Annotated in this window: 62 protein-coding genes and 1 tRNA gene (1 of these 63 cut by a window edge); 38 read left to right on the top strand and 25 right to left on the bottom strand. The window is 61.3% G+C overall.

What is annotated here, in order from left to right; genetic code table 11:
- From NKI20_RS13075 to aat, 6 genes are all read left to right on the top strand, one after another.
- On the top strand, positions 1 to 251 hold the 3' portion of the coding sequence (locus tag NKI20_RS13075; RefSeq protein WP_352831040.1) for a M48 family metalloprotease. It extends 1,144 nt beyond the left edge of the window; only the last 251 of its 1,395 coding nucleotides appear in the window; its start codon lies beyond the left edge, outside the window; its stop codon occupies positions 249 to 251.
- 60 nt (positions 252 to 311) lie between these two features.
- Entirely contained in the window at positions 312 to 1,115 is an 804-nt protein-coding gene (locus NKI20_RS13070; protein ID WP_352831038.1) for a DsbA family protein, read from the top strand.
- A gap of 151 nt (positions 1,116 to 1,266) precedes the next feature.
- Positions 1,267 to 1,701, top strand: a complete 435-nt coding sequence (gene aroQ, locus NKI20_RS13065) for a type II 3-dehydroquinate dehydratase (protein WP_023759389.1) — start codon at positions 1,267 to 1,269, stop codon at positions 1,699 to 1,701.
- A 26-nt stretch (positions 1,702 to 1,727) separates the two neighbouring features.
- The gene (gene accB, locus NKI20_RS13060; protein ID WP_352831036.1) at positions 1,728 to 2,189 is read left to right on the top strand and encodes an acetyl-CoA carboxylase biotin carboxyl carrier protein; all 462 of its coding nucleotides are present in this window, start codon (positions 1,728 to 1,730) and stop codon (positions 2,187 to 2,189) included.
- Between the two features lie 10 nt (positions 2,190 to 2,199).
- On the top strand, positions 2,200 to 3,543 hold the full coding sequence (gene accC / locus NKI20_RS13055) for an acetyl-CoA carboxylase biotin carboxylase subunit (protein WP_023759391.1): 1,344 nt from the start codon (positions 2,200 to 2,202) through the stop codon (positions 3,541 to 3,543).
- Between the two features lie 12 nt (positions 3,544 to 3,555).
- Positions 3,556 to 4,173 carry a leucyl/phenylalanyl-tRNA--protein transferase gene (aat, locus tag NKI20_RS13050; protein WP_352831034.1) on the top strand — a complete coding sequence of 206 codons (618 nt, stop codon included), beginning with the start codon at positions 3,556 to 3,558 and terminating at the stop codon, positions 4,171 to 4,173.
- Here the strand turns inward: aat and NKI20_RS13045 are convergent.
- The 3 genes from NKI20_RS13045 to NKI20_RS13035 all read right to left on the bottom strand — a co-directional run bounded on the left by NKI20_RS13045 (position 4,164) and on the right by NKI20_RS13035 (position 5,777).
- Complete coding sequence (locus NKI20_RS13045; protein ID WP_352602510.1) at positions 4,164 to 4,556, bottom strand: hypothetical protein; 393 nt, start codon at positions 4,554 to 4,556, stop codon at positions 4,164 to 4,166. The genes aat and NKI20_RS13045 overlap by 10 nt on opposite strands.
- A gap of 75 nt (positions 4,557 to 4,631) precedes the next feature.
- Entirely contained in the window at positions 4,632 to 5,255 is a 624-nt protein-coding gene (locus NKI20_RS13040) for a DUF2155 domain-containing protein (protein WP_352602512.1), read from the bottom strand.
- Positions 5,256 to 5,378: 123 nt separating this feature from the next.
- Positions 5,379 to 5,777 carry an NADH:ubiquinone oxidoreductase subunit NDUFA12 gene (locus tag NKI20_RS13035; protein ID WP_023759395.1) on the bottom strand — a complete coding sequence of 133 codons (399 nt, stop codon included), beginning with the start codon at positions 5,775 to 5,777 and terminating at the stop codon, positions 5,379 to 5,381.
- A 227-nt stretch (positions 5,778 to 6,004) separates the two neighbouring features.
- On the opposite strand from NKI20_RS13035, the gene panB reads away from it, so the two are divergent.
- Both panB and panC read left to right on the top strand, forming a co-directional pair.
- Positions 6,005 to 6,847: a 3-methyl-2-oxobutanoate hydroxymethyltransferase gene (panB, locus tag NKI20_RS13030; RefSeq protein WP_352831031.1), complete on the top strand. Its 843-nt coding sequence runs from the start codon at positions 6,005 to 6,007 to the stop codon at positions 6,845 to 6,847.
- On the top strand, positions 6,844 to 7,695 hold the full coding sequence (gene panC, locus NKI20_RS13025) for a pantoate--beta-alanine ligase (protein ID WP_352831029.1): 852 nt from the start codon (positions 6,844 to 6,846) through the stop codon (positions 7,693 to 7,695). Before panB ends, panC begins: the two co-directional genes overlap by 4 nt.
- A gap of 48 nt (positions 7,696 to 7,743) precedes the next feature.
- On the opposite strand, the gene NKI20_RS13020 is transcribed toward panC, so the two are convergent.
- From NKI20_RS13020 to gatB, 4 genes are all read right to left on the bottom strand, one after another.
- Positions 7,744 to 8,088 (bottom strand): VanZ family protein, encoded by a 345-nt coding sequence (locus NKI20_RS13020; RefSeq protein ID WP_352831027.1) that lies wholly within the window; start codon positions 8,086 to 8,088, stop codon positions 7,744 to 7,746.
- A 78-nt stretch (positions 8,089 to 8,166) separates the two neighbouring features.
- Positions 8,167 to 8,865, bottom strand: coding sequence for an AIM24 family protein (locus NKI20_RS13015; RefSeq protein WP_352831025.1), 699 nt, complete (start codon positions 8,863 to 8,865; stop codon positions 8,167 to 8,169).
- 118 nt (positions 8,866 to 8,983) lie between these two features.
- Positions 8,984 to 9,472: a GNAT family N-acetyltransferase gene (locus NKI20_RS13010; protein ID WP_352831023.1), complete on the bottom strand. Its 489-nt coding sequence runs from the start codon at positions 9,470 to 9,472 to the stop codon at positions 8,984 to 8,986.
- Between the two features lie 4 nt (positions 9,473 to 9,476).
- Entirely contained in the window at positions 9,477 to 10,976 is a 1,500-nt protein-coding gene (gatB, locus tag NKI20_RS13005; RefSeq protein WP_352726690.1) for an Asp-tRNA(Asn)/Glu-tRNA(Gln) amidotransferase subunit GatB, read from the bottom strand.
- 280 nt (positions 10,977 to 11,256) lie between these two features.
- Between gatB and NKI20_RS13000 the strand changes: the two genes are divergently transcribed.
- Positions 11,257 to 11,514 carry a YjhX family toxin gene (locus NKI20_RS13000; protein WP_023759402.1) on the top strand — a complete coding sequence of 86 codons (258 nt, stop codon included), beginning with the start codon at positions 11,257 to 11,259 and terminating at the stop codon, positions 11,512 to 11,514.
- A 47-nt stretch (positions 11,515 to 11,561) separates the two neighbouring features.
- Here NKI20_RS13000 and NKI20_RS12995 read toward each other — a convergent pair whose 3' ends face one another.
- Positions 11,562 to 11,993: a CBS domain-containing protein gene (locus tag NKI20_RS12995; protein ID WP_023759403.1), complete on the bottom strand. Its 432-nt coding sequence runs from the start codon at positions 11,991 to 11,993 to the stop codon at positions 11,562 to 11,564.
- A gap of 88 nt (positions 11,994 to 12,081) precedes the next feature.
- Complete coding sequence (locus NKI20_RS12990; protein WP_352831092.1) at positions 12,082 to 12,840, bottom strand: rhomboid family intramembrane serine protease; 759 nt, start codon at positions 12,838 to 12,840, stop codon at positions 12,082 to 12,084.
- 228 nt (positions 12,841 to 13,068) lie between these two features.
- Here NKI20_RS12990 and NKI20_RS12985 point away from each other — a divergent pair, with 228 nt between their 5' ends.
- The 4 genes from NKI20_RS12985 to NKI20_RS12970 all read left to right on the top strand — a co-directional run bounded on the left by NKI20_RS12985 (position 13,069) and on the right by NKI20_RS12970 (position 18,131).
- Positions 13,069 to 14,106 carry a substrate-binding domain-containing protein gene (locus NKI20_RS12985; RefSeq protein ID WP_352831021.1) on the top strand — a complete coding sequence of 346 codons (1,038 nt, stop codon included), beginning with the start codon at positions 13,069 to 13,071 and terminating at the stop codon, positions 14,104 to 14,106.
- Positions 14,107 to 14,260: 154 nt separating this feature from the next.
- Complete coding sequence (locus tag NKI20_RS12980; RefSeq protein ID WP_352831019.1) at positions 14,261 to 15,517, top strand: LVIVD repeat-containing protein; 1,257 nt, start codon at positions 14,261 to 14,263, stop codon at positions 15,515 to 15,517.
- A gap of 71 nt (positions 15,518 to 15,588) precedes the next feature.
- Entirely contained in the window at positions 15,589 to 17,118 is a 1,530-nt protein-coding gene (locus tag NKI20_RS12975) for a sugar ABC transporter ATP-binding protein (protein ID WP_352831017.1), read from the top strand.
- Positions 17,115 to 18,131, top strand: a complete 1,017-nt coding sequence (locus tag NKI20_RS12970; RefSeq protein WP_352831015.1) for an ABC transporter permease — start codon at positions 17,115 to 17,117, stop codon at positions 18,129 to 18,131. The genes NKI20_RS12975 and NKI20_RS12970 overlap by 4 nt, the downstream gene beginning before the upstream one ends.
- A gap of 62 nt (positions 18,132 to 18,193) precedes the next feature.
- On the opposite strand, the gene NKI20_RS12965 is transcribed toward NKI20_RS12970, so the two are convergent.
- On the bottom strand, positions 18,194 to 19,237 hold the full coding sequence (locus NKI20_RS12965) for a substrate-binding domain-containing protein (RefSeq protein WP_023759409.1): 1,044 nt from the start codon (positions 19,235 to 19,237) through the stop codon (positions 18,194 to 18,196).
- A 570-nt stretch (positions 19,238 to 19,807) separates the two neighbouring features.
- Between NKI20_RS12965 and NKI20_RS12960 the strand changes: the two genes are divergently transcribed.
- From NKI20_RS12960 to NKI20_RS12945, 4 genes are all read left to right on the top strand, one after another.
- Positions 19,808 to 20,440, top strand: a complete 633-nt coding sequence (locus NKI20_RS12960; protein WP_352602536.1) for a PAS domain-containing protein — start codon at positions 19,808 to 19,810, stop codon at positions 20,438 to 20,440.
- Between the two features lie 182 nt (positions 20,441 to 20,622).
- Complete coding sequence (locus NKI20_RS12955; protein ID WP_023759411.1) at positions 20,623 to 21,240, top strand: PilZ domain-containing protein; 618 nt, start codon at positions 20,623 to 20,625, stop codon at positions 21,238 to 21,240.
- A gap of 283 nt (positions 21,241 to 21,523) precedes the next feature.
- A complete protein-coding gene (locus NKI20_RS12950) occupies positions 21,524 to 22,132 on the top strand; it encodes a transglutaminase-like cysteine peptidase (protein ID WP_352831013.1) in 609 nt (202 codons plus the stop codon).
- A gap of 321 nt (positions 22,133 to 22,453) precedes the next feature.
- On the top strand, positions 22,454 to 23,014 hold the full coding sequence (locus tag NKI20_RS12945) for an ankyrin repeat domain-containing protein (protein WP_352831011.1): 561 nt from the start codon (positions 22,454 to 22,456) through the stop codon (positions 23,012 to 23,014).
- A 35-nt stretch (positions 23,015 to 23,049) separates the two neighbouring features.
- Here the strand turns inward: NKI20_RS12945 and NKI20_RS12940 are convergent, their stop codons facing one another.
- Together NKI20_RS12940 and NKI20_RS12935 are read right to left on the bottom strand one after the other, a co-directional pair.
- Complete coding sequence (locus NKI20_RS12940) at positions 23,050 to 23,577, bottom strand: gamma carbonic anhydrase family protein (RefSeq protein WP_352831009.1); 528 nt, start codon at positions 23,575 to 23,577, stop codon at positions 23,050 to 23,052.
- A gap of 20 nt (positions 23,578 to 23,597) precedes the next feature.
- Positions 23,598 to 23,939, bottom strand: a complete 342-nt coding sequence (locus NKI20_RS12935) for a DUF6949 family protein (protein ID WP_352831007.1) — start codon at positions 23,937 to 23,939, stop codon at positions 23,598 to 23,600.
- 115 nt (positions 23,940 to 24,054) lie between these two features.
- Here NKI20_RS12935 and NKI20_RS12930 point away from each other — a divergent pair, with 115 nt between their 5' ends.
- The gene (locus NKI20_RS12930; RefSeq protein WP_352831005.1) at positions 24,055 to 24,780 is read left to right on the top strand and encodes a hypothetical protein; all 726 of its coding nucleotides are present in this window, start codon (positions 24,055 to 24,057) and stop codon (positions 24,778 to 24,780) included.
- A gap of 72 nt (positions 24,781 to 24,852) precedes the next feature.
- Here the strand turns inward: NKI20_RS12930 and NKI20_RS12925 are convergent, their stop codons facing one another.
- A complete protein-coding gene (locus NKI20_RS12925; protein WP_006200852.1) occupies positions 24,853 to 25,056 on the bottom strand; it encodes a DUF3126 family protein in 204 nt (67 codons plus the stop codon).
- 150 nt (positions 25,057 to 25,206) lie between these two features.
- Positions 25,207 to 26,055 carry a serine O-acetyltransferase gene (gene cysE, locus NKI20_RS12920; RefSeq protein ID WP_127415464.1) on the bottom strand — a complete coding sequence of 283 codons (849 nt, stop codon included), beginning with the start codon at positions 26,053 to 26,055 and terminating at the stop codon, positions 25,207 to 25,209.
- A gap of 147 nt (positions 26,056 to 26,202) precedes the next feature.
- On the opposite strand from cysE, the gene NKI20_RS12915 reads away from it, so the two are divergent.
- Positions 26,203 to 26,805, top strand: coding sequence for an HD domain-containing protein (locus tag NKI20_RS12915; RefSeq protein WP_352831003.1), 603 nt, complete (start codon positions 26,203 to 26,205; stop codon positions 26,803 to 26,805).
- Positions 26,806 to 26,838: 33 nt separating this feature from the next.
- Here the strand turns inward: NKI20_RS12915 and NKI20_RS12910 are convergent, their stop codons facing one another.
- The 3 genes from NKI20_RS12910 to NKI20_RS12900 are packed head-to-tail and all read right to left on the bottom strand — an operon-like array spanning position 26,839 to position 28,812.
- Positions 26,839 to 27,606 (bottom strand): alpha/beta fold hydrolase, encoded by a 768-nt coding sequence (locus NKI20_RS12910; RefSeq protein WP_352831001.1) that lies wholly within the window; start codon positions 27,604 to 27,606, stop codon positions 26,839 to 26,841.
- Positions 27,607 to 27,626: 20 nt separating this feature from the next.
- Positions 27,627 to 28,190, bottom strand: coding sequence for a DUF192 domain-containing protein (locus tag NKI20_RS12905; protein WP_352726664.1), 564 nt, complete (start codon positions 28,188 to 28,190; stop codon positions 27,627 to 27,629).
- Between the two features lie 25 nt (positions 28,191 to 28,215).
- On the bottom strand, positions 28,216 to 28,812 hold the full coding sequence (locus tag NKI20_RS12900) for a cold-shock protein (RefSeq protein WP_032907472.1): 597 nt from the start codon (positions 28,810 to 28,812) through the stop codon (positions 28,216 to 28,218).
- Positions 28,813 to 29,030: 218 nt separating this feature from the next.
- Between NKI20_RS12900 and gloA the strand changes: the two genes are divergently transcribed.
- Complete coding sequence (gene gloA, locus NKI20_RS12895) at positions 29,031 to 29,471, top strand: lactoylglutathione lyase (protein WP_023759421.1); 441 nt, start codon at positions 29,031 to 29,033, stop codon at positions 29,469 to 29,471.
- Between the two features lie 132 nt (positions 29,472 to 29,603).
- Entirely contained in the window at positions 29,604 to 29,897 is a 294-nt protein-coding gene (locus NKI20_RS12890) for a DUF2218 domain-containing protein (protein WP_352602558.1), read from the top strand.
- Between the two features lie 58 nt (positions 29,898 to 29,955).
- Here NKI20_RS12890 and NKI20_RS12885 read toward each other — a convergent pair whose 3' ends face one another.
- Together NKI20_RS12885 and ilvA are read right to left on the bottom strand one after the other, a co-directional pair.
- Positions 29,956 to 30,516, bottom strand: coding sequence for a DUF1697 domain-containing protein (locus NKI20_RS12885; RefSeq protein WP_023759423.1), 561 nt, complete (start codon positions 30,514 to 30,516; stop codon positions 29,956 to 29,958).
- Positions 30,513 to 31,769, bottom strand: coding sequence for a threonine ammonia-lyase IlvA (ilvA, locus tag NKI20_RS12880; protein ID WP_352830997.1), 1,257 nt, complete (start codon positions 31,767 to 31,769; stop codon positions 30,513 to 30,515). Before ilvA ends, NKI20_RS12885 begins: the two co-directional genes overlap by 4 nt.
- 451 nt (positions 31,770 to 32,220) lie before the next feature.
- On the opposite strand from ilvA, the gene NKI20_RS12875 reads away from it, so the two are divergent.
- Complete coding sequence (locus NKI20_RS12875) at positions 32,221 to 33,294, top strand: alpha/beta hydrolase (RefSeq protein ID WP_023759425.1); 1,074 nt, start codon at positions 32,221 to 32,223, stop codon at positions 33,292 to 33,294.
- Positions 33,295 to 33,436: 142 nt separating this feature from the next.
- Positions 33,437 to 34,600: an alpha/beta hydrolase gene (locus tag NKI20_RS12870; protein WP_023759426.1), complete on the top strand. Its 1,164-nt coding sequence runs from the start codon at positions 33,437 to 33,439 to the stop codon at positions 34,598 to 34,600.
- Positions 34,601 to 34,755: 155 nt separating this feature from the next.
- Here NKI20_RS12870 and ade read toward each other — a convergent pair whose 3' ends face one another.
- Complete coding sequence (gene ade, locus NKI20_RS12865; protein ID WP_352830994.1) at positions 34,756 to 36,576, bottom strand: adenine deaminase; 1,821 nt, start codon at positions 36,574 to 36,576, stop codon at positions 34,756 to 34,758.
- Positions 36,577 to 36,772: 196 nt separating this feature from the next.
- On the opposite strand from ade, the gene NKI20_RS12860 reads away from it, so the two are divergent.
- The 4 genes from NKI20_RS12860 (at position 36,773) to NKI20_RS12845 (ending at position 38,791) form a co-directional block, all read left to right on the top strand.
- The gene (locus NKI20_RS12860) at positions 36,773 to 37,438 is read left to right on the top strand and encodes an outer membrane protein (protein WP_023759427.1); all 666 of its coding nucleotides are present in this window, start codon (positions 36,773 to 36,775) and stop codon (positions 37,436 to 37,438) included.
- A gap of 102 nt (positions 37,439 to 37,540) precedes the next feature.
- Positions 37,541 to 37,626, top strand: a tRNA-Leu gene (locus NKI20_RS12855).
- 245 nt (positions 37,627 to 37,871) lie between these two features.
- Positions 37,872 to 38,066 carry a hypothetical protein gene (locus tag NKI20_RS12850; RefSeq protein WP_050589529.1) on the top strand — a complete coding sequence of 65 codons (195 nt, stop codon included), beginning with the start codon at positions 37,872 to 37,874 and terminating at the stop codon, positions 38,064 to 38,066.
- A gap of 422 nt (positions 38,067 to 38,488) precedes the next feature.
- Complete coding sequence (locus NKI20_RS12845; RefSeq protein ID WP_352830991.1) at positions 38,489 to 38,791, top strand: helix-turn-helix domain-containing protein; 303 nt, start codon at positions 38,489 to 38,491, stop codon at positions 38,789 to 38,791.
- A 545-nt stretch (positions 38,792 to 39,336) separates the two neighbouring features.
- Here the strand turns inward: NKI20_RS12845 and NKI20_RS12840 are convergent.
- Positions 39,337 to 39,573 (bottom strand): PilZ domain-containing protein, encoded by a 237-nt coding sequence (locus NKI20_RS12840; protein WP_032907511.1) that lies wholly within the window; start codon positions 39,571 to 39,573, stop codon positions 39,337 to 39,339.
- A gap of 255 nt (positions 39,574 to 39,828) precedes the next feature.
- Positions 39,829 to 40,407, bottom strand: a complete 579-nt coding sequence (locus NKI20_RS12835) for an NUDIX domain-containing protein (RefSeq protein WP_352726657.1) — start codon at positions 40,405 to 40,407, stop codon at positions 39,829 to 39,831.
- Positions 40,408 to 40,562: 155 nt separating this feature from the next.
- On the opposite strand from NKI20_RS12835, the gene NKI20_RS12830 reads away from it, so the two are divergent.
- The 4 genes from NKI20_RS12830 to NKI20_RS12815 all read left to right on the top strand — a co-directional run bounded on the left by NKI20_RS12830 (position 40,563) and on the right by NKI20_RS12815 (position 42,809).
- Positions 40,563 to 41,666: an NADH:flavin oxidoreductase/NADH oxidase gene (locus NKI20_RS12830; protein WP_023759462.1), complete on the top strand. Its 1,104-nt coding sequence runs from the start codon at positions 40,563 to 40,565 to the stop codon at positions 41,664 to 41,666.
- 124 nt (positions 41,667 to 41,790) lie between these two features.
- Positions 41,791 to 42,108, top strand: coding sequence for an SH3 domain-containing protein (locus tag NKI20_RS12825; RefSeq protein WP_023759463.1), 318 nt, complete (start codon positions 41,791 to 41,793; stop codon positions 42,106 to 42,108).
- Positions 42,109 to 42,261: 153 nt separating this feature from the next.
- Positions 42,262 to 42,540 carry a DUF982 domain-containing protein gene (locus NKI20_RS12820; protein ID WP_032907483.1) on the top strand — a complete coding sequence of 93 codons (279 nt, stop codon included), beginning with the start codon at positions 42,262 to 42,264 and terminating at the stop codon, positions 42,538 to 42,540.
- A 29-nt stretch (positions 42,541 to 42,569) separates the two neighbouring features.
- Entirely contained in the window at positions 42,570 to 42,809 is a 240-nt protein-coding gene (locus NKI20_RS12815) for a DUF2188 domain-containing protein (protein WP_023759465.1), read from the top strand.
- 92 nt (positions 42,810 to 42,901) lie between these two features.
- Here the strand turns inward: NKI20_RS12815 and NKI20_RS12810 are convergent, their stop codons facing one another.
- Positions 42,902 to 43,183: a hypothetical protein gene (locus NKI20_RS12810; RefSeq protein ID WP_352830988.1), complete on the bottom strand. Its 282-nt coding sequence runs from the start codon at positions 43,181 to 43,183 to the stop codon at positions 42,902 to 42,904.
- Positions 43,184 to 43,235: 52 nt separating this feature from the next.
- Positions 43,236 to 44,249, bottom strand: a complete 1,014-nt coding sequence (locus NKI20_RS12805) for an alpha/beta fold hydrolase (protein ID WP_352830986.1) — start codon at positions 44,247 to 44,249, stop codon at positions 43,236 to 43,238.
- Positions 44,250 to 44,487: 238 nt separating this feature from the next.
- On the opposite strand from NKI20_RS12805, the gene NKI20_RS12800 reads away from it, so the two are divergent.
- The 7 genes from NKI20_RS12800 (at position 44,488) to NKI20_RS12770 (ending at position 54,163) form a co-directional block, all read left to right on the top strand.
- Positions 44,488 to 45,231, top strand: coding sequence for a competence/damage-inducible protein A (locus NKI20_RS12800; RefSeq protein WP_352830984.1), 744 nt, complete (start codon positions 44,488 to 44,490; stop codon positions 45,229 to 45,231).
- Between the two features lie 80 nt (positions 45,232 to 45,311).
- Positions 45,312 to 46,145 (top strand): universal stress protein, encoded by an 834-nt coding sequence (locus NKI20_RS12795; protein WP_023759469.1) that lies wholly within the window; start codon positions 45,312 to 45,314, stop codon positions 46,143 to 46,145.
- Between the two features lie 246 nt (positions 46,146 to 46,391).
- Entirely contained in the window at positions 46,392 to 46,892 is a 501-nt protein-coding gene (gene gpt / locus NKI20_RS12790; protein WP_352726646.1) for a xanthine phosphoribosyltransferase, read from the top strand.
- A gap of 211 nt (positions 46,893 to 47,103) precedes the next feature.
- Complete coding sequence (locus NKI20_RS12785) at positions 47,104 to 47,592, top strand: NUDIX hydrolase (protein WP_352602587.1); 489 nt, start codon at positions 47,104 to 47,106, stop codon at positions 47,590 to 47,592.
- A gap of 93 nt (positions 47,593 to 47,685) precedes the next feature.
- Positions 47,686 to 47,991 (top strand): PilZ domain-containing protein, encoded by a 306-nt coding sequence (locus NKI20_RS12780; RefSeq protein ID WP_352602589.1) that lies wholly within the window; start codon positions 47,686 to 47,688, stop codon positions 47,989 to 47,991.
- Between the two features lie 689 nt (positions 47,992 to 48,680).
- Complete coding sequence (locus tag NKI20_RS12775; RefSeq protein ID WP_352830981.1) at positions 48,681 to 52,457, top strand: vitamin B12-dependent ribonucleotide reductase; 3,777 nt, start codon at positions 48,681 to 48,683, stop codon at positions 52,455 to 52,457.
- Positions 52,458 to 52,819: 362 nt separating this feature from the next.
- Entirely contained in the window at positions 52,820 to 54,163 is a 1,344-nt protein-coding gene (locus NKI20_RS12770; RefSeq protein ID WP_352830979.1) for an AIPR family protein, read from the top strand.
- Positions 54,164 to 54,176: 13 nt separating this feature from the next.
- Here NKI20_RS12770 and NKI20_RS12765 read toward each other — a convergent pair whose 3' ends face one another.
- A complete protein-coding gene (locus NKI20_RS12765) occupies positions 54,177 to 54,302 on the bottom strand; it encodes a hypothetical protein (protein WP_352830977.1) in 126 nt (41 codons plus the stop codon).
- Positions 54,303 to 54,478: the final 176 nt, after the last annotated feature.

The following is a 54,478-nucleotide window of genomic DNA, read 5'->3' as shown; positions in this document are numbered from 1 at the left end:
AGATCAACAACGGCCTCGAGCGCGACAAGGAAAATTCGGCCGGCTATCGTTATCTGGCGCAAGCCTATGGCGAGCTGGGTGATATACCGGGCGCCGAACTCGCCACCGCCGAAGGTCACTTCTATTCCGGCAACTACAAGGATGCCAAGATTTTCGCCATGCGGGCGCAGCAAGAGATGAAGCGCGGCGAGCCGCGCTGGCTTCGCGCCCAAGATATCATAAACTACAAGCCATCAACCAAGATCAAGTGAACCTTCCGGCCACGCGCTGCGACACAGCCAGGCCGGGAAACAGGTAGAAGGAACGGAACGATGAAAAAGGCACTGCTGCTGAGCACCACGGGGGTTGCGGTCGCGTTGGCCATGCTGGCTTTGGGATTCGTGGCCGGAAGCCCGCAGATTGCCAAGGCCGGCACGACGCAGCCCGTCGAGACGGTAGCGGCCGACACCAAGATCGACCGCAGCGAGGTGGAAGGCATCATCCGCGACTATCTGCTTAAGAACCCGGAAGTCCTTCTGGAGGTCCAGGACGCGCTCGAGGCCAAGCAGAAGGAAGAGCAGCGCATCGCTCATCTCGGCGTGATCAAGAACGCCAAGGACCAGATATTCAACTCCGCTTTCGATGGCGTTGTCGGCAATCCGAACGGCAAGGTCACCATCGTCGAGTTCTACGATTACAATTGCGCCTTCTGCAGACGCGCCATCGAAGACATGAGGGCGCTGACCAAGTCCGATCCGGATCTGCGCTTCGTGCTCAAGGAATTCCCGATCCTCGGACCGGATTCGCAGAAGGCGAGCGTCGTCTCGATGGCCTTTCACCTGATGCACCCGGAAAAATACGGCGAGTTCCACAATGCGCTGCTCGGCGGCCAGGGACGTGCCACCGAGGCGGCGGCCATCAAGGTCGCGCTGTCGCTCGGTGCCGACGAAGCAACGCTGCGCGAGAAAATGAAGGACCCGAGAATCACCGAGGCCTTCTCCAAGACCTACGATCTTGCCAGCAAGCTGGCGATCACCGGAACGCCGTCCTATGTCGTCGGCAACGAGGTCGTATTCGGGGCGCTTGGGCAGGAAGTGCTGGCCGAAAAGATCGAGGCGGCGAAAGCCGCCCTCTGATCTTGCTACCAACCTATTTTTCTCACGGGCACATTTCCGCCTGTTGTGGACAGTGAAAGAACGCACTTGCGCTCTTTCCGCGGGCGGGTATGCCCATTATAGAGGGCCCAGCGCGTCGACTTGATGTCAGCGCCGGAAAAGGTCGGCTTTTTTGAAAACGGTTTTCGTCCTGAACGGTCCCAATCTCAACGCGCTCGGCAAACGCGAGCCTGGCATCTATGGCGGCAAGACGCTTGCCGCCATCGCCGAAGACTGCAAGCAGGCCGGCACGGCACTTGGACTCGAAATCGATTTCCGCCAGTCGAATCACGAGGGCGACCTTGTCGACTGGATTCAGGAAGCCGGCGACAAGGCTGTCGGAATCGTCATCAATCCTGGCGCTTACAGCCATACCTCGATCGCCATCCACGACGCCATCCGCGCTATCGCGCCGTTGCCGGTGGCAGAAGTCCATCTTTCCAACATCCATGCGCGGGAACCATTCCGCCACGTCTCCATGGTCGCGCCGGTTGCCGTCGGCATGATCTGTGGCTTTGGGCCGCTCGGCTATACGCTGGCGCTGCAGGCGCTGGCCGCACGCCTATGACCGGCCAACAAACAGAAGGCTCGAAAATGTCGATAAAGAAGAACGGTGTTGACCAGCAGCTGATCCGCGATCTGGCGGGCATACTGAACGACACCAATCTCACCGAGATCGAGGTCGAACTGGGCGACCTGAAGGTGCGCGTCTCACGCCAGGCGCCCGCCGTTCACGCGATCGCAGCACCGCAGCCGGCCTATGCGCCGGCAACAGCTCAGCCAGCCGCTATGGCAGCCGCCCCAGTGGTGGCCGACGTGTCGAAGAACGCGGTCACCTCGCCCATGGTCGGCACCGCCTATCTGGCACCGTCGCCCGACGCCAAGGCGTTCATCGAAGTCGGCCAGAAGGTCAAGGAAGGCCAGACGCTGCTGATCATCGAGGCGATGAAGACGATGAACCAGATCCCCTCGCCGCGCGCCGGCACGGTGACGGCGATCCTTTTCGAGGATGCGACGCCGGTCGAATACGGTATGCCGCTCGTCGTGATCGAGTAGAGCGGACCTGATGTTCCAGAAGATTCTCATCGCCAATCGCGGCGAAATCGCCCTTCGGGTCCTGCGCGCCTGCAAGGAACTCGGCATCCAGACGGTGGTGGTGCATTCGACCGCCGATGCCGACGCCATGCATGTGCGGCTCGCCGACGAGAGCGTCTGCATTGGCCCGCCGCCATCGCGCGACAGCTATCTCAACATCCATCAGATCGTCGCGGCTTGCGAGATCACCGGCGCCGACGCAGTGCATCCGGGCTACGGCTTCCTGTCCGAGAATGCCAAGTTCGCGGACATCCTGGCTGCGCACAACATCACATTCATCGGCCCTACCGGCGACCACATTCGCATCATGGGCGACAAGATCGAGGCCAAGCGAACTGCAAAACGCCTCGGCATTCCGGTGGTGCCCGGTTCGGACGGCGCGGTCACCGATCAAAAGGAAGCCAGGCGCATTGCCGCCGAGATCGGCTATCCCGTGATCATCAAGGCATCCGCAGGCGGTGGTGGGCGCGGAATGAAGGTCGCCCTTACCGAGGCTGAACTTGAGATCGCCTTGCAGACAGCGAGCAGCGAAGCTGGAGCGGCCTTCGGCGACGATGCCGTCTACATCGAAAAGTACCTGGAAAAACCACGCCATATCGAAGTGCAGGTGTTTGGCGACGGCTTTGGCCGCGGCGTGCATTTCGGCGAGCGCGACTGCTCGCTGCAGCGTCGCCACCAGAAGGTCTGGGAGGAGGCTCCCTCACCGGCCCTAAACGCCGAAGAACGGGCTCGTATCGGCGGTATCTGTGCCAAAGCCATCGCCGATCTCGGCTATTCCGGCGCCGGCACGATCGAATTCCTCTATGAGGATGGCGAGTTCTATTTCATCGAGATGAACACGCGCCTGCAGGTCGAGCATCCGGTGACGGAAGCGATCACGGGCATCGACCTCGTGCATGAACAGATCCGCGTTGCGTCCGGCGGCGGCCTCTCGGTGAGGCAGGAGGACATCAAGTTCAACGGCCATGCCATCGAATGCCGCATCAATGCCGAAGACCCGCGTACCTTCACGCCGTCTCCCGGCACGATCACGCACTTCCACACACCGGGCGGCCTGGGCATACGCGTCGATTCCGGCGTCTATTCGGGCTATAAGATCCCGCCCTATTACGATAGCCTGATCGGCAAGCTGATCGTGCATGGGCGCAACCGCGTCGAGTGCATGATGCGCCTGCGCCGCGCGTTGGACGAATTCGTCGTCGACGGTATCAAGACGACGTTGCCGCTGTTTCGCGATCTTGTCGGCAATGCCGACATCGCCAATGGCGAGTATGATATCCATTGGCTGGAAAAATATCTGGCCGAGGAAGAGTAACGCGGAGACGCGATGACCCGTCCCTACGCGCCCGGCTATCGCATTCCCACCGACCTTCTGCTCAAGGCCTATGCGTCGGGCGTGTTCCCGATGGCCGAAAGTGCCGGCGACCCGGAAGTGTTCTGGGTACGGCCGGAGACGCGTGGCATCATACCGCTCGACCATTTCCACACACCGAAAAGCCTTAGGAAAGCGATCAAGAAGAGCCCTTTCGACATCCGTTTCGATTTCGACTTCGAAGCGACGATCGACGGTTGCGCCGAGAAGCGCGCCGAGCGCCGGTCGACCTGGATCAATGCGCCGATCCGCGAAGCCTATGTCGAACTGCATCGGATAGGGCATTGTCATTCGGTCGAGGCGTGGCGCGACGACCGGCTGGTCGGCGGCCTCTATGGTGTGTCGCTCGGCCGGGTGTTCTTTGGCGAGAGCATGTTCGCCAGGGAGACCGACGCTTCCAAGATCTGCCTTTATTTTCTCGTCGAGCGCCTGAAGGCGCGGGGCTTCGCACTACTTGATACACAGTTCACCACCGAGCACCTCAAGCGCTTCGGAGCGGTTGACGTGCCGCGCGGCAAATACGAGAAGATGCTGGCCGATGCGCTCAAGGGCCAGGCCCTATTCTACCCCTGACGATTAGCCCCGACTTCGATCGGCGTCTGCGCATGGAACATCATCTTCCAGCCATTGGCGCGATGGACGTAGCCAGTGCTGACCAGCGCCGCGTAAGGCTCCCCGTTCTCACGTGTCGCGTGCGCCTCGTAAGTCAGCATGACGATGTCGCTGCCCGGCTCGATAATTCCCTTGAGGTCGATGTTCAGATCGCGCCAGCGATTGGGTTTGGTTGCGGTCTTGGCGAGATCGGCATTGTCCATCGCCTTTGCCATCTGCGGAAATGCTACAAGGCATTCGGTGTCGGCATTGGCGGCATAATAGGCCGCGTCGCCTGTCCAGAACCCCTTTTCGAGCTCAAGCAATTCTGCCTTGCTGGCCGTGATGCGCTTGCTGGCTGACATCGGAAGATCCTCCTTACGCATAGATGCGCAGTCTTCCGTGGCCCAACGCTTGGTGATCGGGACGGTTCCGGAGGATCAGTTGGCGTCGGTCGAATCGGGATCCGAAGTGTCCGGCTCAGTCACATCCGGTTCTGTCACATCCGGCGCTGTCAGGTCCTGCTCTGTCGCGTCCGGGGTTGCCGCAGGTTTCGGCTTGGCTGCGGCGGGCTTCGAAGCGTCGGCTTTGGTGGCGTCAGCCTTGGCGCCGTCGGGCGCCGGGACATCCGACTTCTGTTTGCATTCCTTCAGCCAGACGTCGTAGACGGCATGCTCGACGGCGTTGAGGCCGGGGCTTTCGGCAAACATCCAACCGGTGAAGATGCGGCGGATCTTGCGGTCGAGCGTGATCTCGTCGACCTCGACGAAGGAATCCGTCCTCGGCTCTTCGTTCTGCGGCCGCGAATAGCAAACGCGTGGCGTCACCTGCAAGGCACCGAATTGCACTGTCTCGTCGATATAGACATCGAAGGTGATGATGCGGCCGGTGATCTTATCGATGCCGGCGAACTCGGCGACGGGATTGGTGACCCGCTCCGACGCCGCGGGCGGTGCCGGCGCCGGTGCGGCGGGTTCAGGCGAGGCGGCAAACGCCACCGTGCCAACGCCAAGACCGGCGGCTAGTATCATACCGCCCATCGATGTCAGGTTGAAAAAGCTCATGCAATGGTACCGGTGGTTCGCGCCCGGGCGACACTATCGATCGCCAAGGCTAGTCGCCGTCTTCTGATCAGCAAGCAGCTAAACACCAATTGTGGCGATAAAGGACCGTCCTGCACCCTATAGCTACGATCCAGGTGTCCAGGCGTCGTAGTCGCCAGTAACCTGCGGGCGATGCTGATTGGTCAGCACCGAGCCCTTCGGGCGATAGGCAGCTGGGCTGCCGGTCAGGTTGGGCTGATGAGGCTTCTGCCAGTCGCGCGGCTTGTAGTCTTCGCTTGCCGGCGCGACATCGACGCGGTGATGGATCCAGCCGTGCCAGCCGGGCGGTATGGCTGAGGCCTCCGAATAGTTGCGGTAGATGACCCAGCGGCGCGTGCGGCCTTCCGAATCGATACCGCCTTCGTAATAGACATTGCCTGCTTCGTCCTGGCCGACCTTCTTGCCATGCCGCCAGGTGTGCAGGCGCGTTCCCAGCGTCTGGCTGTTCCACCAGGTGAAAAACTGCGTCAGGAAAGTCTTCATCTTTAGAACCCTCGCGCCGGCAGGCCGTTTCCTGCTTATGGCGTCAGCCCTTGGCGAAGGCAAGGCTTTTGCCACGGGGAACGCCCAATTGGCTTGCCAAAACGCGACACAAGCCGCTGATCTCCTCCGTCGCGGGATGCGCGCTTGCCAAGCCGTTGCGGTCTTTCTAAAGCTCTGCGCGCGCCTTGCGGGTATCCAAGCCGGCAGCAGGCCAAAGGAGGTGAAGATTGGCCACGGAATTGCCGACCACCGACATCCGCATCAGCGCCGAGCTGATTCGCCGCCGCAAGGGCGGCACGCCGATCGTCTGCCTGACCGCCTACACCTACCCCATCGCCCGTCTGCTCGACGACCATGTCGATCTGCTTCTGGTTGGCGACAGCGTCGCCATGGTGCTGTACGGGCACAAGACGACGCTGGGAGCCTCGCTCGAGATGATGATCGCGCATGGGCAAGCGGTCATGCGCGGTTCGGTCAAGGCCTGCGTCGTCGTCGACCTGCCGGCTGGCAGCTATGAGGATTCTACGGTGCAAGCCGTCGCTTCGGCGCGACGCGTTGTTGACGAGACCGGCTGCCAAGCGGTGAAACTCGAAGGTGGCGTCGACATGTTCGGGCAGATCGCGGCCATCGTCGCCGCCGGCATTCCGGTCATGGGACATATCGGCCTGCAGCCACAATCCGTCGAAAAGGACGGCGGCTACAAGATCAAGGGCCGCACCGAGGAGGCTGTTGCGGCTTTGCTTCGCGATGCGCTTGCCGTCGAAAGCGCCGGCGCCTTCTCTGTCGTCATCGAAGGAACGGTCGAGACGGTCGCCGCCGATATCACCGGCCGCATCGCCATTCCCACCATCGGCATCGGCGCTAGCGGCGACTGCGACGGCCAGATCCTGGTCATCGACGACATGGTCGGGCTCACCGTCGACCGGGTGCCGAAATTCGTCAAGGAATACGCCGATCTGCGCAGCGTGATCTCGCATGCCGCTGAAACCTATGCCGCGGAGGTGCGAAGCCGGGCATTCCCCGGCCCCGGACATGTCTTTTCGGCGACAAACAGCAGGGACGACACATGAGCCGGCCACTCGTTGTCGACAGCGTCGCCGCACTTCGCGCGCAAATCCGCGACTGGCGGCACGACGGTCTTCGCGTCGCCATGGTGCCGACCATGGGCGCACTGCATGACGGGCACATCTCGCTGGTGAAAATCGCGCTGGAGAGAGCCGAGCGCTGCGTCGTGTCGATCTTTGTCAACCCGACACAGTTCGCGCCGACCGAAGACCTCGACAAGTACCCACGCCAGCTCGCCCGCGACCTCGATCGGCTCGGAATGGCGAGGGCCGACCTTGCCTTCACGCCGACGGTTGGCGAGATGTATCCCTCCGGCTTCGTCACGAGAATCTCGGTCGGCGGCCCCTCGGCCGGGCTCGAAGCGGACTTTCGGCCGACCTTTTTCGACGGCGTCGCCACCGTGGTGGCAAAGCTCTTGCTGCAGGCAACGCCCGACTATGCGATCTTCGGCGAGAAGGACTACCAGCAGCTTTGCGTCGTCAGGCAGCTCTGCCGAGACCTCGACCTGCCCGTCGAAATCATCGGCGCACCGACGATCCGCGACGCGTATGGTCTCGCCATGTCGTCACGCAATGCCTATCTCGACGAGACCGAACTGAGGATCGCCCGCCAGTTCAACGTGACATTGCGCGACACTGCAGCGGCCCTGGCGGCAGGCGCCGGCCAGAGCCACGCAACCGAAGAGGCCAGCCGTGCCCTGATCGCGGCCGGTTTCCAGAAGGTCGATTATGTCGAGGCACGCGAAAGTCTGACGCTCGCGCCATGGCGTCGAAACCGTCAAGGCCGCCTGCTCGCAGCGGCCTGGCTCGGCGAGACCAGGCTGATCGACAATGTGGAGATCCCCTCTACATAGCTCGATGCGAAGTCCTGCTGCTTCGGCGCGGCGGTTTTCTGGCCGCGTCTACCGCTCTCCTAATCGTCTGCTGCCTCTGGCGAACAATTGGCCGACGAGGATACCGACAATACCAGCGCAGGCTTTCACGACTGCGTCGGCAAGCTCCGCGTGGCGACCGGGGTCGACGATCTGAAGCAGTTCCAACATGCCGGCGGTCACAATCACGAAGATCACCACGTGATAAAGTCGGTTGGGGAAGCCGAGCCCCAGGGCGAAGCCCAACAGTATGTAAGCCAAGGCGCGCTCGACATTTGCCTCAGCGAAGTGCGGCCGCATCTGGATCGGCGACAAGGTTGCGAAAATGATGATGGCGAGCAGCGTCAGCGCGGCAATGCGGGACAGTTTGGTCATGTCACTGCATATCCGTCGTAAGCCGGCACGGCAAACGCCGGGATGACGCAGGTCCGGATCGCTGCCGCCATGCTCGAACTACTCTTCGCTCGGCATATGCAGATACATCGACTGGATGCCGATCCGGCCCGGTCCGGTGAAGCGGTTGACGATAAAGTTCATATTGGCACCGAAGAAGCCGCTCGACAGGCGATCGATCTTGGTTTCCATCCCGACCGAAACATCCTTGAACAGCCAGCCACCAGGCTCGATGTCGATGGTCTCGCCGGCGGCGAGCGTCTTTTCGAAGACATTGCCATAGCCGTGCAGCCAGACGATGCCGTCCCCGGAATCACCGCGAAACCGGTCGATGAAAAAGCCGCTCTGTCCGAACAGCATCGTCGCCAGGCCACGCACACGCTCGAAAGAGTAGTCGACATTGCCGGTCGCGGCGAGAAACTGGTGCTCGCGCACCTGTATCTCGTCGCCACGCTGGAGATGGATCGGCACGATGTGGCCCGGACCATCGCGGCTGAAGGCAATGATGCCCGCCCCCGAAGCCTCGGTGACGAATATCTGCATTCCGGCCATCATGCGCTTCAACGCGCCCTTCAGCGACTTCAGGCCGATGGTGATGGTGGAATTCTTCCACAAAAGGATGTGGTGCTCGAAATAGACTGGCATCCGCGTCACGTCGACCGAGAGCACCGGCACCAGTTCGCCGGCTATATGATAGGTGACGCCACCAAAGGTCTCGTCCGACACCTGTGTCGGCATCAGTTCCGGCAAGCTCGGCATGAAAGTCCCCGTCGCCGTCGCGCCGTTGGATGCGGACGCTGGCTCAAGCAGCGTTGATACGCCTGCGGAGGCAGGTCAAATCAAAAACGCGAGACAATTGCCGACCGGACACGCCGGTCTATCCGAGCGGCTTCTCAAAACTCAGCATCGTCGGCCTTGAGCTGTCGCGGGATTCCGCCGTGGCGCCGACGGGCAGAAACCCTTTCGATCGGTAGAAGGCGATGGCGCCGCTATTGGCCTCCTCGACCTCGACGCGCAGCACTCGCCCTTCCGGGAAACTGTCCTCGATCTCGTCGAGCAGCGATTGCCCGATGCCGCGCCTTTGGCAGTCCGGATGGACGTAGAGTTGGTTCAACAGGATGACCTTCGCATCCGCAGTGGCGGCGGCGAAAGCCATGCCGCCGATCCGCTCGCCGTCATCGGCCACCAGCAACTCCGAATTCGGCCGTGTCAGCCGCGAACGGAGGGAGGCAATCGAGTGCCATTCATCGGTGATCTCGGTCACCTTGGCAGCGCCGTAAATGGCGTCATAGGTCGCATGCCAAGTCTCGACCAGCAGCGTCCGCACAGCGGCAAGGTCGCGTTCCCCGGCGGTGCGGACGAACACAGCCCTACTCGATGCCCAGCTTGACCTTGACGAGATCGTTGACCGCTTGTGGGTTGGCCTTGCCGCCGGTCGCCTTCATCACCTGGCCAACGAACCAGCCCGCCATGCTCGGCTTGGCGCGCGCCTGCTCGACCTTGTCGGGGTTGGCAGCGATGACCTCGTCGACCGCCTTCTCGATTGCGCCAGTGTCGGTGACCTGCTTCATGCCACGGCTTTCCACCAGCTGGCGCGGATCGCCGCCCTCGGTCCAGACGATCTCGAACAGGTCCTTGGCGATTTTGCCGGAGATGGTCCCATCCTTGATGAGATCGATGACCGCGCCCAGCTGATCAGGCGAAATCGGAGCGTTTTCAATGCCTTTTCCGGCCTTATTCAATTGTCCGAGCAGATCGTTGATGACCCAGTTGGCGGCGAGTTTGCCGTCGCGGCCGGCGGCGACCTTCTCGAAGTAATCGGCGATCGGCTTTTCCGAAACCAGGATCGAGGCGTCATAGGTCGAAAGGCCGAGCGACGAGATCAGCCGCGCCTTCTTGTCGTCCGGCAGTTCCGGCAGCTCCCTGGCCAGCGCATCGACATAGGCCTGGTCGAATTCCAGCGGCAGAAGATCCGGATCGGGGAAATAGCGGTAATCGTGCGCCTCTTCCTTCGAGCGCATCGAACGCGTCTCGCCCTTGACGGCATCGAACAGCCGCGTTTCCTGATCGATCTTGCCGCCATCCTCGAGGATGGCAATCTGCCGGCGTGCCTCGTAGTCGATGGCCTGGCCGATGAAGCGGATCGAATTGACGTTCTTGACCTCGCAGCGCGTGCCGAACTCACCGCCCGGCTTGCGTACCGAGACGTTGACGTCGGCACGCATCGAGCCTTCGTCCATGTTGCCGTCGCAGGTGCCGAGATAGCGCACGATGGTGCGCAGCTTGGTGACATAGGCCTTGGCTTCGTCGGCCGAGCGCATATCCGGCTTCGAGACGATCTCCATCAGCGCCACGCCCGACCGGTTGAGGTCGACATAGGACATGGTCGGATGCTGGTCGTGCATCGACTTGCCGGCATCCTGCTCCAGATGCAGCCGCTCGATGCCGACCTCGATGTCCTCGAATTCGCCCTGGCGGTCGGGACCGACCGAGACGATCACCGTGCCCTCGCCGACGATCGGCTGCTTGAACTGCGAGATCTGGTAGCCCTGCGGCAGGTCCGGGTAAAAGTAGTTTTTCCGGTCGAAGACCGACTTGTGGTTGATCTGCGCCTTCAGCCCAAGGCCAGTGCGGATCGCTTGCTTGACGCATTCCTCGTTGATGACGGGCAACATGCCCGGCATCGCCGCGTCGACCAGGCTGACATTGGCGTTGGGTGCCGCTCCAAAGGCGGTCGAGGCGCCGGAAAACAGCTTTGCTTCCGAGGTGACCTGCGCGTGGACCTCGAGACCGATGATGATCTCCCAGTCGCCGGTGGCACCGGAAACAAGGCGCTTGGCGTCGGGCGTGCGGGTGTCGATAAGGGACATTGTGGCCTGCGTATTGGAACTACGGATTATGCGTTTACGCATATTTTGGTGTGCAACTTCGCTAGTGCAAACCGTTCAACGAGACAAGCGCAAAGCCACGGACTGGCCTTTTCAGCCGCTTTCGCCTATAGGACGCCCCATCCCAATGGAGAGTGGATGTCCACTTACGCTCAGTCCCGGTAAGGCCCTGACCTCCTAGCGAGGCAGGGCAGAAAACCTGAAACCCCGTGCCGTGAAGTTTCGCGGCGGCGGCATTTTTTGTTTTCCCGGAAACTCCCCCATGGATATTTCGCGCATTGAACAGCGCATTCTGCACCTGCTCGCGCAGGGCGGACGCATTGAAATCGAAAAGAACGAGAAAAAGCGGATCGCCTCCGTCAAATGCCTGACCCGTGACGGCTGGCATTATCCGGGCGTCGATCTCGACATGTTTCGAAAGCTGAAGCGGAAGAAGGCCGTTTCTTCGTCGGGCGGTGGACCCTACCGCATCACCCGGCGTGGGCTGGAACTCGTCCGTTCCGAACTCGACAACAGGTAGATACGGCTCCGCCGGTCGGTGCTCCGGCCGGCGGTTCCCTCCACCGCTCAGGCGGTGGCGATATAGGCCCTGATCTCTTCGGCCTCGCGCTCGACATCCTCGATGCGGCGCTTGACCACGTCGCCGATAGACACGATGCCATCGAGCATGCCGTCCTTTTCCACCGGCAGATGGCGGAAACGGCCTCGGGTCATGATTTCCATCACCTCGTTGACGGTGTGGTTTTCGTTGCAGATCTTCACCTTCGGCGTCATTGCCGAACGCACGGCGATATCGAGCGCGGCACCGCCTTCCTTAGCCAGAACCCGCACAATGTCGCGCTCGGAAAGAATGCCGACGATCTTGTGGTCACCATTGGTGATGACCAGCGCGCCGATCCTGTGTTCGGACAGGATGCGAATGGCTTCGCTCAGCTTTTCGTTCGGCCCGAGCGTCAATACGTCATGGCCTTTTTTCTCGAGAATTGCCTTCACCGTCATGGCTTCCTCCTCTGCTTTTTGCCCGCCGGTTCCAGCCTGACCGGCTTTCACATAAGAGTGAATATCGTGCGCCGTGATCGGTTGCATTTCAAGTGCGGTGGTCGGTGTTCTCCCATTCCGGCGCCTGCCACCGCCTGTCGAACCAGCGCAGGCCGAAGAAGCCGGCAACGAAGCCGCCAATATGGGCTTCCCACGCGATCTGGCCCTCTACACCCGGGGCAAAGCCAAGAAGACCGGTGGCAAGATTGATGATCATCCACACGGCGAGGAAGATCACGACGCCGCGCAAGCGCAATACCAATGCGATCGGCAGCACCGGGCCGGCGAAGGCAGCCTTGCCGGCCGAGCGATCGGTACGGAAACCGAACCGCGCCGCAGCTCCCATCATGCCTGATATGGCTCCCGAGGCACCGACCAGCGGCGCTTCTCCATAAGGATGCATCGCCCAGAAAAGCGCGACCGAAGCCAGCCCGGTTACGGCAAAGAACAGCGCGAACCAGAGCGTGCCCAAACGATTTGCCAATGGCGAGCCAAAGGCTGCAAGCCAGACCATGTTGATGGCAATATGGGCAAAGCCGCCATGCATGAAGGCATAGGTGAACGGCCGGGAAAACAGGAACCAGTCGAAGCCATATTGTCCGGTGTAGAGAATCGGGATGAAAGCCCCGTCGTACAGCAATAACATCTGCTGTGCTTCGTTCAGCACATATTGCTGCAGCAGATAGACGGCGACGCAAATGCCGATCACCGCCAGCACCACCGGGGGCAGGTTGAACACCGGCTCACGCCGCCGTGGCGGCGCGTCGTCCACCTGTCGTGTTTCCGAAGGGTCTGCCGGTTCGCTCATGCGCATCTGATCCAGGAATCCTGCGCGTCCTTTAGAGCAAGGATGCTCGCGTTGGAACAATTCTGTTTCCCGGACAGCGAACGCCCCGCACCAGGTCGCCTTCATTTGCTAAAAGACCGAAAGGAAGCGAAGCGGAAATGCTCCGGGATGTGAAAAACTCGCAACGAGCGTTCTCGGAAGCGATGATCCCCCTCCCTAGAATGCCGCCAATTCCAAAGGGGTCCCCACATGATCAAGCATCTTCTTTCCCTGGCCGTCGCTGGCATCGCCAGTCTCGTCACCGCCGCTTCGGCGCAGGGCATATCCGGCGCACCAGCTCCCTTCGACAAGGGCGGCGTCAAGATTGCCGTCGTCAGCTTCCTCGGCTCCGGCGACTGGCTCCAGGCATTCGAGGCCGGCGTGAAGCGCCAGGCCGACGCGCTTGGCATCGAGGCCAACATCTCGCAGGCGCGCAACGACATCAACACCGAGCGGCAGTTGATCCAGCAGGCGATCAACCTCGGCGTGCAAGGCATCATCATCAACAACGGCCAGCCCGAAGCCATCAAGGACGTCGCACAGGCGGCGCTTGACGCCGGCATTCCGGTGGTGGCCTACGACACCAATCTCGACAATCCAAAGATCCCGCAGGTCGAACAGTCCGACGCCGACATGGCGCGCCTCGTGCTCGACCAGGCGGTCAAGGACCAGGGCCAGAAATTCGATGGCGGCGTCCTCTATGTCGCCGGCTTCGCGCCGCTCGATCGCCGCTACGCGGTCTGGAAGGATTTCGGCAAGAAGTACCCAGGCATCAAGGAAGTCGCCACCTGGGGCGTGGTCAACGACACCGTCGCCGCTTCGGTCGCGGACCAGACCAAGGCTGTGCTCACCGCCAACCCGACGCTTTCGGTTGTCTTCGCTCCATGGGACGAATTCGCTCGTGGCGTGAAGCTCGCCATCGACGAGCTTGGCGTTGCCGACAAGGTCAAGATTTACGGCGTCGACATCTCGACCTCGGACATCCAGGCCATTCTCGAACCAAACAGCCCGTGGGTGGCGACGGCGGCAACCAATCCGGCCGTGGTCGGCGAGGCTTCGGTGCGTGCGCTTGCCCAGCTGATCGCCGGACAGAATCCCGGCCATTCCGTGCTGATCCAGCCGACGCTCGTCACCAGGAAGGATCTCGCCGACAACAACATCAAGACGATCGAGGACCTGCAGGCGAAGTTCCCGGCCTTCAAGGACAGCGACGCGGCAAAAGCACCCTGGATACCTGCGTCCAATTGAAAATCCAGCATCTTCCTTCAGACAATCAGCAATCCGAACAATCGTCCCCGGCCTGACCGGGGATGATCACTGGAATGCCCGACGACGACTGCATTTGCGCCTCCACCCACTCCGACAGGCAAGAGGCGCCGGGCCGACCTTTCGAAAGACGATTATGAGTTCTGTCCCTACCCCCGACTATTCCAGGAACATGCGCCTGATCGGCCATTCCGACCAGGGCGGACGGCCGGATGGATTGCAAGTAATGGTGCATCGCGGCTTCGCCTATGTCGCGCATCCCTGGTCTCAAGGCTTTTCCATCATCGATGTGCGCGATCCCAAAAATCCGGGTGGGACGGTGTTCGTGCCCGCGCCGCCGAATACCTGGACGATCCATCTGCAGACGCATGAGGATCTGCTGCTGGTCGTCCATGCGCGCGGTCTGTTCGCCGACGCCGCTTTCGCCTTCGACGAGAAGGTCTACTACACCAAGTCGATCGGCGAGACGGTCGGCACCGCACCCGGTTCGGGCGCGGCGCGGACATGGTCGGCCGGCATGGCCATCTACGACATCTCGAAGCCGACGCAGCCTCGCCAGATCGGCTTCTTCCCGGTCGATGGCATCGGCATTCATCGCATCTGGTATGTCGGTGGGCGCTACGCCTATGTGTCGGCGCTTCTCGACGGCTACAGCGACTACATTCTGCTCACAGTCGACCTTCAAGATCCGACACGGCCCGTCGAGGCCGGTCGCTGGTGGATTCCCGGCATGCATCTCGCCGGCGGCGAGACACCGGGCTGGCCCGACGGCCGCCGCTACGCGTTGCATCATGCGGTCGTCGAAGGCGACACCGCCTATGCCTGCTGGCGCGACGGCGGGTTGACCGTCCTCGATGTCGCGGACCCTGCCCTGCCGAAGCTGATCACCCACAAGAACTGGTCGCCGCCCTATGGAGGCGGCACGCATTCGGCGTTGCCGCTGGTCAAGCGCGGTCTGCTCGTCGTCGCCGACGAGGCCGTGCTCGACCATGAGGAGGATGGGCGCAAGCATACCTGGATCTTCGACATACGCGATCCGGCGAACCCGATTTCGATCTCGACGCTGCCGACTCCGGATGAAACCGACTACACTGCCAAGGGCGGACATTTCGGCCCGCACAATCTGCATGAGAACCGGCCGGGCAGCTTCGTGTCCGACACGCTGATCTTTGCAACCTACCAGAATGCAGGGGTGCGCGTTTTCGACATCTCCGACCCCTATCGGCCGAAGGAGACAGGAGCGCTGGTACCGCCAGCGCCCAGCCGCATGGTCGACAAGCGTCCGAACCGGCCACGAGTGATCCAGTCGACCGACGTGTTCGTCGACGCCAATGGCATCATCTATTCGCCCGATTACAATGCCGGGCTGGCAATCATGGAATATGGCGGTTGACAGACGCGACCGTGCCCGTTGGCTTGCCTGCCTTTCTCAGTTCTCACCCAATCCATAACCGGCTGAACCACTTGTCCCTCACCGCCGCCCCCATTGCCGTCGCTGTCGCCGGGATCGAGAAATCTTTTGGGCCGACGCGCGCGCTCGCCGGAGCCGATCTTGCCGTCGCGGCCGGGGAGGTGGTGGCGCTGATGGGCGCCAATGGCGCCGGCAAGTCGACGCTGGTGAAAATCCTTTCGGGCTCACATGTGCCCGACGCGGGAACGATCACGCTTGGCGGCAGGTTCGTCGCCTTCGCCTCGCCCAGCGCCGCCAAGGCTGCCGGCATCGCGACCGTCCATCAGGCGACGGACCAGGCCGGCGCCGCTGGATTGACGGTCGCCGAGAATCTTCTGCTCGATGAACTTTGCCAGCCCGGCGGGCGCTTCTTCGTCTCGGCCACGTCTATCCGCAGGCGTGCGCGCGCCATCGCGGCGCTGATCGATCTCGACCTGCCGCTCGACCGCGACTTCGTCGATCTGCGGCCGGCGGAACGGCAATTGGTCGCCATCGCGCGCGCCGTAGCGGCCAAGGCCTCGGTCCTCATTCTCGATGAGCCGACATCCAGCCTTTCGGCCAAGGAAGCGGACCGGCTCTTCGCCATCATCCGGCGGCTGCGGACCGGCGGCATGGCAATCCTCTACATCTCGCACAGGCTTGGCGACCTTGCCGCCATCGCCGATCGCGCCGTCATCATGCGCGGCGGTCGCATCGTCGGCGCTTTTGCCAAGCCGATCGATTTCCCTGCCGCCGTTGCGGCCATGATCGGCCGAACATTGGAAGCCGCCACCCATGACGGCAAGACGTCGACGGCCCCGATCGTCGCCTCCATCAAGGGCGCGCGGCTGATTCCCGGTGCGCGGCCTTTCGATCTCGACCTGCGCTCCGGCGAGGTCGTCGCGCTGACCGGCACGCTCGGCTCGGGCAAAAGCCGGCTGCTGCGCGCGCTTTTCGGCCTGGAAACGCTGGCGCAGGGCAGCTTCGTGCTCGATGGAAAACCGTGGCTTTCGAACGGACCGGGGCGATCGATCGAAAACGGCGTTTTCATGGTCGCCGAAGATCGCTGGGCATCGTCGCTTTTGCCAGCCGAGATTCCGGGCGCCTCGATTGCCGGCACGATCGCCCTGCCGCATCTGCGGCGCTGGTTTCCCAGCGGTCTGCTGCGGGCCGCGCGCGAGCGCAGGGTCGCCTCCGAGGCGATCGCCCGGCTCGGCATCAAGGCGCGCGGACCCGACGACACACTCGATGAGCTTTCCGGCGGCAACCAGCAGAAGGTCGTGCTCGCCCGCTGGCAAGCGGCACCTTGCCGGCTGCTGTTGCTCGACGAGCCTTTCCAGGGCGTCGACGTCGGCGCGCGTGCCGACCTGATCGCCGCTATCCGCAACAGCCAGAGCGATTCCGCCACGCTGATCGCGACAAGCGACACCGAAGAGGCGCTGGAGGTTGCCGACCGCATCCTCGTCATGCGCGATCATTCACTTCACGAGGCCGGTGACGGCCATGGCTCCCTGACAGACCAGATCGGCAAGGTCGAGAGCGATAAGGCCGGAGATCATCGATGACGAACCTGACGACCGAGCAACCGGCCGCCCCGCGCACATCGTTCTTTCGGGAGACGCGCCGCTACGCGCTCTTCGTGCTGCTGGCACTGATGGTGATCGGCTTCTGGTATGCACAGCCCGCCTTCATCCGCTCGGCCAACCTGTTCTCGATCCTGCAGGCGGTTTCGGTCGTGGCGATCCTCGGCGTCGGGGTCTCTATCACAATGTCGGCCGACGGCTTCGATCTCTCGGTAGGCAGTATCGCCGCCTCGTCGGTGATGGCGGCGAGCTACGCCATGGTCGTCTGGCAGCTGGACGCGGCTGAGACCATGGTGCTGATCCTGCTGATGGGCGCCTTCATCGGCCTCTTGAACGGGCTGCTGATCGTGCGTGTCGGCGTTCCCGATCTTCTCGCCACGCTGGCGACGATGTTCCTGCTCGCCGGCCTGCAGCTGATCCCGACAGGCGGCCGCTCGATCACCGCCGGGATGGTGCTTCCCGACGGCTCATCGGTCCCTGGAGCTTACGATCCAGCCTTCCTGATCCTCGGCCGGTCGCGGCTCTTCGACACGATCCCCTTGTCCGTCGTGGTCATGGCGGTCGTCGCCGTCCTCGCCTGGTTTCTGATGGAGCGCACGCGTTGGGGCCGCGTCTTCTATGCGATCGGCGGCAACGAAACGGCCGCGCATCTATCCGGCGCGCCGACCAAGGCGTACCGGCTCTGGGCCTATATCCTGTCCGGCACGCTTGCTTCGCTGGGAGGTCTGATCGTCGCTTCGCGTGTCGGCCGCGGCGATGTCTCAGCCGGCAACTCGCTCCTGCTCGATGCGGTGGCGGCCTCGCTGATCGGATATGCCGTGCTCGACAAGCGTCGCCCGCATGTGATCGGCACTGTGGCCGGCGCAATCTTCGTCGGCGTCCTCCTGAACGGCCTCACCATGCTGAACGCGCCCTATTACACGCAAGATTTCGTCAAGGGCGTCGTGCTGGTTGGCGCTCTGGCGCTGACGTTCGGCCTGGGAAAGAAACGATAGTTCACGCCGGCACAGGCGTTATCTCCCCTCCTTCGCGGCGAAACGAGGGAGGGGAGAAAAGGTCAGTTGGTGGGGATCCAGCTTGCGGTCGCTGCGTCGCTCTGACCAAAAGCGGGCAACTTGGCATCGAGATCCTCGATCGTCTTGATGCCGTTCTTGCGCAGCTCCTCCTGTGTCAGCAGGACCGGCTTGACGACGATGTTGTGGCCGGGATCCTCTCCCGCGATCAGCTTTGCCGCCGCCCGCACCGAAACGGCGCCTACGACGGCCGGGTTGGTGGCCGCGGTGGCGACCCATGGACTGCCTTCCGCGGTGATCTCGGTGATATCGGCGGTCGACACATCGGCCGAATAGATCTTCACCTTGTTCGAGATGCCGAGCTCATCGGTGGCGAGTTTCACGCCGCGCGCGAACTCGTCATAGGGGGCAAAGACGACGCTGATGTCGGTATTGGCCTGGAACGCCGCCTTGGTCTGGTCGGCGGTCGACACCGCGGTCGTATCATTGACCGTTCCCCAGCGGGCTTTCTCGACGATCCCGGGATTGGCCTTCTTGGTCTCCTCCCAGATTTCATTGCGACGGTCGAGCGGCGCGAAACCGGCGACGTAGACATAACCCGCCTGGAATGAGGTGCCGTTGTCCTTGAGGGCCTGGCCGAGGGACGCCTTGGCCAACTCGTGATCGGATTGTTCGACTTGCGGGATTTTCGGATTGCCGAGATCGACGTCGAAAGCCACAACCTTGATGCCGGCGTCGAGGGCCTTCTGCGCGACATCCTTTAAAGCTTCCGGCTGGCCATGGTCGATGATGATCGCCTGGACGCCGAGATTGATCGCCTGTTCGATCTGGTCACGTTGTGCCGCCGCATCCTGCCGGCCGGAAAAGACCGTGAGATCGATGTCGAGCGCTTTCGCCTGTTTCGTCGCACCGGCCTGGTAGGCCTGAAAGAAATCGCCGGCGGAGATGAAGGTGACGAGTGCCACCTTCACGCCGCCCTTGTCGAAGGGCGCCGGCGCTCCGGCCAACCCGGCGGCCTGTGCCGCCCCGGCCGGAATGGCACAGGCGAGCAGGCTGGCGGTGATCAGTCCAAGAACGGAAGTCTTCATGAAGGTCCCCAGAAAATAACGCCGACAAGGCGCGTCTCCGACCGCGGGATCGCCGCCGTCGCGCCTCAAGGAGCGAATGCGCAAGAGTACAGCGGCAATCGAGCCGTTCGGAACGCAGATTTTTCTCTTTCGAAGCGCGTGATTGGCAAATGTTGCCGTTGCTTGTCGCAGGCTTGGGCGATGCCGCGTTGTCGATCGTCGGGATTGTTCCAGCATCGCGGCGAGCGGAAATCTCAGCCCGCCGTTAACCCCGAATCGCTGGGCGCGAATCAAAAAAGAAGCCGTTCAAGGTTTCCCCTGAACGGCTGGTCGAGCCCCCTGCTCCCCTAAAACTCTGACTGAAGTGCTGCCGATCGTCGCGAAACGACCGCTTCTGGAGTGGTTTTTGTGTGCCACGGGGCTTGCTTCGATGCAACGTAAACCACTTGTTAACCTTAACGGCCCCGACCCGTGAACAAGTGTTAACGACGCTGGCACGCTTCCTGCTCCGCAACGCATGTAGGTCATCGGAGGGCGCCCTTCTGTTCACCGATGGGACATCAGACGACAGATTGCGCGGAGCAGCATAATATGAACCAGAATGGATCGATCACGCTGTTCCACTATTGGAATCGCCTGCGTGACGGACGCCCTGCCCCGAAGCGTTCGGAGGTCGAGCCGGCCGATATCAAGTCGCTGCTGGCCGACACCTTTATCCTGGAACGGGACACGCGCGGGCAAGCCGTGTTCCGGCTGGCCGGCACCAGGCTTTGCGCCTGCTATGGCCGCGAACTCAAGGGGTTTTCCTTTCCATCGCTGTGGCGCGAGAAGGATCAGCGGCTCGTCTCGCGGCTGATCCATGGTGTCTTCGAGCAGAAGTCGGTCGTGCTCATCACCTATGAGGGCTTCAGCCGCAACGGGCGCTCCAACAAGTTCGAGCTGCTCGCTTTGCCGCTTGACGGCGGCGTCGAAAATCCGCGCTGCCTGGGCGTCATCAGTGCCGTGGAGAAGCCCTTCTGGCTGGGCGCCGACCCGATCACCGACGCGCTGATCGATTCGATCCGCGTCATCGACCCGGAGAAGGAGCTCCTGAACAACCGTCCGGCGATCGATGTTCCCTCGCTCGTTCCCGATGACCTCGGGGCACCCGAGACGATCTCGGCGCTCGGCCGGGCGCGCCGCATCCGTCATCTTGTCGTCTTCGATGGCGGGCGCGAGGAATAATCCGCAGTTTCGCGTCTCGGTAACGTCGCCCAAAAGTGCGCAGCGGTCTTGGAACAACGACATACATACAAAGGGAAGAGCCTAAAAGCGCCCGCTTTTCCCCTTTGTTAACCTGCTTTGTTGTACTTCTTTGATGAAGTTCTCGCATCGACGCGTGGGACGCAAACAGGGTGAAGGCAGTCATGAGGTCAGCGGCGATCGACTATGCGCCGTCCCAAGCTGAAAGGCGTAACTTCCAGCGCGTCCGCGTCAAGATTTACGGGCGCTTCATGCTGGAAGACCGCACCGAGCACCCCTGCCAGGTCGTCGACATGTCGCCGGGCAATGTAGCATTTCGCACCGACCGCATCGGCATGCCCGGCGAAAAAGTCATCGCCTACATCGATCATATCGGCCGCATCGAAGGTGTCGTCACGCGCACCTTGCAGGACGGTTTCGCAATGACCGTCATCGCGTCGGATCGCAAGAAGGACAAGCTTGCCGCGCAATTGACCTGGCTTGCCAACAAGCATGAACTCGACCTGCCGGAAGACCGTCGCCACGAGCGCGTCGCGCCGCGCAATCCGACCAGCGTTCTGCAGCTCACCGATGGCCGCCAGTACCAGTGCCGTATCATCGACCTGTCGCTTTCCGGCGCCGCGGTCGAGATCGACGTCAAGCCGGCAATCGGCATCCAGGTCATGCTGGGCACCATGCGCGGGCAGGTCGTCCGCCACTTCGAGGATGGCGTCGCCATCGAATTCGCCGTCATCCAGCGTCCCGAAACGCTCGATTCCGAATTCAACGCGCCGCGCGCCTGACAAGGCCAGCAACGCTTTCATGAAGCCGGCCCTTTGCGGCCGGCTTTTGCGTTCGCGACATCGCCGATTGAGATGCTTCAGCCAAGCTCGAGGCAGTTGCCCTGCAAGGCCCGCGGGACATCGAGCCCGAGGGGTCGGCTTCGAAACTCCCAATAATTTAATACTCAAATGAATAAAATTTGACGTTTATTCTACTGGCGTTTTACTCAATATCTACTTCGTGCTTTTGCCTCAAATAAATCCACATGTGGCAATGTCTCCTTCGAACGGGGAGACTACAACAATGAAGAAAACGAGGCGCAAGCTGTTGCTGGTGGCAATAGCGATGCAGCTTTCCGCCTGGGGATCAGCATATGCCGCGGGACCGGCCTATATGCACACCGGCGGACGTACCACGCAGCCTGTCGGCCATTATGAGTTCTGCCAGCGCATAGCTGGCGAATGCAGCGAAAGGACCCCCAAGGGCGCGCCGGTCGAACTGACCCGCAAACTGTGGGCGACGATCGTCAACATCAACAATTCCGTCAACACCCGCATCAAGCCGCGCACCGATATGGAGAACTACGGAGTCGAGGAATACTGGGCCTATCCGGATAATGGCTATGGCGATTGCGAGGATTACGCACTGGAAAAGCGTCGTGAATTGATGAATGCGGGCGTGCCCGCCGGCAACTTGCTGATGACCGTCGCGCGCCAGCCGAATGGCGACGGTCACGCGGTACTGACCGTGCGCACCAGCCTGGGGGAATTCATCCTCGACAATCTGGAGACCAAGGTCCTGTCCTGGACGGACACCGACTACACCTATCTCAAGCGCCAGTCCGACCAGAATTCGGGCGTTTGGGTGACGATCAACGACGGCCGCTCCGACGCGGTCGCGAGCGTCCGCTAGATATCACAGATCAGGCGCTCCGCATGAGTGCGAAGCGCTTAAGGAGAAACCCGGTCGAGTCCCCACCCTCCCCGTCCCCAACGACCGGGTGAAAGGAGCCGGCCCCGTCCCCGGGCCGGCTCCGCCATTTCTGGCGATGAAATGGCATCCGCTTGAGTGTCGTCACTTGTCAAAATGATATTATGTCAGACCACCCATCGGAAGGTCGCGGCTGCTACGGACATCGGACAAAGCCAGCCCCTTGCCCCTGCGATCCAGCTTTCAAATGGCTTTTGATCGCTGCAGTATGGGCGATCAAATTGCCACCTCTGGATCACCGCGATGTTGGAAATCCCGGAAGATCGCTGCGAGCGCCATCGCCTGTACAAGGCCATCGACGATGCCTTCAAGGCCGGCGATTTCGATGGTCTCGGCATAGCCCTAGGTGGCTCGCCCCGCTGGTTCGACGAGCGCATGCCGTTTGAGCTCGGGCTCGGGCATCCGCTGGAATATGCAATCTATTGGAGCCCCGTCGGTTTCATCTCGACCTTGCTGGATGCTGGCTCGGATCCGAATTATCAGGATCACGGCGGGTTTCCGTCCCTCATCGCGGCGCTGTCCACCGACCGGGCCGACAGGCTGGACATCGTGCGGGTATTGATCGAGGCCGGTGCCGACCCCAACATGCGGGGTGTGAACGACTGGACGCCGCTTCACTATTCGGTGGCCATCGGCAGCGTCGATGCGATCCGTCTGCTTTTGGCGGCCGGCGCCGACCCGACGCTCGAAACCCGCATCGATCACTACAGGACAGCCATCGAGGAGGCCGACATTGCCGGCTTTGACGCCGGTGCGTCCTTGCTGCGCGATGCGATAGCCGGGCCCGGCTCCAACCGCCGGTGAGTTAGTATTAGGCCGCGATGAAAGCCAAACTGGCCTCAGGCCTCCTTCAAGCCCGCCTTGAAGCGCTTGCCGTTGGCGACATAGTGCGCGGCCGAGCCGCGCAGTCTGGCAATTGCCGCGTCGTCCAGCACCCTGATCGCCTTGGCTGGCGCGCCGACGATCAGCGAATTGTCCGGGAATTCCTTGCCTTCGGTGACCAGCGCACCGGCGCCGACCAGCGAATTCCTGCCGATTTTCGCGCCGTTCAGCACGATGGCGCCCATGCCGATCAGGCTGTTGTCGCCGATCGTGCAGCCATGCAGCAACGCGCGATGGCCGATCGTGCAGCCCTCCCCGATCGTCAGCGGAAAGCCGGGATCGGTGTGCATGACCGTATGTTCCTGCACATTGGTGTCGGCGCCGATGACGATCGGCTCATTGTCGCCGCGAATGACGGCGCCGAACCAGAAGGCGGCATTGCGGCCAACCCGCACGTCGCCGATCAGCGTCGCATCGGGCGCGACCCAGTTGGTCTGTGCATCCGCGAAGCTGGGCCCCGTTCCATCGATCGCATAAAGCGGCATGTCTTGGTCTCCGAATCGTCTCAGCCTGGCAAGTCGGAGCCTAGGAGACGGATCGTCCATGAGGCAATGGCAAGCAAGACCACGCCCAGCGCCAAGGACCAAGCTATTGCCGTGCAGCCGCAGGACATCAGCGCCATCATCGAAATGCGGCGCTCGCGCCGGGCATCGATGGCATCGTTGACGAGCATGAAAGGGCCGGCACACGCGGTGGCGAGCAGCGAGCGCAAGATATGGGACGGCGACACATAGGGTTCGGTGAAGGCGACCTTGCGGCCCGAAACCAGTTCCATGGCCGATCCGGCCATCCCGCAGGCGGTCAACCCGACGACAAAAGCGAAGAGCGTGAGTTCCAGCGGTCCCATCTTAACTTCCCATTTACCATGAAATTGCACAGTCGTTCCATGAAGGCTGCAAAAGCCATGCCGTGCGACGTGTACCGCCCAGGGACACAGAGGCGGCTGGGATCCGAGAACCGAGATGAAACAGGCAGCGCTCGCCAACGAACTCACCGTGGTCGATTCCAGGCTGATGAAGCGGGTGCTCTACGCGTTCGTGGCGCTGGCTCTGCTGTCGGCAGCGATCAGCCTCGGCGGCAAATGGTTCGGCCATTCGATCGCCATGGCCGGATACACCGACGACGCAACAATCCACCAGGTGGTGATCGGCAACAATGTCATCGCCGTGCCGGCCAACGCCATCCGTTTCGCCCAGGCCAGGCGCGACGGTATCGCCTCGCGGCTCGATCTCTATCTGCGCTACCCCCAGATGGATGGCTACAGCGAGGCCGCGCGCGACGATTTCAACCACACCGGGGCAGCCAAGAACATCGTCTTCCTGTCTTTCGAACAGCGGATGATGTCGCGTGACATGAGTGGCCGCTTCGCGCCGATCTACAGCGCGTTGATCACCAAACCCGGCATTGCGGGGCCTGGCGGCACGACGGTGTACGGTTTCAACGAGAAATCAGGCTATTTGAACGAGGTGCTGGTTGTCGCCGAGCGCCCCGGCAAGGACCCGTTCGTGGCACGTTGCCTGAGCGGGCCGAGTGCCGACGAATCGCTGGCGCCGTGCGAGCGCGACATCCAGGTCGGCGACGAACTCAGCCTCACCTATCGCTTCCCAAGGGAGTTTCTGGGTGATTGGCAGACGCTTGACGCGGCAATCGCCACAGAAGCCGGGCGTGTCCTGAAAACAGGACATTAGAATAGAAAGCGTCGGAAGATCCGGCTGGCCGGCCGCATTCGAGGCGCAGCCGGCCAAGCGCAAGGTGCTGGCTCAGGCCAGATCGATGTCGAGGATTGCCATCGAAAAATTGTAGTCGCCGTCGTCTTCGTCCTTGAAGACGATGCCGAGGAATTCGTCACCGACATAGACCTCGGCTGAATCTTCCTTGCGCGGCCGTGCCTTGACCTCGAGCTTGGGGTTCTGGAAGACGCGCTTGAAATAGGCGTCCAGCTTTCTGATTTCGTCCGGCTTCAACAGTCTTCTCCGATCATCGGGCTTGCTCGTTCGAGCGCGCTTCTGACACGTCGACAATGGCGATGTAAAGGCAAGCGGCCCGATAAGGCGAGACAACCGCCACTCATGCCCACGGCCGGAATCCGGCAGCGGGCGGCGGCCTTGTGAAAATCAGATGTCGAAGCTGACGACCTGATCCATCGTCTGCGACGGCAGAAGCTGGTCCATCTGGCGCGACGGCTGATCGCAGCCGGTCTCGCCAACGACGCGAGCCGGTACGCCGGCAACCGTCTTGTTGTGCGGCACTGGCGACAGCACCACCGAGCCTGCCGCGATCTTCGAGCAATGGCCGATTTCGATGTTGCCGAGGATCTTGGCACCGGCGCCAATCAGCACGCCGTAACGGATCTTGGGATGACGATCACCGCCGGCCTTGCCGGTACCGCCCAGTGTTACGCCATGCAATATCGACACATCGTCCTCGATGACCGCGGTCTCGCCGACCACAAGGCCGGTGGCGTGGTCGATGAAGATGCCCTTGCCGATGCGCGCGGCCGGGTTGATGTCGGTCTGGAAGACCGAGGACGAGCGGCTCTGCAGATAGAGCGCGAAATCCTTGCGGCCCTGGTTCCACAGCCAATGCGCCAGGCGATGCGTCTGGATGGCGTGAAAACCCTTGAAATAGAGCACCGGCATGATGAAGCGGTCGCACGCCGGATCGCGGTCGTAATAGGCTTGGATGTCGACGCGCACGGTCGTCGGCCAGTCCTTGTCGTCGGCCAGCATGGATTTGAAGGTCTGGCGGATGAGATCGGAGCCGATGTCCTGGTGCGCCAGCCGTTCGGCCAGGCGATGGATGACCGCTTCCTCCAGGCTGTCCTGGTTGAGGATGGTCGAATAGAGGAACGCGGCGAGCAATGGGTCGCGGTTGACAGCCTCCATCGCTTCGTCGCGGATCGAACGCCAGATCGGGTCGACCGGCTTCAATGCGCTGTGTCGGGAAATGCTGATGCTGTTCATCGCCGTCTCGTCCTGCGCCCTGCCGGGCTTGCTTGTTGTGCTTGCCTGTTGTCCGGCCGCACATATAAGTCAAATCATAGCACGATTGAACTCAATTTTCCTCAGTGCATTGTCAAATGGATTTGGTTCGCGGGAATTCAAGCAGCCATGGAAAACGAACCCTTGATCGATGACGCTCTGAAGAGCGAGCTTTCAGCGCTCTACCGGGGACCAGGCCGCCATTACCACAACCTTGCCCATATCGAAGCGATGTTGGCGCTTGCAGGTGACTATCGGGCGGCGCTCGGCGACCCCGGAGCCGTCGAAGCGGCGATCTGGTTCCACGATGCCATCTATGACAGCAAGGCCAAGGACAACGAGGCGCAAAGTGCTGCCCTAGCCGAGAAGAAGCTGGCGGGCCGCGCGGACCCTTCCCGCCTCAACCGCATCTCGGCGATGATCGTCGCCACCGCCACACACCGGGTGCCGCCGTTTGACGACGCGACGAGCACACGCGACGCAAGTCTTTTCCTCGATATGGATCTGTCGATCCTGGGTGCCGCGCCGGACGCCTTCGACGCCTATGAGCGCGCCGTACGACGCGAGTACGCCTGGGTGGAGGGGCCGATGTGGCGGGCCGGGCGCAGTGCCGTGCTGAAGAATTTCCTCGCCCGCCCACACATTTTCCACACGGAGGAATTCCGGCAACGCTTTGAACGGCAGGCCCGCGAAAACATGGCGCGGTCGCTGGCGGCTCTCGCCACAGGCTGAGGGCAGTCACGTCCCGCTCCCCTCGCCGTCCGCTCAGAGCGGATTCTCGGCATAGAACTCCAGCACACGCTGCTTGAAGGTCTTGTCCCCGACAGCCAGCATGTGGTCGCGGCCCAAGATGTGAAAGGCCCTGGCGTTCGGCATCAACGCCGCGAGTTCATCGGGCGAGCCGCCAATGTCGTCGGTCGTGCCGACAGCTACCAGCGTCGGCTGGGCGATGCGGGCAATATCCTGCTCGCTCAGCAGTTCGCGCGATTTGGCAATGCAGGCGGCCAACGCACGGCGATCGCTGCGGGTCTGGTCGGCGAAGGCGCGAAACGATCGGCCGCGCGGATGGCTTGTCGCGGCCGGATCATCGGCAAGCAGGGCCGCGGCGATCGGATCCCAATCGCCGACACCATCGATCATGCCGATTCCAAGACCTCCGAAAACCAGCGTCGCCACCTTTTCCGGATCCGACAGCGCCAGGAACGCCGCGATGCGCGCGCCCATCGAATAGCCCATGACGTGGGCGCGCTCGATGCCGAGGTGGTCGAGCAAGGCGGCGGCATCCGAAGCCATCTTCGCCGGCGTATAGTCGGCCTCCTCATAGCTCTTCGAAGACGAACCATGGCCGCGGTTGTCGAAGGCGATGGCGCGGTAACCGGCTTCGTTCAGCGTCTTGAACCAGCCGGGCGACACCCAATTGACATAGTGGCTCGAAGCGAAGCCGTGGATCATGAGGACCGGGTCGCCCTCGCCCGATGCCGGCTGGCGGTCGAGGAAGGCAATGTCGAAGCCGTCGTGGGTGAAAAGCTGCATCGGCGATCCCGCCTGCCCACTCAACCGCCGCCGCCATTGGGCGCATCGCCATTGTCGGCGGGCGGCACGCCGGGGCTAGACGCTGTGCCCACGGCCGGATGGCGCACCAGGTCGCCATATTCGATGCCGTTGCTGGCGGCCGTGCCGGCCTTGAGTTCGAGCACGAAACGTACCGGGACACCTGGCGAAATAACGGCGTCGGATTGCGGCTCACCGCGCTTGATCGCCCGGATCTTGCCGTCCTGGCCGACAAAGATCAGATCGAGCGGCATCGGCGTGTTCCGCATCCAGAAATTGACCTGCTGTGGCATCTCGAAGACGAACAGCATGCCGTGATCGTCGGGCATGTCTTGGCGATACATCAAACCGGCTTCGCGCTCTGGATCGGTGTCGGCGATTTCGATGGAAAAGGAGCGATCGCCGCCTTTCGTCACCACGACCAGTGGCGTCGGGTCGACCGCAAGGATCATCGCCCGACTGTCCGCCGCGGTCGGCCTTTCGGAATAGAAGAAGGCGCCTGCGGCGACGATGACGGCAATCACGGCGCACACCACGCCCGCCGCCAGCCAGTTCCTGTGAGCCATTCGAAATCCTCAGCCGGAAATCGTCCTAGTGCGAGACCGGCAAGGTCCCCATATCGGGGTGAATTTCGGCGGCCATAAGGCCTTTGTCGCCGCGTCCGAAACGAACCAGCACGACCTGGCCGGGCCGAAGCTCGGTGATGCCGTAGCGGCGCAAGGTTTCCATATGGACGAAGATATCCTCGGTGCCCTCGCCGCGGGTCAGAAAACCAAAACCCTTGGTGCGGTTGAACCACTTCACCAAAGCGCGTTCGAGACCACTCTCCGGCGTCACCGCGACATGGGTGCGCTGCTCCTGCATCTCGGCCGGATGAACCGCTGTGGTGAGATCCATGGAGAGCACCCGGAAGGCCTGCAATCCGCGGTCGCCATGCTTGACGAGGCAGACCACGCGCGCGCCCTCCAGGGCCGTCTGAAAGCCGTCCTTTCGAAGACACGTCACATGGAGGAGGATGTCGCCCGAAATGCCGTCATCCGGGAGGATGAAACCATAACCCTTGGCCACATCGAACCACTTGATCACGCCGGCAATTTCGAGCAGGTCGGCGGCGTCACCGCCTTCGTCACGCTGCAAGGCATCGCCTAGAGGTTCGTCCCGCCCCATGAAAGAGGCCTTTTCCCCCATAAGAATGCCCCCTCTTTTAAAGAACACCGCAACTGATTCTTGGGGACCAGATTAACACTGCCGCTTCCGGTGTGTGCAAGACCTGCCGTGCCTTTTTTCACGGTTCAATGGGGTGAATACCGGATTTGTTCTTTGCCGGCATTGCGCGCTGCCGCATGATTGCCCTTTGACGGGGTCGACCCTATGTTGCACCGCAATGCAATTCACGAGGAATCCTCATGCGCTATCTGCACACCATGGTCCGCGTCGCCGACGTGGATGCCTCGCTTGACTTCTACTGCAACAAGCTCGGCCTCAAGGAGGTGCGCCGCTACGAAAACGAGCAAGGCCGCTTCACGCTGATCTTCCTCGCCGCGTCGGAAGACGAGCAAAGCGGCATCGCCGACAAGGCGCCGCTAATCGAACTGACCTACAATTGGGATCCGGAAGACTACAAGGGCGGGCGAAATTTCGGCCACCTCGCCTATGAGGTCGACGACATCTACGCCACCTGCCAGCATTTGATGGACAACGGCGTCATCATCAATCGGCCGCCGCGCGACGGCAATATGGCCTTCGTCAAGTCGCCGGACGGCATTTCGATCGAACTGCTGCAAAAGGGACCGGCGAAGCCCAAAGCCGAGCCTTGGGCCTCGATGCCGAACACCGGCACCTGGTAGCGATCACGCCATCTTGAGTGGGGCGGCCATGCGGACAAGCGGGCCGCCTTTGCCGTTCTGATCGACGGCACCTATCTACCTGCCTATCGCGCCTGCGCCGGCAAGGCCGGCGCTTACCAGGAGAATTCATTCATGCCGACCAGCCGTGCCGATATTGCCACCGAGCATGCCAGCCGCTACCTGCAGCAATTGTGCAAGCACTGGGCGCACAAATTCCCGGTCGAGTTCGATCCCGCCCATGGCACCATCGATCTCTCAATGGGTCGCACGGTTCTGGACGCAGACGCGACCGCGCTGCATATCACGGTTTCAACTGACGAAGCCGGATCGATCGAACGGCTGGAAAGCGTCGTCGCCGATCACATCAAGCGCTTTGCTTTCCGCGAAGAGCTGACCTTCGACTGGAAACCCGCGCCGGCGGCATAAGCGCCTATTCGAGCACGACTTCTGGCGAAAACCGGTACCCACTTTTCGGGATCGTGCTTCACTTCCCATCGGCCTGAGCGGCCATCGCCAGCAGCGCCTGCACCGAGCGCCAATTGCGCGCCGTGCCTGGCACTTTCAGGGTGCGCGGGATCAGCCCGGCAAACACCGATTTGCCCAGTCCATCCGGCGCATGCAGGTAGAGCACATCGCCCTTGACCTCGAAGCGTTCGGGCCCTGTGCACTTTTCGGCCAGCCGCGCCACCTCATCAGCGGTCGGCTCGCGTTCCAGCACATAGGCATGGAGCCTCGTGTGGTCCGCAGCCACGTCCGGATAGGGATTTTCGTTCACCAGCCGCTCGAACCATGAGAGATCGCGCACCATGATGCGGGAATGGAAACCCCATTTCTTCTCGAAGGCTGCTTCGAGCTGTTTTGCCAGCGTGACCGCGTTGCCCTTCTTCGCCTTGAACACGGCATTGCCGCTCTGCACATAGGTGGCGACATCGGAAAAGCCGAGATCCTCGAAGAATGATCGCAACTCCGCCATGTTGACGATGCGGTTGCCGCCGACATTGATGCCGGAAAACAGCGCGACGAAGGTTTTTCCGACACCGCTCATATGATGAACCCGGCCAAGGTCTCGTTGTCGGTGATGTCCTGGTACTGGACGCCTTCTGCCTCGAAATTCGCCTTGAGCAGTTCGAAATTGCGGCGGTCCTTGGTTTCGATGCCGATCAACACCGAACCGAAATTGCGCGCCGATTTCTTCAGATATTCGAAACGGGCGATGTCGTCGTCCGGACCGAGCAGTTCGAGGAAGTCGCGCAGCGCGCCTGGCCGCTGGGGGAAGCGGATGATGAAGTATTTCTTCAGGCCCTCGAAGCGCAGTGCCCGCTCCTTGACGTCCGGCAGCCGCTCGAAATCGAAATTGCCGCCCGAGACCACGGCGACAATGGTCTTGCCCCTGATCTCCTTTCTGGAGAAATCCTTCAGCGCATCGATCGCCAGGGCACCGGCCGGCTCCAGCACGACGCCCTCGACGTTGAGCATTTCGATCATGGTGGCGCAGAGCCGGTTTTCCGGAATCAGCCGCACGGTGTCGGCAGGAAAATCCTTGAGATGCCGTAACGGCTCGCGGCCGATCTCGGCCACCGCCGCGCCATCGACGAAATTGTCGACCTTGGCGAGCTTGAGCCGTTTTCCCGCAGCGAGGCTATCTCTCAGGCTCGGTGCGCCGGCTGGTTCACAGAAGACGAAGCGCGCTTCCCGGCCCTGATCGGCGAAATAATGGGTGACGCCGGCGGCGAGCCCGCCACCGCCGACCGGCAGCATGACGATGTCGGGCATGCGGGCGCCGGGCATCTGGTCCGCGATCTCATAGGCGACGGTCGCCTGGCCCTCGATGATATCCTTGTGGTCGAAAGGCGGCACCATATGGCCGCCGGAACTTTCGGTGAATTCGAAGGCGGCGCGATAGCAATCGTCGAAAAAGTCGCCAACCAGCCTGATCTCGACGAAATCGCCGCCGAACAGCCTGGTCTTGTCGATCTTCTGCTGCGGAGTCGTCACGGGCATGAACACCACACCCTTCTTGCCGAAATGGCGACAGACGAAAGCAAAGCCCTGCGCATGGTTGCCGGCGGACGCGCACACGAACAGTTCGGCCTCGTTGCCCGCCGCCAGCGTTTTGCGGAAGAAATTAAAGGCGCCGCGGATCTTGTAGGAACGCACGGGCGACAGATCCTCGCGCTTCAACAGCACCCGCGCGCCGGTCTTTTTCGACAAATAGTCGTTTTCCTGCAGCGGCGTTTCCGGGAATATCTGACGGATCGCGGCAGCAGCGGCGGCAACGCGGGAAGAGAAACTGTTCATTGAAAACCCCCTCGCGGCGCATGTCGTCCGCGGACCTCATCACCGATCGGAGCCGCGCACCGTCAGTTATAGGCGTTATGCTATGATGCAGCACGAACCCGCCTATTGCATATCCGGCCTCGCGACGCCATCGTCACGCCATTCACGTCCCTACGCAACGGGCATTGGCAAACGTTTTGCAATCCCTTGAAGGCGTTTGTTAATGCTTTTTGCGAGGGTCGACCTGAAATCCTGTCCTTGCCGGAACCGGCGCGTCGATGGTGGACGCCGCGTTGTGCGCACCGGGGAGGCGTTCCTCCCGCCATTTTTGGCTTTCGCGCAACACTGCGGCGGCTGTAGCCGGGCGCTGATCACATTTCGATGGGACACGACTTAGTTCCGCCGCACTCTCCCTGTCCGGGAGGTGTCGCGGGGGTAGACAGGCCTTTCGGCCGGAGTTGGAATTTCAAGCGTGCCTTTGAAGAAGATCTTTACCGTTGTCCTTGCCTTGTTCGTCACCGGCTGCGCCGGCTCGCAAACACAGGAACTGCTGGGTAGCGCCATGGTGTCCGCCCCGGTGACGGAGATCGCCGGCAACCACAGCATCTTTATCGCCACGACGCGCAAGAAATCCGACGATCCCAATAAGGTTTTCGACGGCGAGCGCTCGGCGACGCTTAACTACGCGCGCGTCAACGTCACCGTTCCGGGGATCCACGAGACCGGCCAGATCGAGCGGCGCTCGCGCGGCAAGTCGGACGACCCGGCCAAATATTTCATGGCCTCCGAGGTCGTCGGCTACGACACGCAGCCGAAATTCTCCAGCGCCCTCAACGCCGACATCGCGGCGCGCGGCGGCCGCGTCATGGTCTTCGTGCATGGCTACAACACCGGCTTCGACGCCGCCGTCTATCGCCTCACCCAGATTGTCCACGATTCCGGCTATCCCGGCACGCCCGTGCTGTTTTCCTGGGCATCGGGCGCCAGGACCACCGACTATGTCTACGACAAGGAAAGCGCCAGTGCTGCCCGCGACCAGCTGGAAGTGACGCTCAGGATGCTGCAGCAGTCGGGCGCCCGGCGCATCGACATAGTCGCCCACTCAATGGGAACCTGGGTGACCATGGAAACGCTGCGCCAGATGGCCATCAGCGGCGACCGCGATCTCGGTGGCAAGCTCGGCGACGTGGTGCTGGCCTCACCCGACATCGACGTCGACGTGTTCAAGAGCCAGATGCGGCGCTACGGCAAGCCCGACAAGCCGTTCATCCTGCTATTGTCCGACGACGATCGGGCCCTGAGGCTCTCAGGCCTGATCGCCGGTTCGCGGCCGCGCGTCGGCGACTACAAGGATGCCGCCGATCTTGCCTCCTACGGCGTGACCGTCGTCGACCTCTCCACGGTCAAGGGAAGCGACAGCTTCAACCATACGAAATTCGCCGACAATCCAACGCTGGTGAAGATGATCGGCCAGCGCCTGCGCGAGGATGACGGCTTTGCCAGCGACCGTGACGTGACCGACCGCATCGGCCTGCTCGGCCAATAGATGGGGTCCCGCGGTTTCGCCGTGCCTGTTCAGTATTGCGGACGTATGGACTCACTTTGAACTGGACCGCGCCGGTGTCTGGCTCTATCGGAGTAGCCAGCGACGTCACGCGTTTGACGTCCCCCCTTACGAGAGCTGGCGCGTGACCGTGCGTTCGAAGAGTTGCCTCGTCGTTGCTATCGCGCTCGCCGTGACCGGCTGCGCCGGCCAGAACACGCATGACCTGCTCAACAGGACCGCTGTCTCGGTGCCCGCTTCCGACATCGCGGCGACGCATGAGATCTTCGTTGCAACGACCCGGCAGAAGGCAATCAAGGATCCGCGACAGGTGTACGACGGCGATCGCTCGCTGACCACCAGCTTTGCCCGTGTCGACGTCACCGTTCCGAAAAGCCATCAGGTCGGCGCCATAGAGCGGGCCAAAGGATCGGCAAATAGCGCTCCGGCCAAGGACTTCACCGCCAGGGACGTAACCTTCTACGAAGGCGCGCCGCAATTCGCCAAGGCGGTCGGCGCAGACATCGCCATGCGCGGAGACCGTGTGCTGGTTTTCGTGCATGGCTTCAACAATGGCTTCGATGACGGCATCTATCGGCTGACGCAGATCGCCCACGACACGAAATATCCAGGTACGCCGGTGCTGTTCTCATGGGCGTCGAGCGGCAAGACCACCGGTTACATCTACGACAAGGAAAGCGCCAACGCGGCGCGCGACGACCTCGAGGCGACGCTCAGGATGCTAGCCAAGACTAAGGTCAAGAGCATCGACATCATCGCGCATTCGATGGGAACCTGGGTGACCATGGAGGCGCTGCGCCAGCTCGCCATCACCGGCGACCGCGATCTCGGCGGCAAGCTCGGCTACGTCATCCTGGCCTCGCCCGACATCGATGTCGATGTGTTCAAGAAGCAGATGATCCGCTACGGCAAACCCGATAAGCCGTTCGCCATTCTGCTCTCCGCGGATGACCGGGCTCTCAAGCTTTCCTCCCTGATCTCGGGCGACAAGCCACGTGTCGGCGACTACGGCAATGCGGCCGACCTTGCCAGCTATGGCGTGTCGGTGGTCGATCTTTCCCAGGCCAAGGGCGGCGACCGGCTCAACCACGCCAAATTCGCCGACAACCCGATGCTGGTGCAACTGCTCGGCGACCGGCTGCGGGCGCCAGCTGGCCTGGCCTCGGACGAACCCGGCCCGACACAGCTCAACAATCTCGGTCAAGGCCTCGGCAAGGCCGTCGGCTCGGTCGCCGAGATCGTCATCACCACGCCGTTCAAGGTGCTGACCATAGCCACCGGCGGGTGAGCGAGCCATCAGCCAGGATTGGTCGAGATTCAGGTCAGGCCGAGCCGAAAATGGTGGTGTCCGAGAACCGGAGCGGAGCGTACTTAAGTACGTGAGCACCGGAAGCGCAGGAAACCGGCGTTTGCAGGCCGGCATCACCTGAATATCGACCAATCCTAGACGAACAGGTCGACCTTCTGGAAAGTCGTCACATCGATCAGGCCGACATCGGAAATCCTGAGCTCGGGAATGACGACCAGCGCCAGCAGCGAGTGCTGCATATAGGCGTTGTTTAGCGAACAGCCCATCTTGCGCATCGCCTCGGTGAGCTTGTCCGCCTTGGCCGCGACGATTTCCGCCCGCTCGTCCGACATCAGCCCGGCGATCGGCATTTCGACCAGCGCCAGTTCCTTGCCCTTGGAGAACAGCACGACGCCGCCGCCGACCTCGCCCAGACGGTTCACGGCCAGCGCCATGTCCTGCTTGTTGGTACCGACGCAGATGATGTGGTGGGCGTCATGCGCCACGCTGGACGCCATGGCGCAGTCGGCCATGTAACCGAATCCGGAGACGAAGGCGTTGGTAACGCCGCCCGTGCCTCTGTGGCGCTCGACTAGCGCGATCTGGCAGACATCGTTGCGGCGATCCATGGCGACCAGCCCGTCCTCGACCGGCAGATCGGCCTCCAGTGCCCGCGTCGGCGCCTGGTTCTCGATGACGCCGATGACGCGCACCCGCACCTCGTGGGCGCCCTTGGGAGCCACGATGTCGAAGTCGCCGCCCTTCAGCCTCTTGCCGAGCTTGACGGTATTCTTCGCCGTCTTCGGGTAATCATAGGCCGGAATATCGATTTCGAGCTTGCCGCCCTTGGCCAGCCTGACACCGCGTGAATAGACCTCGTCTATCGTCATTGCGGCGAGATCCGAGACGATCAGCAGATCGGCCAGCCGACCCGGCGCAATCGAGCCGATCTCGCGTTCCAGTTTGAAATGCCGGGCGGTGTTGAGTGTCGCCATCTGGATCGCCATCACCGGCTTCAACCCCTGTTGGATGGCGTGGCGCACCACGCGGTCCATGTGGCCTTCATGAACCAACGTGCCGGAATGGCTGTCGTCGGTGCACAGGATGAAGTTGCGCGGGTCGATCCCGCTCTCCGTCACCGCCTTGATCTGCGAGGCCACGTCGTACCAGGCCGAACCCAGCCGCAGCATCGCCTTCATGCCCTGGCGAACACGCGCAATGGCATCCTCGGCGCGCGTGCCCTCGTGGTCGTCTTCCGGGCCGCCTGCGACATAGCCATGGAACGGCAGACCGAGATCGCGCGAGGCATAGTGGCCACCGACCGTCTTGCCTGCCTTGACCGTCGCGGCGATCTCGCCCGACATGACCGGATCATTGGCGGCGACGCCGGGGAAATTCATCACCTCTCCCAGTCCGATGATGTTTTCCCAAGTCATCGCTTCCGCCACATCGGCGACCGTCAGTTCGGCGCCGGCATGTTCCAGCCCCGGCGCCGAAGGCACGCAGGACGGCATCTGCACATGCACGTTGATCGGCATGGCGACGGCCTCGTCATGCATCAGCCGCACGCCTGGCAGCCCCAGTACATTGGCGATCTCGTGCGGATCGATGAACATCGACGTGGTGCCATGCGGAATGACAGCCCGGCAGAACTCGGTCACCGTCACCATGCCACTCTCGACATGCATGTGCGCGTCGCAGAGGCCGGGCACCAGATAACGCCCGCCTGCGTCGACCACCTTGGTGACGCCCTGGCCGATGGCGTGGCTTGCATCAGGCCCGCAAAAGGCGAAGCGCCCGCCGGCAATGGCGATGTCGGTGCCGGCGATGATCTCGCCCGAATGGACGTTCACCCAGCGGCCGTTGCGGATAACGAGATCGGCGGGTTTGCGCCCCATGGCGACATCGACCAGATGCGTCGCCATCTCGGTCCAGGGTTTGGGTTTCGTCGCATGCCCCGACGGCTTCTTTGTCATGAAAGACTCCTGTTTGCCCGACTGTGCCAAGCCGATGTGGTTTTGGCCAGCGCTGAACGGTCTTTGCTCCTGTCGATCAACGGATTACGCCGTCTTCACCACATATTGGTCGCAGTCGGAATGGAATTCCGTTTTGTGGCAAATCAGGTTACCCTTTCCGCAAGGACATTTCTGGATCGCCATTTCGGGGAGTTCGATGCGTCGCCTGATGGTCGCAAGTGCCGTTTTTCTTGTCGCTTCGGCCGTGCCGGCTTTTGCAGCCGACCAGATGGTCGACGTGCCGATGACAGCGCCCGGCTTCGACTGGACGGGCTACTACGCCGGTCTGCAGGGCGGCTATGGCTGGGGCCGATCCGATATATCAACGACGGAAGGCGCGCCGTTTTCCATCACCCCCGATATTGATGGCGGCTTCGTCGGCGGCCATGTCGCCGGCCTGTGGCAGTTCGACCAGGCGGTGCTAGGCGCCGAGGCAGAGCTCAACTATTCGTCGATCGAAGGCACGACGGAATCGGGCCTGGGAAGCCCATTCGGGACCGACATCAAATGGTTCGGGTCGGTCAACGCCAAGGCCGGCTACGCCATGGATCGCCTGCTGGTCTACGGCATTGGCGGCGTCGCCTTTGCCGGCATCGAGACATCGCAAGTCGCGGGTCCGGCGTTCGCCAGCACGCGCACAAATGTCGGTTGGACCGTTGGTGCCGGCGTCGACTACGCATTGACCGACAAGTTCGTCGTCGGCGCGCAGTATCGCTACTATGATTTCGGCTCCGAGCACTACGACGTGGCGGAACCCTTCAACGATCGCGATCAGAACGTGAAGCTCAACACGGTCGGGATCAATTTGAGCTACAAGTTCTGAACCAGCCCACTGTTATCACCAAGCCGCCCGGGCCGCACGTCCGGCCAAGGCCAAATAACACGACTTGACGGCCTGTGTCTGGCGTCTGAAAAGGGCTGGCCTGCGGACGTGGCGGAATTGGTAGACGCAAGGGACTTAAAATCCCTCGATCTCTGATCGTACGGGTTCGATTCCCGTCGTCCGCACCAGATTGAATTCCAACGATTATCGCATTCTGCGGTGGTGGATGCCCAAGAAAATCATTCGTGGGAAGCTGTGCGGGTAGCCGGAGCGTGCGCAAGATTTGACTTTGAGCGGGAATCGGAGCTTGCCTTGAATCTGACCTGGCCCTGCCACGAAACTACACCAATGCAAGAGCTCTTGAATCTGCCGGCGCCGAGGTCACCGCCGAGAACGGCGGCGGCGCTGACTTGAGGCTGCGGAAGGATCGGGTATGATTGCCACGATGTTTCGATGGGGCGCGATCCTTGGCGTCATCGGCTTTATCGGCGGGTTCGTGGGGCCGATTGTCTTCACGCCCGAAGCAAACCAGGGCCCGCTGCTCGGCATCTTCATCACAGGTCCGCTGGGCTTCGTGCTCGGCCTGATTGTCGGGCTGGTGCTTTCACTTCAGCCGAGGCGTTACTGAAATCGTCAAGCACTTCAGTGCGATCGAATCCGCATGCAGCGTGCCTCGTCCTGGCGTTGATAATCAGGCACGCAGGTGAAGAACACCGGCCGGCGGTCGCGGCCCGACTCGCAAATAGCGATTCAATTAATTAGCGCGTGCTTAATCAGATCCGGAGGATTTTAACGAATCGTTGACCGCGCTGTCCCAGAATAGGACGGCGCGGTCAAACCCAACCGGACTGCGCAGGCGGCTCCGGCACTGAGCGCCCGCCGGACTGTCGGAGCCGCCACCTTACACTACAATATACCAGCAATGGTTGAATCAACCGTTACCGCACGTTCATTCGAGTGCGCGCCGCACCGAGGGGGCCGCCCTGCTTTCGGCGGCGCTTTGCTCTGGGACCGTTGCTTCGCGGGACAGGACTTAAGTCGCAGCTGAAAATGTTGTCGGAACCTTCCGCCCATTCCGCTGTTCCTGCAGCAGGTTTTTCGGGACGGAGGCGTCGCTTGCAAAACGTTACGGCAGAGCAGTCGCGAGCAGCACGAGCGCTCTTGAATTGGTCGCGCGTTCGACTTGGCGCGAGGTCCGATGTTAGCGAAGACACCATCCGCGAATTTGAGAATGGCAACAGGATTCCCCGCAACGGCAATCTTACTCGCATTCGCCGAGCATTGGAGGCCGCCGGTATTGTCTTCACCTCTGGATCGCCGTCGCTAAACTACCCCTCTGGTGATGCGGTTTAGCATAGGCTGCTCAAGGAAATGGAGCCGCCTTTGGCAGGTGCTCCTCGACCCCAACAATTGAATTGAAAATGCGGTGTCGAGGAACGCGCCCTTGCTAGCGATTTGCGCGATCCTTCGCCATGACGTTGAAAAGTACAAAGCATGCCATCAATGATACGAAAGCGCCTATGAGGTCGTCGCCGGCCAGCCCCGAATTATAGACCAAAGCAAACGCCAATACGGACATTTTCCCTACCCGGGTTTGAAAGCCTCGATAGGATTCAACTTTCACGCAGCGCTAATGTTCCACTGCAGCGGCCCTATCGCTGGAACGAAGACGACTGTGCCGAGCACAATGCGTTTGGCCGTTGCATGAAAAGTCATGTCCAAGCCCTAAGGTTGCAGCCGGCGTTCTATGTCCGCAACCAGAAGCTGCATTGCTTCAAATCAAAATCATCGGCAGACGGACACAACCGAATGTACGCGCGCCAGATGGCCGCGCGCAGGTGAATTGAGAATCCCAGCTTCCGTTGCTTTTTTGCGGACAGGCCTGCGACATTTCAAACTCAATATATTTGAATGCCAAGGCGCTCACGCCTTCGCCACCTCACCACAGCTCGATAGCTGGCGTCATCTTCAGGCACTTGAAGGGTAAAACGGTCGGGAATTGTGATGCTGGGGTCAACCCGCAATTCCGCACCGTGAGCGTGTTGATTCCGAACGCAGCAATCGATCTTCGCATCGTCCGTGATGATGGTCGCATCCTTCAGGACAATCCCACGTGTGTGAGAGCGTCGCTCCATCGGCGGATCGGTTGGGGTCATCGCGTTTTCTTCCCGTAAATCAGCGGTGAACGGTCGATGAACTTCAACGCATGACTCGCAAAACCATGATTCAATCAGCTATCACTAAAATGGTTGCCAAAACGCAAAGCCGACGCCCTTCTCGGTTTGTCTGCTCGAGAAGACCTCCGGTGGCTGTCCATGTCAGTTGGTCTGATTTGGTGACGCTGTGGTCCAGCGCCCGATGCCTGTAGGGCGCCGGATCGCCGCCAAGGGTCAGGCGGGGATCGGGTTCAGCTTCAAGTGCTGAATCAGAATAATGGTCTTGGCGTCGATGATGCGGCCGTCGGCAATGCCGGCCAGCGCCTCGTCGAGCGGCATTTCCAGAACCTCGATGTCCTCGCCTTCGTCCGCCGCACCGCCGCCTGCCGAGATGCGGTCAGCGGGCGAATAACGGGCGATAAAGAACCAGAGCCGTTCGGTGACGCTGCCCGGGCTCATATAGGGCGAAAACAGCCGCTCCACATTCTGCAGCCGGTAGCCGAGTTCCTCCTCCGCTTCCTTGCGGATACAGGTTTCCGGATCGTTTTCGTCGAGCAGCCCGGCACAGGCCTCGATCAGCGGCTCGCGGTGACCGGTGACGTAGGCGGGATAACGGAACTGGCGCACCAGGAGCACGGTCGAGCGCGAGGGATCGTAAGGCAGGATCACCGCGCCGTCGCCGCGATCATAAGTCTGGCGCACCTGCGTCTCCCACTCCCCGTCACGCCGGCGGTAGTCGAGGACGGTCTTCTTCAGAACGGCCCAGTCGTCGGAGAGAATTTCCTCCGAACGGATGCGAACGCGATCTTCCATCATGATCTCCATGCTTTCGGGTCGAGGCCTAGCCGCGAACCAGCGTTTCGGCAATGCCCTCAGTGATTGGTCCAGAACCCGTTTCACCGCCTCGTGTCTGGCGTAGACGCGAACGGTTGCCTAAATAGCTGCTACCCCTCCCCGGAGCGCTTTTCATGACAATATCGCTTTTCCAGCCGATCACCCTCGACGGCCTTACCTTTCCCAATCGTATCGCTGTCGCGCCGATGTGCCAGTATTCGGCCGAAGACGGCTCGGCCGGCGACTGGCATCTCTACCATTGGATGAACCTTGCCATGTCCGGTGCCAGCATGGTCACCGTCGAGATGACCGATGTCGAGCGGCGCGGACGCATCACGCATGGCTGCCTCGGCCTCTATTCCGAAGACAATGAGGCAGCTGCCCGCCGGGCGCTCGACGCGGCAAGACGCGTCGCCGCTCCCGGCACGAAGTTCGGCTCCCAGCTTGCCCATGCCGGCCGCAAAGCCTCGAATCGCAAGCCGTGGGAGGGCGGCGGACCGCTGCAACCTGATGAAGACCCCTGGCAGACAGTCTCGGCCTCGGCCATCGCTTACGACACCGGCTGGAACGTGCCACGGGCGCTGGAGGACGAAGAGATCCTGCAGCTCATCGAACGCTTCGCAGACGCGGCAAGGCGCGCCGAACGCGCGGGCTTCGACTTCCTCGAACTGCATGCCGCGCATGGCTATCTGATCTTCCAGTTCCTGTCGCCATTGTCCAACCAACGCACCGATCGCTGGGGTGGCTCGCTTGAGAACCGCATGCGTCTTGTCGTCGAAATCGCCAAGGCGGTGCGGAACGCGACGCCAAAACTGATGCTGGGCGCGCGGCTTTCGGTGAAGGATTGGGTCGATGGCGGCTTCGACGTGGAGGATGCGATCGAAGTGGCGAAAGCACTCAAGGACGCTGGCGTCGCCTATCTCTGCTGCTCGAGTGGCGGCAATTCTCCGTTGCAGAAATTGCCCACCGGTCCCGGCTACCAGGTGCATCTGGCAGAGGCTGTGCGCAAGGCCGCCGGCATTCCCACCCGTGCAGTTGGCCTGATCGACGATCCGAAGCAGGCCGAAGCGATCGTTGCCGAAGGCCGCGCCGACATGGTGGCGCTGGCGCGCGCCTTCCTGGCCGATCCGCGCTGGGGGTGGCGTGCGGCGGCAACGTTCAGCGAGACAATCCACCCGGCGCCCCAGCTTGCGCGCTCAGTGACCACGATGCAGCACTGGATGAAGGCGGCGGGCTGACCGGCCCGTTCTGCCGACGCCAACCTGCACTCTACCCTGGACTGTTCGCCCCGCTTCAATTCTCGCCGCAAACTGTTACGGTCGGTGAGGCTGCGGCGGGCGCGGTCGGGCTTGGGAGGAAATCATGTCGTTGAGGGCATTCTTGCCGGTTGCAGCGCTGACCGTTGTGGCCGGACTTTGGATCGGCACATCGGCGCCGGCCGGCGGACAATATTGCGAGGGCACTGTGCACGGCCTTTCCGGTCGCTACAATCTGGCGACCGGCAGCGGCTTTCTCGCCGTGCGGACGCGGCCGAACTCGTCGTCGCGGATGGTCGGGCAGCTGTTCAATGGCGATCATACCGAGATCTTCGACCGACGCGGCAACTGGTATCAGGTCGAAATCGGCGGCCGGACCGGCTGGGCAAACGCACGCTGGCTGCGCAACGACTGTGGCTACTGAGACGCCGGTGCATGTCACCCAAAAGTGGATCCGGTTTTGGGATAGCGACATGCATCAAACGAAGACCTAAGGCGCGTCGCAAATGCGACGCGTCTTTTGGGCGCAGTCTGAAGGCCATTGTTGCAACCAAATTGACTGCTTTGCGTTGCGGCCATCATGGACGACAAACCTTTTGAAGTGCCGGTCGTCGTCGAACTTGGCCACGTCGGCAAATATCGCCATATCCGCAGCGCCAAGGAGGCGGCGGAATGCTTGATGACCGTGTGGCCGCTCAATCGCGGGCCGCGCCATCGTGATGCCCTCGACACTTGCCTCAAAGTGCTGGAAGGTTATCGTTCGACAGCGGATGCGCGCCGGGCGCTGATCGAAGCTGCCAAGGAATCGGAAGTTCTGGTGCCCGACGACAAACTGCCCGACGACCGGCTGCATTGAGCGGTCGGACCTTTCAACTGGAGGCTTTCATGGCGAAACTGACTTACAAGATCGTCGAGCATGACGGCGGCTGGGCCTACAAGGTTGGAGCGACCTTCTCGGAGACGTTTCCCACCCATCAGGACGCATTGCGCGCCGCCGAAATCGCTTCGGCCGAGCAACGGATCGCCGGAGCCACGGACGGCATCCAGTACGAGGATGCCGATGGCGAATGGCATGAGGAACTGGCCGACGGTCGGGATCGGCCGCAGACAGAGGTTTCCGATTAAGTCTACAGTCAATTTTTGGCTGCATTGAGCGGGACGCCAGCCGCAGACGTCCGGAGAGGAAACGTCCCGCAGCCAGCAGCCGCTACGTGGCCCTATTTGCCGCAGTACTGATCGTTGACGTTCTGCCTGGAATTAGCGTCTGGACCGGGCCTGTGATCGGCACATGGGCCAATCCCGCCGGTGTTGCCCAAAGTGTTCAACCCGGACCTATCTGCATTGATGCTGCCGGTGGTGTTGGTATCGACAGCCGTCCGATCTTGATTGCCGAACAACCACCAGCGATGGTTGGAATAGTTGCTGTCCGACGACTGCGCCATCGCCGATGTGGCGAGACCGATTGTCAGGACGGATGCTGCGAGAAGTTTTGTGTACATCGCTTTTTACTCCTTTCTTGGCCTTGGGGGGCGACAGGCTGAAACCCGGCAGTCAGCCGAACGGTTCCTTGAAATTGTCGTGAAGCCGGTTTGATATCGAATCGGAGAACGCACGGGTCGCAAGGCGTTTGATGAAGGCAATGACCCGGTCCGGCTCGACGAATTGAGGCATGTGGCCGACGCCGTCGATCGATTCAAAATCAAGTCTTTCGATCCTGCTCCGCAATGGCTCGCCATGGGTACGGACATCGATGACACGGTCGGCTGTTCCGAAAAGAATGCCGGCCGGCATGACGATTTCGCCATAGCGCCGCTCGATGCGACCGAGATCTTGCTCGACCGCGACGACATCGGAGGACGTGGCGTAGAAATGGCCTGGCCTCAGCCCGAGCCAGCCACCTGCGTCGACCATGTAGTCAGCAGGAAAAACCTGAGGCGCGAAGATGAATTCCATTGTCGGCCGCGCATATCGGAGACTTGTCGGTACCGCCATGGTGTAAGCCATGATCCAGCGCCGCAGGCGCGAGGGGATATAGAGCAAGCCGGACCTTTCGCGCATGCCGGCTTCCGGATGAGTCAATGGCGCCAAAAGCGCGATGCCGGAAATCGCCTCGGGGTGCTCCACGGCCAAGGTCAGCGCGACGGCGCCGCCCAGCGAGTGGCCGACCACTAGCGGCCTTTCCAACCCCAGGGCTTCAATGAAGCGTCGCACGATCTCGGCCTGTTCGGGCAGCCGACCCGTGGCGCCGCTCGCGCGCTCCGAATAGCCCGACCCCGGCCGATCGAGCGCGATCAACCGGTAGCCCGAACCGAACCGCCCGAACAGAGTGTGCCGGAAATGATGGAGTTGAGCGCCAAGCCCATGCACAAAGACGATCGGGCGCCCCTCACCCTGGTCGACATAATGGATGCTTTTGCCGTCGATCTCGATGAATTTTCCGACCGGCGGCACCAGCCTTTCGGCTTTGGCCGCGATCCACAGCGTCGCCAGCACCAAACTGGCGACCCACAGGATCGCTATCAGGAGCAGCGCGCCCAAAAGCCATGACAGAATCGGCAAGATCATCGTTCACCCGCACCGGAGCCCGCATGAGCTTAGCTGCCGCCGATCCAGGTGCAACCTTCCCCTCTAACCGCGAGCGCGAAGGCCGTACGCTTCGACGGTCGACTTCTGTGACGCGGCACCCGGTCGGGCATGCGATGGATATCTCGGTTTATGGGTGCGGATTGTTGACCGTCCGGGCGGCATTGCGGCCGCCGCCGAGCCGCGCTATCTCAGGCCACCCGTCATGCCGGAGCCTTCCATGCCTGAAATCGTGACCGCCGCCATGCTCGTCATCGGCGATGAGATTCTGTCTGGCCGCACCAAGGACAAGAACATCGGCCATCTCGCCGATATCATGACGGCGATCGGCATCGACCTGAAGGAGGTGCGCGTCGTCCCGGACGAGGAAGACGAGATCATTGCTGCGGTGAATGCCGTGCGCGCCCGTTACACTTACGTGTTCACCACCGGCGGCATTGGCCCGACGCATGACGACATCACGGCCGATTCCGTTTCCAAGGCTTTTGGCGTGCCTTGCGAATACGATGCCAAGGCCTATGCACTGCTGGCGGCAAGCTACGCCGCGCGCGGCATCGAATATACGGAGGCCCGCAAACGCATGGCACGCATGCCACGCGGTGCCGATCTCATCGACAACCCGGTGTCCGTTGCACCCGGCTTCCGTATCGGCAACGTCCATGTCATGGCCGGTGTGCCGTCGATCTTCCAGGCCATGCTCGACAATGTCGTGCCGACGCTAAAGGCGGGTACGAAAATGCTGTCGGCAACCGTGCCCTGCCCATTCGGCGAAGGCCTCATCGGCGGGCCGCTTGGCGATATCCAGAAAGCGCATCCGGACACGATCATAGGCTCCTACCCGAAATATGGCGACGGCAAGTTCTGGACCGAACTGGTCGTGCGTGCCCGCAGCCAGGCGGCCCTGGATGCCGCGCGTGCCGATGTCGAGGCAATGGTCACCGGGTTCGCAACCAATTCCGGTTGATCTGTCCAGACCGGAACCAAGCACGACGCTGCAACGTTTCCTCCGCACGAGTTCGGTAGCTCGCAGATTGAGGGATCATCATGCGCTTCAAAACCATCGTCGCCATTCTGCAGAACGAGCAGGACGCGGAGCGCGTGCTCGACTGCGCCATTCCGCTCGCCACCCGGTTCCAGAGCCATCTGATCGGTATCCACGCCGAAACGCTTCCCGTGCCTTACACTTCGGCCACGGGCTTTCCGGACACGGAATTCCTGCAGGTTTCGGCCGACATGAATCGGGAGCGCGCTAAAAAACTGGAGGCGACTTTCCTCAAGCGTATCGAGGATTCCGGCCTGTCCTTCGAGTGGCGAAGCCTTGAGAGCTTTTCGGGCGACAGCGCGCTGACCGGCATTTCGAGCGTGCGCGCCGCCGATCTGATCATTGCGGCGCAGCGCGAAACGGGCGGTGACCCGAGCGCGGATGTCGACACGCTGGTCTATGATGCCGGCCGCCCGGTGCTGGTGGTGCCGCATGGGGGGCCGCTGATCACCACCTTCAAACACGTACTGCTCGCCTGGAACGGCAGCAAGGAGGCGGCGCGCGCCGCCTTCGACGCGCTGCCCTTCATCATCGAAGCCGAGAAGACCGACATATTGGTCATCGACCCGCCTGAAACGCTCGACGACAGTCCGGAGGCCGCCGGCGCCGAAATCGCGTCGGCGCTGTCGCGCCACGGCGCCACCGTCAGTGTCTCGCTGCAACAGTCGGGCGGCAATTCGATCGACGACATCATCCAGACCAGGATCGCGGAGACCGGCGCCGATCTGCTGGTGCTCGGCGCCTACAGCCACTCCTGGCTGCGACAACTTCTGTTCGGCGGCGTGACCCGCAGTGTGCTGCGCACCGCGCCAGTGGCAGCCTTCCTGTCGCGTTGACGCATGTCGCGCAAAATGGTCGAGACAACGATATGCAGACTTGAAGCGGATCGCATGAATCTGTTTTGACGCGACGCGTTTGAAGTCCACGGCGATCGCCCAGGCCTTGCCAAGACCCCCGCCCTTGCCAAGGCCCCTGCTCTTGCCAAGACCGCTGCTCTTGCCAAGACGGGGGCTTTCCAGCTAATTCCGCGCGCATTCCCCTGTTTCTTGCGCGCGATCCCCGCGTGCTGCGGAGTGCGCGACATGTCCCTTCCCGAAAAAGCCTTTCCGGTCTCCTGGGACCAGTTCCATCGTGATGCCCGCGCGCTCGCCTGGCGGCTTGCCGGCGCCAATAAGGGCCAGTGGAAAGCGATCGTCTGCATCACCCGAGGCGGGCTGGTTCCCGCTGCGATCATCTCACGCGAACTCGGCATCCGGGTCATCGAGACGGTCTGCGTCGCCTCCTACCATGACTATACCAGTCAGGGGCAGATGCAGGTCCTCAAAGAGATAACACCGACCTTGCTCACCGAAGATGGTGCCGGCGTGCTGATCATCGACGACCTGACCGACACCGGGAAGACGGCGGGCATCGTGCGCGCAATGATGCCGAAGGCGCATTTCGCCACCGTCTATGCCAAGCCGAAAGGCCGGCCGCTGGTCGACACATTCATCACCGAAGTCAGCCAGGACACCTGGATCTATTTTCCATGGGACATGGGCTTCACCTACCAGAAGCCGATCGCCGACGACCACGCCGGCTGATTCGCAACAACCTGCCTGTTACAGATCGGCAGCTTGCACCGGGCGCTATTTGCTTTCGCAAACGGGCCCGGCGGGCCAGATATTTTGTGAAATCGACATCTATCGACGGAACTCAACCGGGCGAACGAAATTTTTTACTTTTATTGCCGACAATTAGCCGTAAGATTCGTGAGACGGCAAACGATTCCGGAGGCTGGGGCTAGCTTCTTCGATGTTGACGAGGCCAACGACGCATAATCATCTGGCCGAAAGGGTCCGACGGCTCTTCGGCACGGCCCCGTGCCGGCTGCAGGTTGCCGCCCTACCCTGGCGCGATACCGGAAACGGTGTCGAGATCATGCTGATCACCAGCCGCGACACCGGCCGCTGGGTATTGCCCAAGGGTTGGCCCGAGGCCAGGGAGCCGCTCTGCGAGGCGGCTGCGCGCGAGGCCGGCGAGGAAGCCGGACTGCGCGGGACTGTCTCTCATCTCGAAGCCGGCCGTTACTTCTACGCCAAGGTGCTGGCTTCCGGCGAAGAAGTGCCGTGCGAGGTCCTGGTGTTCCCGCTGCACGTCGACAAGGTCGCCGACCGCTGGAAGGAAAAAAACTCCCGTACCCGCAAATGGGTCAGTTCCAGCGAAGCGGTGCGCATGATCAACGAACCCGACCTTTGCCAGATCATCGCCTATTTCTGTGCCGACCCGCACAGCTTTCCCTGAAGGGACATTGAACGGCCACGGCGCCGCGCCTCAACGTGAATGCTTTGCTAAGGAATCAAGGATACGATTCGGCAGCTCTGGTATTTTTCATCGATGGCGAACCCTGCAAATCCGAACCAGTCCGGCCAGCCCCAGCGCGAGCATCGTCCGCGCGTGCTCAAGGGCGGGTCGATCATTACCGGAATTTCGAATTCGGAAGTCGGTTGCACGCTGCGCAATCAGCACGAAAGCGGCGCCGAACTGAAGATACCGCTCGAAGCCCGCGTTCCCGATCGCTTCCTTCTCTATGTGCCGCTCGACGGCATCGCCTATCGATGCGAGGTTCGCTGGCGGCACAACGACCGCCTCGGAGTGCAGTTCACCGGCACCGAGCCAAAACCCCGGCTTCACTACGGCTGATCCTGCCTGGACCTGGCGTGGCAAGCTTGGGCCTCAGCCCCGAGCCGCTGGCAATCGAGCCACTGGCAATAGTGTGAGCCTTGCCGCATCCACGTTTCCCATTGGGCGGCAAATTGCGATCGCAGCGCCGGCTTTCTATCCCCGTTATCCACATGTGTGACACACAAGATGTTGGGGTCACAAAAGCTACGCAAACGAATCCTTGACGGCGCAAAACGAGTCGCCTTTTATAGGCCATGCGCTTCTGTTGAGAGTGCGACCGGAAAGTTCTGAGCCCGGTCTTTTTCCCGGATTATGTGCGTTTTTGCTCGCATTTCCGCCCGTTTACGAGGCCGGCGGAAGCGTTGGAATTGTGGGGCGGTTGGGGACAATTGGGACAATTGTCGGGCTTGAATAAATTGTCTGTTAACACTATATTTAGTGTTTGCAGGTAGGTTCGACGCTAGATAGTGTGAATTTTCCCTCAAGTGAGGGAATCGAAAAAAAATCAGTTTTGAGGGACCCGTGGGGTTCGCCAGCGCGTTGGACAGTAACTTCGCAAGGAGTTTTGACCAGCAGGGTCGGCGGAGACCGCGAAATGGAGAGCCGGCCGTTTTCGAACGCCGGCAGACGGCGGACATGCGCGTTTCGCATTGGGGGCAGAAATCCCCTGACGAAAGCGCTATATGTAGACAAAAGGGACCGGACCAATGCGCATCGAGCGTCGTTTCACCAAGCCAGGACAATCTGCCTATGCGGAGATCGAATTCCGCAAGGCGCTTTCGGAGATCAAGAATCCGGATGGTTCGGTGGTGTTCCGCTTGGACAACATCGATGTGCCGGCGCAATTCTCCCAGGTTGCCGCCGACATCCTGGCGCAGAAGTATTTCCGCAAGGCAGGTGTCCCCGCGCGCCTGAAGAAGGTCGAGGAGAACGACGTCCCCTCCTTCCTGTGGCGCTCCGTCGCCGACGAGGCCGAACTTGCCAAGCTGCCGGAAGCCGAGCGCTACGGCTCCGAGATCGACGCCCGCCAGGTGTTCGACCGGCTGGCCGGTACATGGACCTATTGGGGCTGGAAGGGCGGCTACTTCAAGGCGTCGGAGGAAGACGCGCGCGCCTTCCGTGACGAGCTTGCCTATATGCTGGCGACGCAGCGCGTGGCGCCGAATTCACCGCAATGGTTCAACACCGGCCTGCACTGGGCTTATGGCATCGACGGCCCGAGCCAGGGCCACTTCTATGTCGACCCGTTCACCGGCAAGCTGACCAAGTCGAAATCCTCCTACGAGCATCCGCAGCCGCACGCCTGCTTCATCCAGGGCGTGCAGGACGACCTCGTCAACGAGGGCGGCATCATGGACCTCTGGGTGCGTGAAGCGCGTCTGTTCAAATATGGCTCCGGCACCGGCTCCAACTTCTCGCTGCTGCGTGGCGAAGGCGAAAAGCTGTCGGGCGGCGGCCGCTCGTCCGGCCTGATGAGCTTCCTCAAGATCGGCGACCGCGCGGCAGGCGCCATCAAGTCGGGCGGCACGACGCGCCGCGCCGCCAAAATGGTCATCGTCGACGCCGACCACCCCGATATCGAGGAATTCATCGACTGGAAGGTCAATGAAGAGCAGAAGGTCGCCTCGCTGGTGACCGGCTCCAAGATCGTCAAGAAGCATCTCGAAGCGATCATGAAGGCCTGCGTCAACTGCGAAGGCAATGGCAACGACTGCTTCGATCCGTCGATCAACTCCGCGCTGAAGCGCGAGATCAAGGCGGCCAAGAAGTCCGCCGTGCCGGAGAACTACATCTACCGCGTCATCCAGTTCGCCAAGCAGGGCTATTCGTCGATGTCCTTCAAGACTTACGACACCGACTGGGATTCGGATGCCTACCTCACGGTTTCGGGCCAGAACTCCAACAATTCGGTGTCGCTGAAGGACAATTTCCTGCGCGCTGTCGAGGACGATGGCGACTGGCACCTGACCGCCCGCAAGGACGGCAAGGTGCTGAAGACGCTGAAGGCCAGGGATCTCTGGGAAAAGATCGGCTATGCCGCTTGGGCATCGGCCGATCCGGGCCTGCATTTCAACACAACGATGAACGACTGGCACACCTGCGCTTCCGCCGGAGCGATCCGGGCCTCCAACCCGTGCTCGGAATACATGTTCCTCGACGACACGGCCTGCAACCTGGCCTCGATCAACCTGCTGCCTTACCGCAATGCCGACGGCACCATCGACATCGCCGCCTACGAGCACACCGTACGGCTGTGGACCATCGTGCTGGAAATCTCCGTGATGATGGCGCAGTTCCCGTCGAAGGAGATCGCCAAGCAGTCTTATGAATACCGCACGCTCGGCCTCGGCTATGCCAATATCGGCGGCCTGCTGATGACGTCGGGCATTCCCTACGATTCCGACGAGGGCCGCGCCATCTGCGCCGCACTCACCGCGATCATGACGGGTGTCGCCTATGCCACATCGGCCGAGATGGCTTCCGAGCTTGGCGCCTTCGCCGACTACGACCGCAACGCGCAGAACATGTTGCGCGTCATGCGCAACCATCGCCGTGCCGCCTATGGCGAAAAGCAGGGCTATGAGAAGCTCGCCGTCAATCCGGTGCCGCTGGTCGCTTCCGACCTGAAGCAGCAGGACCTCGCCGCCCACGCCAAGGCCGCCTGGGACCGCGCCATCGAGCTTGGCGAGGAGCATGGCTACCGCAATGCGCAGGCGACCGTGATCGCGCCGACCGGCACGATCGGCCTGGTCATGGATTGCGACACCACCGGCATCGAGCCCGACTTCGCCCTGGTGAAGTTCAAGAAGCTCGCCGGCGGCGGCTATTTCAAGATCATCAACCGCGCCGTGCCGGAGGCGCTGCGCACGCTCGGCTACTCCGAAGCCCAGATCGGCGAGATGGAGGCTTATGCGGTCGGCCACGGCAATCTCAACCAGGCACCCGCCATCAACCCCGGCGCGCTCAAGGCAAAGGGTTTCACCGACGAGAAGATCGCGGCGCTCAACGCAGCCTTGAAGTCGGCCTTCGACATCAAGTTCGTCTTCAACCAGTGGACGCTCGGCGCCGACTGGGTGAAGGAGACGTTCGGCTTCACCGACGAGCAGCTCAACGACTTTTCGTTCGAGATGTTGCCGGCGCTCGGCTTCTCCAGGAAGGACATCGAGGCCGCCAACATCCATGTCTGCGGTGCGATGACGCTGGAAGGCGCGCCCTTCCTCAAGCCCGAACACCTGGCTGTGTTCGACTGCGCCAGCCCGTGCGGCAAGGTCGGCAAGCGCTCGCTTTCGATCAACAGCCACATCCAGATGATGGCGGCGGCGCAGCCCTTCATCTCCGGCGCCATCTCCAAGACCATCAACATGCCCAACGATGCCACGGTGGAAGACGCCAAGGGCGCCTACATGCTGTCGTGGAAGCTGGCGCTGAAGGCCAACGCGCTCTATCGCGACGGCTCGAAACTGTCGCAGCCGCTCAATTCCTCGCTGCTCGCCGATGTCGAGGATGATGAGGACGAGGCCCTCGAGCAGCTGATCGCCGCACCTGCGGCAGCGCGCGCGGCACAGATCACCGAGCGGATCGTCGAGCGCATCATCGAACGCGTGTCGCGCGAGCAGGAAAAGCTGCCCAGCCGCCGCAAGGGTTACACGCAGAAGGCCAAGATCGGAGGCAACACCATCTTCCTGCGCACCGGCGAATATGACGATGGCCGCCTCGGCGAAATCTTCATCGACATGAACAAGGAAGGCGCGACGCTGCGTGGCCTTCTCAACAACTTCGCCATCGCCATCTCGCTCGGCCTGCAATATGGCGTGCCGCTCGACGAATATGTGCACGCCTTCACCTTCACTAAGTTCGAGCCGGCCGGCATGGTGCAAGGCAACGACGCCATCAAGAGCGCGACGTCGATCCTCGACTACGTGTTCCGCGAACTGGCGATCTCCTATCTCGGCCGCAACGACCTCGCCCATGTCGACCAGTCGGACTTTTCCAACACCGCACTTGGCCGTGGCATCAGCGAAGGCAAGACGGATGCGGTCTCCAAGGGCCTGACCCGCGGCGCCTCGCCGGTGAAGCTGGTGTCGCGCGTCAGCGGCAACGATCCGAAGGGCTTTGCGGCTCCCTCGGGCGCCCCTGCCCGCTCAGTGCCGACCGCCTTCTCCGGCTCCAACGTGCTGGCGCTGAAACCGGCCAGCGACGAAGCGGTCGCCTACAAGCGCGACTATGAGGAACGGGCTAGGGAATTGGCCGAGGATATCGCCTTCGAGGAGGCGGCTGCAGCCGACGCCACGGCAGGCTTGTTCACCGACGCCGCGGCCGTCGAGGCGGCCGAAGCCAAGAAACTCGCCAACGACCGCCGCGCCAAATCGCTGCTCCAGGGCTACACCGGCAATGCCTGCTCCGAATGCCAGAATTTCACCATGGTGCGCAACGGGACGTGTGAGAAATGCGATACCTGCGGCTCGACGAGCGGGTGCAGCTGAGAGGATTTGATTGAGCCCAAAAGTCGCAAATGCAACGACGCCGACAATCCTTGATTTCGGCGTCGTTGAAAGCGGCATACGTGAACGTGAGAGCGCCAGCGTCTCGCGCAGCGATGCATTCTCTAGACTTGCTCTAAAAACTGTCTTTGGGCTACCTCAACCAGAAGTCGACGAGTATATCGTAGACGGATACGACGACCGCGGCATTCGATATAGTGTATATCGATCACGACAATCGCGTAATTAATATCGGGTCATGCAAAACAGTTGTCTCATATAAGAATTCTCGGAAGAATTTCCCCGGCGACTAAATTGACAAGGTAATATCTTTTATTGAAGACCCCGTTCTTAACCGCGAGGAAATGCTTAAGACATGTAATGGCCCTTTAGCTGCAAAAGTGAGGGAGATATGGGATATTTTTGCAGAAGAAAGTTATAGGATTTCGGTTCATCTCTTTTCAAACCAGGCTACACTGCAAAAAGATGCTCACAATCGATTAGTTGAAGCTCTGAGCCGTCACGAAATTGCGCTGTTCGAATATGGATTGTTCGAGCTATCTCACGGCGTCGTAAAGGCCACTAAGCCTCGGTTCAAAAAGAAACTCGTTCCGTCAGATGATGCTGCGTTTGGTGTAAAAGAAGCCAACAAGCGAGCAGTTATGCTGAAGGTATCGTTGAAGGAGCTGACTCAGTTTCTCAGCGCAGAAAATCAAGCATTCGATGAGCGATTAATCTGGCAAAATGTTCGATATTTTCTTGGCTTGGACAATGAGGTCAATAGGGAAATCCGGGAAACATTACTGTCGGGACAGGCAAGCGATTTTTGGTTCTTGAACTCCGGTCTTACAATCGTTTGCGATCAGATCGTTTCTGTAGCGAATGGCAGACATCCTATTACGATGGTAAACCCTCAGATCGTGAATGGCTGCCAAACCGCGACTGTTATTCATGCGGTTTCGACCGGAACTATGGCCGACCTCGACAACGGCTACGTTCATGTGAAAATTATCGAAACAAACGATGCTACATTTATTGAGCGAGTAGCCCTTGCAAGCAACACGCAGAGTCGCATTTTGAATCGCGACTTAAGAGCAAATGACAACATACAGCGGCAACTGGTTGAGTGTCTTCGGCCTCACAACTATTTCTATGTTAGGAAGCGTGGAGAGAACGCACCTCGCCCGGGGATGAAGACGGTCGATGCAGCAAGAGCAGGCCAGCTCGTTTTGGCTTATCTTTGCGGCGAACCGACAAAGAGCAAAACTAACTCGAATGATATATTTGGCGATCTGTATGAGGAGGCATTCAATCCTCACGCTGTAACGCCCGAAATAATTATCGCGGCCCACGAATGCTATTCTGTAATCGAGCGTCGCAGGAAAGAGATCCTGGCTTGGCAGGCATCGGTTACTCGGAACTCTTTTGAGGAATCATGGTTGATCGAAGGCCATTTTCACTTGCTATTCGTCGTTGGCGAACTCATGCGCCGAGCTTCCATTCCGTTGGCAGAGACGACAATAGCCATTGGATTGATTGAGAAGGCAAGCAGTATCATGAGGACTTTTGTCGAGCGGAATCAAAGAGTTGCAAACTATCGACTTTTTCGTTTGGCTAGGTCTCGGGATGAAATCCTGAAGATCATCGACAATAATTCGAAGCCGGATGAGGCTAACCCAGTTCAGATTGAGCTATTCCCTAACATTTAGGTCGGCCCGGCTCCTACCCAACCGGCAACACCTCCAGCGTCTGCTCGTCAAACAACGGCTCGTCTTGGCCTATCCGCACGAACAGCAGCTTGCGCCCCGCCCCCGTCGACACCTCGAAATACTGGATGCCGTCAGGCATTTCGCCCCAGTCGCCGCATGGCGGTTCTGGAACCTCGTCGGGGTTGGCTAGCGCTTTCAGCTCTTTCGCATAGGCGGCATCGGGGCTGAATCAGGGGAATCGCTTCAGGTTAACGTTGATTTTTGACGGATGAGATTTTCGAGATAGTGGCCGTTGAGATTGGCGAGTTTTCGTCG

The organism is Mesorhizobium sp. M0830 (assembly GCF_040319965.1).
GTDB lineage: Bacteria > Pseudomonadota > Alphaproteobacteria > Rhizobiales > Rhizobiaceae > Mesorhizobium.
This window is presented reverse-complemented; position numbering and strand designations above follow the sequence as displayed.

Bases quoted from the DNA above. Each gene is read 5' to 3' on its own strand.
- NKI20_RS13045 (WP_352602510.1), bottom strand. From the start codon at position 4,556: ATGTCAGCCAGCAAGCGCATCACGGCCAGCAAGGCAGAATTGCTTGAG.
- NKI20_RS12830 (WP_023759462.1), top strand. From the start codon at position 40,563: ATGACAATATCGCTTTTCCAGCCGATCACCCTCGACGGCCTTACCTTT.
- NKI20_RS12935 (WP_352831007.1), bottom strand. From the start codon at position 23,939: ATGGGACCGCTGGAACTCACGCTCTTCGCTTTTGTCGTCGGGTTGACC.
- NKI20_RS12805 (WP_352830986.1), bottom strand. From the start codon at position 44,249: ATGATCTTGCCGATTCTGTCATGGCTTTTGGGCGCGCTGCTCCTGATA.
- NKI20_RS12850 (WP_050589529.1), top strand. From the start codon at position 37,872: ATGATTGCCACGATGTTTCGATGGGGCGCGATCCTTGGCGTCATCGGC.
- NKI20_RS12900 (WP_032907472.1), bottom strand. From the start codon at position 28,812: ATGGGGGAAAAGGCCTCTTTCATGGGGCGGGACGAACCTCTAGGCGAT.
- ade (WP_352830994.1), bottom strand. From the start codon at position 36,576: ATGACAAAGAAGCCGTCGGGGCATGCGACGAAACCCAAACCCTGGACC.
- NKI20_RS12765 (WP_352830977.1), bottom strand. From the start codon at position 54,302: ATGCCTGACGGCATCCAGTATTTCGAGGTGTCGACGGGGGCGGGGCGC.
- NKI20_RS12985 (WP_352831021.1), top strand. From the start codon at position 13,069: ATGATCAAGCATCTTCTTTCCCTGGCCGTCGCTGGCATCGCCAGTCTC.
- NKI20_RS12980 (WP_352831019.1), top strand. From the start codon at position 14,261: ATGAGTTCTGTCCCTACCCCCGACTATTCCAGGAACATGCGCCTGATC.
- NKI20_RS12780 (WP_352602589.1), top strand. From the start codon at position 47,686: ATGGCGAACCCTGCAAATCCGAACCAGTCCGGCCAGCCCCAGCGCGAG.
- NKI20_RS12970 (WP_352831015.1), top strand. From the start codon at position 17,115: ATGACGAACCTGACGACCGAGCAACCGGCCGCCCCGCGCACATCGTTC.
- ilvA (WP_352830997.1), bottom strand. From the start codon at position 31,769: ATGAACAGTTTCTCTTCCCGCGTTGCCGCCGCTGCTGCCGCGATCCGT.
- NKI20_RS12860 (WP_023759427.1), top strand. From the start codon at position 36,773: ATGCGTCGCCTGATGGTCGCAAGTGCCGTTTTTCTTGTCGCTTCGGCC.
- NKI20_RS13040 (WP_352602512.1), bottom strand. From the start codon at position 5,255: ATGAGCTTTTTCAACCTGACATCGATGGGCGGTATGATACTAGCCGCC.
- NKI20_RS13035 (WP_023759395.1), bottom strand. From the start codon at position 5,777: ATGAAGACTTTCCTGACGCAGTTTTTCACCTGGTGGAACAGCCAGACG.
- NKI20_RS12890 (WP_352602558.1), top strand. From the start codon at position 29,604: ATGCCGACCAGCCGTGCCGATATTGCCACCGAGCATGCCAGCCGCTAC.
- NKI20_RS12800 (WP_352830984.1), top strand. From the start codon at position 44,488: ATGCCTGAAATCGTGACCGCCGCCATGCTCGTCATCGGCGATGAGATT.
- NKI20_RS12930 (WP_352831005.1), top strand. From the start codon at position 24,055: ATGAAACAGGCAGCGCTCGCCAACGAACTCACCGTGGTCGATTCCAGG.
- NKI20_RS12795 (WP_023759469.1), top strand. From the start codon at position 45,312: ATGCGCTTCAAAACCATCGTCGCCATTCTGCAGAACGAGCAGGACGCG.
- NKI20_RS12825 (WP_023759463.1), top strand. From the start codon at position 41,791: ATGTCGTTGAGGGCATTCTTGCCGGTTGCAGCGCTGACCGTTGTGGCC.
- NKI20_RS12905 (WP_352726664.1), bottom strand. From the start codon at position 28,190: ATGGCTCACAGGAACTGGCTGGCGGCGGGCGTGGTGTGCGCCGTGATT.
- NKI20_RS12835 (WP_352726657.1), bottom strand. From the start codon at position 40,407: ATGGAAGATCGCGTTCGCATCCGTTCGGAGGAAATTCTCTCCGACGAC.
- NKI20_RS12960 (WP_352602536.1), top strand. From the start codon at position 19,808: ATGAACCAGAATGGATCGATCACGCTGTTCCACTATTGGAATCGCCTG.
- NKI20_RS12910 (WP_352831001.1), bottom strand. From the start codon at position 27,606: ATGCAGCTTTTCACCCACGACGGCTTCGACATTGCCTTCCTCGACCGC.
- NKI20_RS12885 (WP_023759423.1), bottom strand. From the start codon at position 30,516: ATGAGCGGTGTCGGAAAAACCTTCGTCGCGCTGTTTTCCGGCATCAAT.
- NKI20_RS12770 (WP_352830979.1), top strand. From the start codon at position 52,820: ATGCTTAAGACATGTAATGGCCCTTTAGCTGCAAAAGTGAGGGAGATA.
- NKI20_RS12965 (WP_023759409.1), bottom strand. From the start codon at position 19,237: ATGAAGACTTCCGTTCTTGGACTGATCACCGCCAGCCTGCTCGCCTGT.
- NKI20_RS12955 (WP_023759411.1), top strand. From the start codon at position 20,623: ATGAGGTCAGCGGCGATCGACTATGCGCCGTCCCAAGCTGAAAGGCGT.
- NKI20_RS12945 (WP_352831011.1), top strand. From the start codon at position 22,454: ATGTTGGAAATCCCGGAAGATCGCTGCGAGCGCCATCGCCTGTACAAG.
- NKI20_RS12775 (WP_352830981.1), top strand. From the start codon at position 48,681: ATGCGCATCGAGCGTCGTTTCACCAAGCCAGGACAATCTGCCTATGCG.
- NKI20_RS12785 (WP_352602587.1), top strand. From the start codon at position 47,104: ATGTTGACGAGGCCAACGACGCATAATCATCTGGCCGAAAGGGTCCGA.
- NKI20_RS12845 (WP_352830991.1), top strand. From the start codon at position 38,489: ATGTTGTCGGAACCTTCCGCCCATTCCGCTGTTCCTGCAGCAGGTTTT.
- NKI20_RS12995 (WP_023759403.1), bottom strand. From the start codon at position 11,993: ATGACGGTGAAGGCAATTCTCGAGAAAAAAGGCCATGACGTATTGACG.
- NKI20_RS12990 (WP_352831092.1), bottom strand. From the start codon at position 12,840: ATGAGCGAACCGGCAGACCCTTCGGAAACACGACAGGTGGACGACGCG.
- NKI20_RS13015 (WP_352831025.1), bottom strand. From the start codon at position 8,865: ATGCCGAGCTTGCCGGAACTGATGCCGACACAGGTGTCGGACGAGACC.
- NKI20_RS12810 (WP_352830988.1), bottom strand. From the start codon at position 43,183: ATGTACACAAAACTTCTCGCAGCATCCGTCCTGACAATCGGTCTCGCC.
- aat (WP_352831034.1), top strand. From the start codon at position 3,556: ATGACCCGTCCCTACGCGCCCGGCTATCGCATTCCCACCGACCTTCTG.
- accC (WP_023759391.1), top strand. From the start codon at position 2,200: ATGTTCCAGAAGATTCTCATCGCCAATCGCGGCGAAATCGCCCTTCGG.
- gpt (WP_352726646.1), top strand. From the start codon at position 46,392: ATGTCCCTTCCCGAAAAAGCCTTTCCGGTCTCCTGGGACCAGTTCCAT.
- NKI20_RS13020 (WP_352831027.1), bottom strand. From the start codon at position 8,088: ATGACCAAACTGTCCCGCATTGCCGCGCTGACGCTGCTCGCCATCATC.
- accB (WP_352831036.1), top strand. From the start codon at position 1,728: ATGTCGATAAAGAAGAACGGTGTTGACCAGCAGCTGATCCGCGATCTG.
- gloA (WP_023759421.1), top strand. From the start codon at position 29,031: ATGCGCTATCTGCACACCATGGTCCGCGTCGCCGACGTGGATGCCTCG.
- gatB (WP_352726690.1), bottom strand. From the start codon at position 10,976: ATGTCCCTTATCGACACCCGCACGCCCGACGCCAAGCGCCTTGTTTCC.
- NKI20_RS12950 (WP_352831013.1), top strand. From the start codon at position 21,524: ATGAAGAAAACGAGGCGCAAGCTGTTGCTGGTGGCAATAGCGATGCAG.
- NKI20_RS12940 (WP_352831009.1), bottom strand. From the start codon at position 23,577: ATGCCGCTTTATGCGATCGATGGAACGGGGCCCAGCTTCGCGGATGCA.
- NKI20_RS13070 (WP_352831038.1), top strand. From the start codon at position 312: ATGAAAAAGGCACTGCTGCTGAGCACCACGGGGGTTGCGGTCGCGTTG.
- panC (WP_352831029.1), top strand. From the start codon at position 6,844: ATGAGCCGGCCACTCGTTGTCGACAGCGTCGCCGCACTTCGCGCGCAA.
- NKI20_RS13000 (WP_023759402.1), top strand. From the start codon at position 11,257: ATGGATATTTCGCGCATTGAACAGCGCATTCTGCACCTGCTCGCGCAG.
- cysE (WP_127415464.1), bottom strand. From the start codon at position 26,055: ATGAACAGCATCAGCATTTCCCGACACAGCGCATTGAAGCCGGTCGAC.
- NKI20_RS12915 (WP_352831003.1), top strand. From the start codon at position 26,203: ATGGAAAACGAACCCTTGATCGATGACGCTCTGAAGAGCGAGCTTTCA.
- NKI20_RS12815 (WP_023759465.1), top strand. From the start codon at position 42,570: ATGGCGAAACTGACTTACAAGATCGTCGAGCATGACGGCGGCTGGGCC.
- NKI20_RS12840 (WP_032907511.1), bottom strand. From the start codon at position 39,573: ATGGAGCGACGCTCTCACACACGTGGGATTGTCCTGAAGGATGCGACC.